Origin of the sequence: Kiloniella sp., from assembly GCF_048259265.1 — a bacterium.
Lineage (GTDB): Bacteria > Pseudomonadota > Alphaproteobacteria > Kiloniellales > Kiloniellaceae > Kiloniella.
The window spans coordinates 229,706-276,288 of sequence record NZ_JBLXHT010000005.1 but is presented as its reverse complement, the minus strand read 5'-3'; the positions used below and the strand labels follow the sequence as shown (position 1 = coordinate 276,288).

The window sequence follows — 46,583 nt, the reverse complement described above, 5'->3', positions numbered from 1 at the left end:
TAATAAAGGTTCAATAACCAACCATTCTGCGTCGCTTAAATCAAATCGTGCCATCTAAAACTCCCTAAGTTGGGAGTTATGAATCACAAAAAGTCAGGCACAGCAAGATATGGAATTGGGTTCACACCCTAGACAAGTTTATCGTTCACCAAGCGAGAAACCTGAGAAAGTAATAAATTAAAGCTAGACTGAAACTTCGATGTTTTGGAGGTTGTCTGGCCATTCTTCATCATAAGTAAAGCCCTCTAACGCGGTTATATAGCCATTCTCTATATACGCAATATACCCGGAAGGGATTGAATTATTTAATACTGCATCCAGGGTACTAATTAAGTAATTATCGCCATCGTTGCCAACTTTTAGTTCTTCAGTCCTATCGAATTCAGTCATAAAAGAGGTTCCATTAAAGATACGATCAATAACGTGTACATTATCAAATAATCCTGTTTTATTCTCGTAATTTGGAACGTTCATTTTTACGCAAAACTTTAAAACAGCTGCTTCGATCTCACTTATTTTTTCTATATTTTTCATAGGATAAGTTTTTGAAATTATTGAAAATACTGCCAAGCATTTCGATTATACAAGGACAATAGCCTCTAATTTTACTGATAAATACTTATTTTATCTTTTGGCTTGTTGAAAAAATGCAGGTGAAATATCCACCTGCATTTTGTAACGTCACTGACTAAGAAAGATCACCAATTTTGGCTTATGCTTAGTCTTTTTCTTTGCCTTCAGGCTCTTTGTTCTCTGGCCAGATAACAGCTTGTCCACAGATTACATCTTCGCCGTTGAAGGTCAGAGATGGAGACCCATAGAGCTGGTATCCATCTTCCAAAGCCTGAGAGATGCGTTTACAAAACTTATCGTCGTCCTTACCCGTGATAAAACGATACCCTAATTTCATCGTCTTTCCTTTGTTCTTGCCTTTGTTCTGGGCAATTAGAGAATAAATTTCGACAGATCAGTATCTTTGGCGAGGCCAGATACCTGTTCTGTTACATCATCAGCTGTGATTGTGACGCTTTCACCGCTTCTGTCTGTCGCTGTAAAAGAGATTTCTTCCAACAATTTTTCAAGCACGGTATGAAGACGGCGGGCACCGATATTTTCAACAGAAGTATTGATTTCAGCTGCAAGATCAGCAAGTGCATCAATCGCAGAATCTTCAAAGGAGAGCGTTAGCTCTTCGGTTCCCATCAAAGCAATATATTGCTTGATCAGGCTGTTTTCCGGCTCCATGAGGATACGCTTCATATCGTCACGGCTTAGGGCGTTCAGCTCTACGCGAATAGGCAAACGTCCCTGAAGTTCTGGCAGCATATCTGATGGTTTGGACAGATGGAATGCACCGGATGCGATGAAAAGAATGTGATCGGTTTTCACTGCGCCATGTTTGGTGCTGACGGTTGTTCCCTCGATCAAAGGCAGAAGATCGCGCTGAACCCCTTCCCGGCTGACATCGCCACCGGATCGTTCTGAACGGATGGTGATTTTGTCGATCTCGTCCAGGAATACGATGCCGTTCTGCTCAACATTGCGGATGGCGTCTTGGACAAGGCTTTCTTCATCCAGCAGCTTGTCGCTTTCTTCTGTCATCAGAAGCTCATAAGATTCTTCGACTTTCAGACGGCGCTTTTTAGTTTTTTGACCAAAGCCTTTGCCAAAGATATCACCCAGATTGAGCATACCCATGCTTGCGCCCGGCATACCGGGAATATCCATGGTTGGCATCTGCATGCCACCGTGGTCGGTCACTTCAACTTCGATCTCTTTGTCGTTCAGCTGCCCCTCGCGGAGCATTTTCCGGAATTTTTGTCGGGTTTCTTCGCTTGACCCATCGCCAACCAAGGCATCAAGAACGCGGTTTTCTGCATTCTGTTCCGCTTTTGCCCGAACAGATTTACGTTGGCTTTCTTTTGTTAACAGAATGGACGCATCAACAAGATCACGAATGATCTGTTCAACATCGCGGCCCACATAACCAACCTCGGTGAACTTGGTTGCTTCTACTTTCAGGAAAGGGGCATTGGCAAGTTTTGCTAAACGGCGGGCGATTTCGGTTTTACCAACCCCGGTCGGGCCGATCATAAGGATGTTTTTTGGTAAGACTTCTTCGCGCATCTCGTCGCTAAGCTGTTGACGTCTCCAGCGGTTACGCAGGGCAATGGCAACAGCACGCTTGGCCTCATTCTGGCCAACGATGTAGCGATCTAGCTCTGAGACGATTTCACGCGGGCTAAAGGCGCTGGTGTGTTGAGTGTTATTTTCGGTCATTATTTGGCGTCCATACTTTCGACGATCAAATTGGAATTTGTGAAAACGCAGATATCAGCGGCAATACCAAGAGATTTTCTGGCAATCTCTTCAGCTTCCAAGCCGTCGATATCTATGAGGGCTTTTGCCGCTGACAAAGCAAAAGATCCACCAGATCCTATACCCATCAATCCGTCTTCTGGTTCCAGAACATCGCCGTTACCCGTCAAAATCAAGGACGTTGTGGCATCAGCAACAACCATCATTGCCTCAAGTCTGCGTAGATAGCGATCGGTCCGCCAATCCTTTGCCATTTCTACACAAGCACGTGTGAGTTGGCTTGGATAGCTTTCCAGCTTAGCTTCCAGACGTTCAAAAAGAGTGAAAGCATCGGCAGTCGCCCCGGCAAAACCAGCGATAACATCGCCTTTGCCCAGTCGACGTACTTTACGTGCATTTGCTTTGATAACGGTGTTGCCCAGGCTCACTTGGCCATCGCCGGCTATAACAACCTTGTTACCTTTGCGGACAGACAAGATCGTCGTGCCGCGCCATTTAATTGGATCGTGTTCAGACATTGTTTTGAAATGGTCCATTCACTGCTTCACGTCAAGGGATGATCATACGAGAAAAGTATGTTTGTACTGCGAAAAGGTGAAATTATGCACTTTTTCAGCAACCTGTTTTCGTAATCGTCTTCTAGTCATAGGTAATACAAGCTAAGGCAGGGGATGACAACCACACCAGCGGGTCATTTATTTGATCTATTAAAGAATGTTTTTAGTCAAAAAGAGACCTCTGATGTTTTAATCTGCGTGATGGATTAAATCTCTCTGGCATCGGGGGGACTGACCTGTTACAAAAGCCGCGGCTTTACTAGAGAAAAAGCCGTTTAGTCGTCTATACAATTTTGGACAATTTACGGATAGACTTTTGGGTCAATGCATCCGATCAGTCATTGGGAAGGATACCCCCGTGCGGCAAGCAAGTATCGAGCGTAACACCAACGAAACGCAAATTACGACAACCATTAATCTGGATGGTTCCGGTAAATATGATGTGGAAACAGGTGTTGGATTTCTTGATCATATGATCGAGCAGCTTTCTCGACATTCCTTGATGGATATAACGCTACGCGCCAAGGGTGACTTGCACATTGATTTTCACCACACCGCTGAAGATGTCGGCATTGCATTGGGACAGGTCTTTAAGCAGGCTTTGGGTGATCGCAAAGGCATTCGTCGCTATGGCTCATGTCTTTTACCCATGGATGAAGCTTTGAGCAGGGTCGCACTGGACCTGTCCAATCGTCCTTATTTGGTCTGGAATGTGACGTTTGATCGCGATAAAATTGGCGATATGGATACTGAACTGTTCCGAGAATGGTTTCAGGCTTTTGCTTTTAACGCGGGAATGACATTGCACGTGGATCAGATTCACGGCTTTAACAATCACCATATTGTCGAATCCTGCTTCAAAGCTTTAGCGCGATCCATTCGTGAAGCGATCGAGATTGATCCCCGCAAGGCAGATGAAGTTCCTTCGACCAAAGGCGTGCTCTGATCAATCTGAACTGATAGCAAACTTTTCAACGTAAACGTAATGAGGCATTGAAAATGACGCTCGCGATCATTGACTATGGATCTGGAAATTTACGCTCGGCCGCAAAGGCTTTTGAGCGTGCTGCTACCGAAACTGGACTAGGGACCTCTGTTGTTGTGACAGGCGATCCGGAACAGGTACGAAAAGCAGATCGTATTGTACTACCTGGTGTTGGGGCCTTTGCTGATTGTTGGCGCGGGCTGAACGCTGCTGAAGGTATGGTTGATGTTCTTCAGGAACAAGTAATTCAAGGTGGTAAACCCTTCATGGGGGTTTGTGTTGGTATGCAGCTTATGGCGTCGGTTGGTCGCGAATACAAAGACTGCGAAGGTTTGGGCTGGATCCCGGGTGAAGTTGTCAAAATGGATCCGGCAGACCAAAGCTTGAAAATCCCGCACATGGGATGGAATGAATTATGTGTTCTGCAAAAGAACCCTGTTTTGAACGGGCTTGAAGATGGGACGCATATTTACTTTGTCCATAGCTATCACTATATCCCTGAAAACCGGGATCATATCCTTGCCGAAGTTGAGTATGGTCACAAAGTTGTTGCTGTTATCGGACGCGATAATTTGATTGGTACTCAATTTCACCCTGAAAAATCTCAAGCTGCTGGTTTGAGTCTATTTGCCAATTTCCTGAAGTGGAAACCATGAACGCAACGCCTACTATGCCAGATCGTGCTCCTACAGTTGGGGTGAACGAACTAATAGAATTTCGCGGACCGGATCTCTATGATCTTTGCGACGCGACCGAAGCTGCTATTGAAGATGGTGGTGGCTTTGGATGGTTGCGGGTTCCCGAACGCGATACACTGGAAAATCATTGGCGCGGCGCGCTGTTGATACCGGGACGACAAATTTTTGTAGCGCGGCTTGATGACACTATCTGTGGGTCAGCCCAACTGCATTGCCAGCCCAGAAACAATGAAGCACAGGCGCATTCAGGTCAGTTGTCTTCCTTCTTTTTGGCACCTTGGGCACGTGGTCACGGATTGGCTGCCCAGATGGTCAAGGCGGTCGAGCTTGCAGCGAAAGAACGCCAATTAAGTGTTCTCAACCTCGATGTACGTGAAACACAGAAACAGGCTATTAGGGTCTATGAGCAACTGGGTTTTACACGTTGGGGGACGCAACATAGCTACGCCAAGGTAGATGACCAGTGGGTTGCCGGACACTATTACAGCAAGCTTTTGAATAATTCCTGAGGATAAAGAACCATGATCGTATTTCCGGCAATTGATCTGAAGGATGGGGAAGCCGTTCGTCTATTGAAAGGTGAAATGAACACAGCAACTGTTTTTAATTCTAATCCTGCAGCACAGGCAAAAGAGTTTGAAGATGCTGGATTTGAATTTCTTCATATGGTTGATCTGAACGGTGCCTTTGAAGGGCGTCCGGTGAACCGTGCTGCCGTGGAAAAAATCGTAAAAACGGTTTCCATGCCCACTCAACTTGGTGGCGGAATTCGCGATATCAAAACCATCGAACAGTGGCTAGATGCTGGGGTTACACGTGTTATTCTCGGTACTGTGGCTGTTAAAAACCCAGAACTGGTTATGGAAGCCTGTAAAAAATTTCCGGGTAAAATCGTTGTCGGGATTGATGCACGTGGTGGCATGGTTGCGACCGAGGGCTGGGCTGAAACCAGTGATCTAAAAGCAACAGATCTGGCCCGTAAGTTTGAAGACGCTGGTGTTAGCGCCATTGTCTATACCGACATTGATCGTGATGGTTTGCTTCAAGGCTGTAATGTCGAATCAACTGCCAACTTGGCGCGGGCAATCTCTATTCCTGTGATTGCATCTGGTGGCGTTGCTTCGGTTGAGGATATCAAACAGTTAAAACTGGTTGAAGATGCGGGGATTGAAGGGGTGATTTGCGGCCGATCTATTTATGATGGCCGCATTGATGCGAAAGAAGCACTTTCTATTGCTTCTGGTGTTATTGAAGCGAAATAGTGTGGTTTGAAGACATAACCAAACTGTCATTTGTAATCGGCAGTAAACCGCTTGATATTACAGTTGATATACGGGGTGAAAACCTCAGAAGTTCCGGAGTGTTAAATGCTTAAGGCAAGAATAATTCCCTGTCTTGATGTGAAAGACGGACGCGTTGTAAAGGGCGTGAATTTTGTTGGATTGCGCGATGCTGGTGATCCGGTTGAACAGGCACGCCTTTATGACAAAGCCGGCGCTGATGAGCTTTGTTTTCTGGATATTACCGCAAGTCATGAAAAGCGGGACATTATGCTGGATGTGGTTTCGCAAACGGCTGAAGAGTGCTTTATGCCCTTGACCGTTGGCGGTGGCATTCGAACACTCGAAGACATCAGAAGTCTGTTACTTGCAGGGGCAGATAAGGTTTCCATTAACACAACCGCTGTTACCAATCCTGAATTTGTCAAAGAAGCCAGTGAAAAGTTTGGCTCTCAGTGCATTGTTGTTGCAATTGATGCAAAGCAGGTTGCGCCGGGTAAGTATGAAATTTTCACGCATGGCGGACGCGAGGAAACAGGTCTGGATGCGGTTGAATGGGCGCAAAAGATGGAACGGTATGGTGCCGGCGAGTTGCTTCTCACCTCTATGGACCGTGACGGTACCAAGCAGGGATACAATTTACCGTTAACCCGGGCGATTGCTGATGCTGTGCGTATCCCTGTGATTGCTTCTGGTGGCGTTGGAAATCTCGATCATTTGGTTGATGGGGTCAAAGAAGGTCATGCAACTGCGGTTCTCGCGGCATCGATTTTCCACTTTGGTACCTATAGTATCGCAGAAGCAAAAGAACATATGGCACAGGCAGGTGTCCCTGTTAGAGCTGTCTAGACAAATATTGGATCAGACAAATGGCGAAAAAGAAACTCTCGGCAGATATTCTAGATGAACTCCACCACGTTATAGTCAGTCGTAAAGATGATAATCCGGATGAATCACATACGGCACGCCTGTTTTCAAAGGGCGTGAACAAAATTGCCCAGAAGGTTGGTGAAGAAGCTGTTGAAACCGTTATTGAAGCCGTGGGTGGGTCAAAAGAAGAGCTTGCGGCTGAATCAGCTGATTTGCTTTACCATCTTTTAGTTCTTTGGGAAGCGAGAGGCGTAAAACCATGCGATGTCTGGGAAGCACTGGAAGGCCGTAAGGGTATTTCCGGTATTGCCGAGAAAGCGTCTCGTATAAAATACTGATCTTATGGTGTAGCTGGATCTACAGGTAATCTTGACGGATCATTTAGGCTGCTGTTTTATATAGTGCTCGGACTTAAAAGGAATAATAACAATGGCCTATGATCAAAATAATATCTTTGCAAAAATTCTTAGAGGTGAAATTCCTTGTGAGAAAGTTTTTGAAAATGAACATGTTTTCGCTTTCAATGATATTTCCCGTAAGGCCCCAGTTCATATTTTAATCATCCCAAAAGGGCCTTATGTTTCATCTGCTGATTTTTATGAAAAAGCATCGGCTGATGAAATCGTTGCATTGAACAGAGCTATTGGCGAGATTGCGAAAGAAAAGGGCATTGTTGAATCCGGTTATCGGCTTATTTCAAACCACGCAGTTCACGCGCATCAGGAAGTGCCACATTATCATGTACATTTGCTTGGTGGTGCTGATCTTGGAGGATGCTTTAATTAACTTTCCATCTTTATCCCTAGGATAGAAGTTTAATTTTAAATGGAGGCATGATTGCCTCTGTTTTTGTATGTCGTGTACAATTATAATATCATACTGTCATATCAGCCGGGAAATGAAGGATAATATTTGTTCCTGTGCCTTTGACGCTAGTCAGCTTCAGGTTCCCACCATTGATAACTGTTAGTGATCTTGAAAGTGGCAGTCCCAACCCTGTTCCTTCATATTTCCGTTCTAAGCTGTGGTCAACCTGGGTAAAGGGGCGCAACGCCAGCTTAATTTCAGCTTCACTCATGCCAATACCAGTGTCATCAATATCGATTTTAAAGCCATTTTTTTCTGAATAGCTGGCACTGATAGTGACGACACCTTGGTCATTGGTAAATTTAAGCGCGTTAGATATCAGGTTGAGTAAAATCTGTTTCAAGCTTCTTTCGTCGATAATAATAAGGGGAATATCTTTGGGGATATTTGTTTGTAGTGAAATACCTGTGTTGATTGCTTTTCGCTGTGCGATCTGAAGGGTATGAGCAATCGTCGTCCGAAGACAGACACTCGTTTTACAGAGACTTAGTTCACCTGCTTCGATCATTGTAAGATCAAGAATATCATTGATAATTCCCAAGAGATGGCTACCGCTATTGTGAATATCGCTTACGTATTCCTGATATCGAGGGTGCCCCAGATCGCCAAATATTTTTTGTTCCATTACTTCGGAAAAGCCAATAATAGCATTGAGAGGTGTCCGTAGTTCGTGGGTCATTGCCGAAAGGAAAGCGGTTTTTGCCATACTTGCACTTTCCGCATGATCCTTGGCGATTCGTAGAGCGCGCTCGATCTTTTTTATTTCCGTCAATTCAACATCAATGCAATACATTTCATGTTCTTGATCGGAATTTAAAAGCATGACGTGACTAGAATAGACAGGTATTTGATCGCCGTTTTTATTTCTTAATCTCATTTCTCCGGAAGGTATCGGCGTATTCTTAGTGAGCCAGATCTGGTGCGCATTGATAACGTGATCTCGCATTTCATTTGGAATGATCAGGTTTTCTAATTTTTTTCCTAAGGCTTCTTCTTCTGTATATCCATAAAGATTGGTACTGGCCCCATTCCAATATATAACTTGTCTGTTCTTATCGTATCCTTGAACTGCGATGTTTTGTACCTGGTCAAAAATAGCTCTGAATCTGGCTTCAGGTAATAAGCAGGTTTCAGTTGAATCGTCTTGTTTATCCGCAGGTTCTACATAACCTTCAAAAGCAATTATTGATCCACTTTTATCTCGTATCGTGACGCAGTGTTCTTTTACCCACTGGGTTGTGCCGTTGACTTGGAATATCTGATAGGCGATTTGGTTTAGCTGATCTTTTTGTTGAAGCTGATTATAAAGGTTCTTACGTAGGTCTGGATCAGTATAGAGCTGGCAATTTGGTGACCGTGTGTATTCATAAAACTCTTCAACTGAATCAAAACCAAAGAGCCGCGCATAAGCGGGATTTACTGTGGAAAAACATCCGTCACAGTCTGTACGGTACATGCCATAAGGACAATTATTTACGAGGCTTTGGCATGAACCAGTATCATTTGCATCTTCTGAGTTGAGTGACTTGATTTCATTTATTGCTAACATTGCGAGTCCTGTTGAAATTATGTGGGACAAACGCACAAGTAGTTATTAATTATAAGCATAAGTTGAGTGTGATTTTAGTAAAATTTTAGAGAAATTTTATTTATATTGTGAATCAGTAAGTTATGGATCATGGTTATTTTTATGAAAATTTGAAAGTTATAATTTTTACAAACTTAAAGTTGAAATTTAGTTGGAAATGCATGTCGTAAAAGCGTGGATTCATGCGGAGTCTCACTTATTTTAGAGAAACTTTTCGTCCCCTTAGTAAAAAAATGGCGGTAAAAGCTATAATGTTTAGACGAAACAGAATGATTGATAAGGGTAGGGAGAAATAAAATAATGAAGGTTCATACCCTAAACATAGACGAGATTTATGTACCAGCTGATCGCCGTAAAGAACTTGACCCTGAAAAATTAAAGCTTACGGCTGACAAGATAATGGACGAGGAGGAACAGAATCCTATAAGCGTTCGTCAGGGAAAAGGTCGTTATGTATTGTTGCGAGGGGTTCATCGTCTCGAAGCTCGTAAGGCTTTGGGGGAAACGACGATTAAAGGGCACATATTGCATGCCAAGCAAAGATAGCTGTGTTTGAGCCTCTATTAAGCTTAAAGCTTTCTAGGTTTATTTTGTCCCGTGCGGTTTTCACATAACAGCTACTATTTTTTGGGCTTTCTATAACGCAGAGCTTCGGCAATGTGTTTCGTCTGAATCATATCCTGACTGTCTAGATCGGCAATGGTCCGTGAAACTTTAAGGACACGATGGTAGGCTCTGGCCGAAAGTTTGAATTTTTCTGATGCTTGCTGCATCAATTCCTTTTCCTTGGGCCCCAAGAAAGCAATTCTATCCAGAATTTCCCCTTCTGCCTCGGCGTTGCAATGGGGACGGTTTTGTTTTGGATAGACTGCGTATCGTTGTGTTTGGATATCACGCGCAGTCTGGACCCGCAGTGCAACATCGTGGCTGCCTTCTTTAGGGGGTGGCAGAGATAAATCAGATGCTCTAACAGGTGGGACGTCGAGATAGAGGTCTATGCGATCATAAAGTGGGGCTGAAATACGGGCTTGATATTGGGTGCTACACCTAGGTCCTCGGGCACAGATCTGAGTTACAGGGTCGACTTCGCCACAACGACAAGGATTCATCGCGGCAACCATCTGAACGCGTGCCGGGTAGGTAATATGGGCTTCCGCTCGGGCAATGGAGATTTTTCCCGTTTCCAAAGGCTGGCGTAACGTCTCGAGCACGTTGCGGTTAAACTCTGGAAGTTCATCGAGAAAGAGAACACCCCTGTGTGCCAATGATATCTCTCCGGGTTTTGCTTTGGGACCACCGCCTGCAATAGCAGGCGCAGAGGCCGAGTGATGAGGATCTCTGTAAGGACGTAAGCTTTCTAACGTGCCATTTTTTAACAGGCCAGCAAGGGAATGAATCATACTGACTTCTAAAATTTCTTCTGGTAACAGCGTTGGCAAAATTGATGGCAGTCGAGAAGCAAGCATTGATTTTCCAGAGCCGGGAGGACCATTGAAAAGCAAATGATGGCCACCGGCAGCTGCGATTTCAAGCACCCGTTTAGCCGTTTCTTGTCCCTTTACATCCCTTAGATCCGGAAGGTGCCGGCGGTCTGGTTCTGGGTGGGGCAGGACTGTTTTGGGTGCCGAAAGTATTTGACGCCCGTTGATGTGATTTGTGAGCGCTAATAGGCTGGAGGGAGCAATAATTTCTAATCCTTTTACCCATGCGGCTTCCACACCTTGGCTTTCAGGGCAGATTATACCCTTATCGCTTGCCAATGCCTGTAACGCAGCGGGCAAGATACCGTTTACAGCCCGTATGGTCCCATCCAGAGCCAATTCACCCAGCACAAGGTAGGTCGTTAATTCACTTGCAGGGACAATTTCCATGGCGGCAAGGATACCTAGTGCTATGGGAAGGTCGTAATGACTCCCCTCTTTCTGTAGGTCCGCCGGGGCTAAGTTTACTGTGATTCTTTTCGGCGGAAGAGCTAGCCCGATTGCGGTTAAGGCTGCGCGGACCCTCTCGCGGCTCTCGGCGACGGCTTTGTCTGGCAATCCGACAATGTGAAAGGCGGGTAACCCACTTGATAACTGGACTTGAACTTCGATGTCCCTAACTTCTATCCCCTGAAAAGAGACGGTATTGATCTGAACAGTCATCTGTTTTACCTGAATGGAACAAAAAGAGAACTTAGTGTAACATTCTTTATTGCACGTAAAAGAAGAAATTTATTTTTTGTGTATGATTTATTGTATCTATTTAGATGCTTGCGAGATCAAGAGCACGTTCAATGCTATGTTCATTGAAAACAGAAATGCCGTTGGCGCGTAACAGATCTGTGACAATACCTGTGCCATTGATTTTTGTTCCGGTAAAGGAACCATCATAAATAAAATCACTACCGCAAGAGGGGCTGCCCTCTTTGAGAATGGCAATTTTGATGTTGTGATTTTGGCACAAGGTGAGTGCTTTTTTCGCCCCGTGTGTAAAGGCATTGGTGAAATCTTCGCCTGTTTGGCTTTGTATAAGGTTAGCTATGCGTTCAGCTGGTGCTCTAGGGGTTGGCAGTCCCCCGGCAACTTCAGGGCAAAGCAAGACAATGCGTCCTTGTTTATGGAGTTGATGGAGCTTTTCTGATCCTTGGGATGCGTATCGTCCATCATATCGCACTGGTTTTCCCATCAGGCAGGCGCTTACAAGTATCTGTGGATCTGATTTTTGCGTACCGTTGCTCATGATGACTGCTTCTCAATCAGTGCACTGAATTTCCGTGAATGTTTATATGATTTATATTTTGAGAAAGTTTAACACTTGCTGATAGTATCTTTTACACAAAGCATACGTGACCATGCAAAGATCTATCAATATGGTTATGTTTTTCCTCAAAATTTGAAAAATAAAGAGGGCAAAGGCCCTCTTTATTTAAGTAGCTTATAGCGGTTGAGACTTACACCTTTTGAGCTTTATCAGCCATTTCATCATCTTCATGGTACATTTCGTTGTAATCAACAAAGATGCCGTAATGTGGATCGCCTTCTTTATCTTCTTCGACCATGCTGACAGACTTCTCAAGCAGATGACGACAATCAGGGCTTAGATGACGCAGGTGCAGCGTTTTTCCTCTGCGGGTGTAGCGTTCAGCCAAGCCGTCGATTGCTTCTAGGCCTGAATGATCCCAAACACGGGCGTTCTGGAAGTCCACGACCACATCATCAGCATCATTGGCGGGATCAAAAAGGTCTCGGAACGAGCTGATTGACCCAAAGAACAATGGGCCAGAAATCTCATAGACTGTTGTCTTGCCGTCTTCTGTGGTACCGACGCGTGCATAGATATGCTTAGCAGAGTTCCAGGCAAAGACCAGGGAAGAAACGAGCACACCGACAACAACGGCAATGGCAAGGTCACTATAAACTGTGACACCAGAAACCAAAATCAAGACAAAAGCATCTGATTTTGGAATGCGGTGGAGAATGCGGAAACTTGACCATTCAAACGTGCCGATCACTACCATAAACATCACCCCGACCAGTGCGGCAAGTGGGATAAGTTCAATAAGATCCGAAGCAAATAGAATGAAGATCAGCAAGAAGACCGCAGCCGCAACACCTGAGAGGCGCGCTTTACCACCGGATTTAATATTGATCATGGACTGGCCGATCATGGCACAGCCACCCATACCACCAAAGAATCCGGTCACAAGATTTGCAATGCCCTGCCCCATACATTCCTGTGATGTACGACCTTTGGTTTCAGTGATTTCATCAATCAAGGTCAGGGTTAGCAGCGATTCAATCAGGCCAATAGCGGCAAGGATAAGTGAATATGGAAAAATGATATAGAGAGTTTCAAGCGTGAAGGGGACGCTTGGAATATGAAACTCTGGCAAGCCACCTGCGATAGACGCCATGTTACCAACGGTTGGAATATCAAGTCCGAAACCAATAACAACCGCAGTGACCACAGCAATGGCAGCCAATGGGGCCGGGATCAGATTTGTAACCTTTGGCAAGAGAAAGCTAATTGCCATTGTTAGAGCAACAAGACCGAGCATGATATAAAGTGTTGCACCGCTCAGCCATTCACTACTGGGATCTGTCGGGTTAACTTTGAACTGGGATAGCTGGGCGAGGAAGATGACAATGGCCAACCCGTTCACAAAGCCAAGCATTACAGGGTGTGGAACCAGACGAATAAATTTCCCGAGCTTGAAGATACCAGCAAGAATTTGCAGGATACCCATCAGAACCACGGCGGCAAATAGGTATTGTACTCCATGCGAAACAACTAGGGCAACCATAACAACGGCGAGTGCCCCTGTGGCGCCAGAAATCATTCCCGGACGTCCCCCGATTAATGAGGTAATTAAGCCAACAATAAAGGCAGCATATAGGCCAACCAGTGGATCGACTTGTGCCACGAAAGCAAAGGCGACAGCCTCTGGTACAAGGGCAAGAGCAACAGTTAATCCCGAGAGAACATCAGCTTTGATATTTTTCGGGTCGCAAAAATTGTAGGCTTTCATCTGGTATCCGATCGGATCTCTTTAAGGCCATGGGGATCGCCCAATGACCGAATTAAGGGCGATCTTTACCTCTTGGAAAAAGTCGCCATGTTTCTATGCTGGCGCGCTTCTAACAAATTTATTTACTTTAGAAAATATCTAATCTGCGCCTTGTCTGTTCTGTGGGGTATGTGTTGAACACATATCGAAGGCAAGGATAGCTGATCAAACAGGTAAATTAGGCCCCTACTTTATTCTTCTTCGACAAAGACATGGTCTGCATCCCAAGCACCGGGCCAAACTTCTGCTGTTCCGTTTCGCAACCTGCGAATTTCTGCAAAGGGTACATCTTTAGCAACGATCAAAGGTCCCTGCCCAACAGTTGTATCTGCGGGTGAAATTTCGGTAGCAACCCCAATATGCCCGAGGCTTTCTTCACAGGGAATGTAGACAGCAGCGGCAGAGGTTTGGTTTTGCCTTCTTTTACCCAGAAAACGTGTTGCACCGATTGGACCTACAGCGGCGATTGCGGCCTGTAATTCGATGGCCCTGGCTTTTGCACAGCCAAAAACGCGATTATAGCCCGCAAGTTTTGATGTCATCGACGGTACAAGGATCAAATCAATATCGTGATCGGCTATCAGAGAGGATAAAGCCGGCATTTCCACATCCAAACAAATCAGGATGGCGATCCGCAGCCCCTGCCAGTTAAAAACCTTTACTTTGCTCCCCGGTGTCAAACACCATGCTTGGGGATCTTGTTCACTTGGGGTTAGGCACAGCTTATCCTGTGTGATATATCGCCCATCGGGCAAGAACAGATGGGCTCTGTTGTAATACCCACTGTTATCATTGACGGGTGAGTCAGAGACTTCGTCTTTGGTATCGATTGCAACGGGAAAGGTTCCTGCTAATAGCCCCATTTCATGCGTTTTCGCTAAGCTTTTCAACTGATCAATAGCATCTGCTGCCTGCGTTGCCATCCAGGGAATTTCTTCGTCAGATGCAATACCAGCGGGGGCAAAGGACATCCATTGCTCTGAAACATATTCAGGCATGAGCAACAGGTTGGCCTCTTGCTCTTTAGCCTGTTCCATCCGATGGCTGGTAATCTCTATCCAGTCTGCAAGAGACTTTAGGGGTGTTTCCAGATTTATAGCCCAGAGTGCAATATTTAGCGGGGATAGAGTCACACGTATTCTCCTGTAATGTTGTTCTTATGATATAGAAAACATTTCCAAAAGAAATCCTTACACCTTGATAAGATATTTGGCAAAGCGGTAATTTTAGCCTTACAGATATCAGTATTACTAAGTGGCAATATTTATTAAACTCTTTGCTGGCTGATCTAATTCCTTTCTTTCTTTAGCAGACTCTTTGAGTATAGTTGCGGCTGGATTAATATCTAGAATAATCAATAAGGTTTAACCAGTAATGTCAGAATTGGGTAAAACACTTGTGGTAACTGGCGGTGGGCTAGGTGACACTCTGTTCCATATGCCGTTTATTCGTTCTATCCAAGAAAAATCCGAAGGAAAGTCGATTGTTCTCGCGTGCAAAAAAGGGCGGGAAATCAGTGAACTTTTCTCAGAAATTGACATGGTTAGTCAGGTTTTACCTATCGCCAAGGATCAGGACGTTTCTGGCAAGGCTGACTTAGGCAGGTTACGTCGTTTAACGAAAGTGGCAAAGATTGATACGGCATTTGTGTTTCATAAATCGACTGGTATTTCATTCGCGATTATGATGGCGGGTGTCAAAAACCGTTATGGGTATTACTTCAAAGGCTCCTGGAACCGTTTTTTCCTTAACAAGGGGACGTTGACGCCGAAACAGGTCCCCTTACCAGCTTTCATGCATCATGCTGCGATGGTCATGGATGATGTGGGTATTTCCTATGATTATAGTGATGTCAGGTTTCGGCAACCGGAACATGTTGTTAAGTCTGCGTTCGAGGAAATTGGACTGCCAGAAAAACCAAAAATGATTGCGTTGGGTATTAATGCCAGCGCAGCCTATAAGCAATGGGGTGTCAAAGGATATTCGGAAATAGCTGAACGTCTTTTGGAAAATTATCCCGGTCAAATTCTGTTGTTTGGCGCTGGTGATGTTGCCCCGATTGCCCAAGGTATCTTAGATAATACCTCTAGCCCTGATCGATTTATTGACCTGACAACCCGCAAAGTGTTGCTACATCACAGTCATGCCTTGCTTCAATCTTGTGATTTCTACGTAGGCAACGATAGCTTTGGTCTTAACTTGGCTGCGATGTCGAGCATGCCTGCGGTGGGGATTTTTATTAAAAGCTATTACTTCGCGTACTCTGACTGGATTAAACCCGTTATCTCGCCCAGTGATGATATTTCCGAGGTTACGTCAGAGCAGGCATGGAGTGAGATTGAAAAGCTTTTATAAACAATCTTTTTTAGTAGTGAATCATAAATAGCCAATAACCCACGTCCTAAACATTAGGGGACGGATTATTGGCTATTTCTATAATAAAGCAGCTTAATTAAGCTGCTTTGGCGCGATCCAGAGCGTAACCCGCTGAACGTACCGTACGAATTAGATCCTGTTCAGTCCCTTCGTTCAGGACTTTGCGGAGGCGTCTGATATGAACATCTACTGTGCGGGGTTCAACGTACACATCGTGGCCCCAAACTGAATCAAGTAACTGTTCGCGGCTAAAGACACGCCCAGGGTTTTGCATCAAGTGGCGGAGCAACTTGAATTCGGTTGGACCCAAATGAACTTCGCGGTCGCCGCGATAAACTTTATAGGCAGCCAAATCCATGTTGATGTCTTCGAAGGTAAGTGCCTCGGTTACGGTTTCCGGCTTGCTTCGACGCATGATGGCGCGAATACGCGCAACCAGTTCAGCAGGTGAAAACGGTTTCGTCATGTAATCATCGGCACCTGAATCTAGACCTCTTATTTTGTCTGTTTCTTCACCGCGTGCTGTTAGCATGATGATTGGCACATCTTTGGTTTCTGGCAGACGACGGAGCTGGCGACAAACTTCAATGCCTGATAGAAGCGGGAGCATCCAATCCAGAAGAATTAGATCCGGGGCTTCTTCTTTTGCACGAAGGAGGGCTTCTTCGCCATCATGTGCTTCATTGACGCGAAATCCTTCTTTTTCAAGGTTATAGCGTAATAACGTTGTCAGTGCGATTTCGTCTTCAATGACTAATGCCAAGGGTTTCATGGAAAGGTCCTTTTTTTCCATTATATTAAATTTCTACTTCGCCTTCCCCGTCATCGGGGGTAAGGATTTGAAAAGCGGTGCGATCCCCTTTGGGGCGTTTACCTTCTAAACGTTCGCCGGTCGATAAATAGTAAATAGTTTCAGCAATATTTGTTGCATGGTCGCCCATGCGTTCGATGTTTTTGGCGATAAAGAGCATGTGTGTACAGGCGCCGATATTCCGTGGATCTTCCATCATGTAAGTCAGAAGTTCGCGGAACAAAGAAGTGTACATTTCATCAACTTCTTCATCCCGGTGCCACACATCTATCGCGCGGTCCTTATCGCTGTTGGAAAAGGCGTCAAGGGTATCTTTGACGATTTCCTGGACCAACCGGGACATCCGCATAATGCTGGTAACGGATTTTTGTGGCGGCATTTGGTTGATTGCAATACTGCGCTTGGCAATGTTCTTTGCATAATCGCCAATACGTTCAAGATCAGACGAAATTTTAAAAGCAGCAATGACGGCCCGAAGATCGTTAGCAACGGGTTGACGCAAGGCAATCAACTGAATGACAGCGGCTTCCAATTCTTCTTCCAGCGCATCGATTTTTGCGTCTTCTTTACGGACGAGTTCAGCTTTTGCACTGTCGCGTTGAACAAGTGCATCGACGGCTTCGGACAGTTGATTTTCTGCCATGCCACCCATGCGAATTATAATTTCATGAATGGTACGAAGTTCTTTGTCAAATGAGCTGACGATGTGGTCTTTGGTTTCTGGCATATCCATCTTCCTTACCCGAATCTTCCCGTAATGTAACCTTGGGTACGATCATCTTGTGGGCTGGTAAAGAGACGATCTGTTTCTCCGACTTCAACCAATTCTCCAAGATGGAAGAAGGCTGTTCGTTGAGACACACGGGCGGCTTGTTGCATAGAGTGCGTTACAATCACGATTGTAAAGCGTTCTCTAAGCTCATCAATGAGTTCTTCAATTTTTGCAGTTGCAATCGGATCAAGAGCAGAGCATGGCTCATCCATCAGGATTACTTCTGGATTAATTGCAATAGCACGCGCAATACAAAGGCGTTGCTGCTGTCCGCCGGAAAGGCCTGTGCCTGGTTTGTCCAAACGATCTTTGACTTCATCCCACAAACCAGCGCGACGGAGGCTTTTCTCTACGCGTTCATCCAGTTCGTCTTTGGTGCTTACAGTTCCGTGCAAGCGAGGACCATAGGCGATATTGTCAAAGATGGATTTTGGAAAGGGGTTTGGTTTTTGGAAAACCATCCCGACACGTGCCCGGAGAAGTACGGGGTCGAGACCGGAATTGTAAAGATCGACACCGTCTAGACTTATGCGCCCTTCAACGGTGCAATTTTCGATTACATCGTTCATGCGATTGAGGCAGCGTAAAAAAGTTGATTTGCCACAACCGGATGGACCGATCAGGGATGTGACCTCGTTGGCACCAATATCCAGCTGTATGGATTTTAGTGCCTGACTGGGGCCGTAGAAAACATTTACATCTCTTGCCATGATTTTTGGCTCGGAGGTAGCGGTTTCAGATTGGGTTGTATAATTTTGCATATCCATAGCGTAGGACATTCCTATTATTCCTTGCTTACCAACGACGCTCAAAGCGTTTGCGCAAAATAACTGCGATTGCGTTCATGACGATGAGAAAGGCCAGCAGTATCATAATTGCTGCTGATGTTTTTTCGACAAATCCACGTTCTGGACTATCTGCCCAAAGATAAATTTGTACGGGAAGGACAGTGGCCGCATCACTCATTGATCCTGGGATATCTGCGATAAAGGCAACCATACCGATCATCAAAAGTGGGGCGGTTTCACCAAGGGCCTGTGCCATACCCAGAATGGTTCCGGTCAAGATCCCTGGCATTGCGAGGGGGAGCACATGGTGGAAAACAGTTTGCATTCTTGAGGCGCCAATGCCCAAGGCGGCTTCACGAATGGATGGTGGTACAGCCTTAAGTGCGGCACGTGATGCAATAATAATGGTTGGCAAGGTCATCAGGGCGAGAACCATACCGCCAACTATCGGGGCAGATCTTGGTAATCCCATAAAGTTCAAGAAGATAGCGAGGCCTAAAAGTCCAAAGACGATGGAAGGGACTGCGGCAAGATTGTTGATATTTACCTCGATAAGATCTGTCCACTTGTTTGTCGGAGCAAACTCTTCCAGATAAATGGCGGTTAGAACACCTACAGGGAAGCAAAGTGCCAGCGTAATTGCCAAGGTATATAGCGAGCCAATTACAGCCCCGAGAATACCGGCTTCTTCTGGTTCTCTTGAATCTCCATTGGTAAAGAAGTCGACGTTGAACTTTTTCACAATGCGATCGTCGGCAGACAGTGTATCAAGCCAAGCCAGTTCGCGGTCTTTGACTTTGCGATTACTTTCCGGGACATCACGCGGAATGTAGCCCTTATAGAAGCTGTCCACATCATCAGATGATTTAACGGCAATAGTTGCCATTGTCCCAACCAATTTTGGATTGTTCAATACGGCATCGCGTACATCAAACTCAGCGGCTGAGCCGACAATTCCATATAGGGCACGCTTGGCTTTACGCCCCTCAACGCCCGGAAATTGTTCTCTCAAGGCACTACGCAACAACCCTTTGTAACTGGCAGCCGCGAGGTCTTCGACCCGTTGGGTCCCTTTTGGATCAATTGTTTCAGCATCAAGGCGTATGTCCACTAGAATGTAGGTTTGCTGAAAAGCTGTATAACCTTTGGAAACAATAGATGTCAGCAGAAGGCAAAGCACAAGCACAGCCGTCAGGACTGCAGCCAGCCCATAAAACCGAAAGCGTTTTTCAGCTGCATTTCGCCGTTTGAGCAGAGTTGGATTTACTTTGAGATGTGGCGTGTTATCAGTCATATTTTTCACGATATTTACGGACCACTTTAAGGGCCACAACGTTCATAGTAAGGGTGACAACAAAGAGCAGTAATCCCAGCGCAAAGGCAGCGAGTGTCTTTGCAGAATCAAATTCCTGATCACCAACGAGAAGAGTAACAATCTGAACCGTAACGGTGGTAACTGCTTCCAAGGGGTTGGCTGTTAAGTTTGCGGCGAGACCTGCTGCCATGACGACAATCATTGTTTCGCCGATTGCTCGGCTCATCGCAAGAAGTATGGCACCTACAATACCAGGAAGAGCCGCGGGAATAATCACTTTGGTAATGGTTTCGGATCTCGTCGCACCCATGGCATAAGATGCGTCTCTGAGTGATTGCGGAACAGAATTCATCACATCATCTGAAAGGGATGAGATAAAGGGAATGATCATGATGCCCATAACCATGCCAGCCGCCAAAGCTGATTCTGATGAAACGCTTAGTCCTAGAAGGGTACCGCTTTCCCGAAAGAAAGGAGCAACAGTCAGAGCTGCAAAAAAACCATAAACAACCGTTGGAATACCTGCCAATACTTCGAGAACTGGTTTCGCAAATGCACGGAATTTCTTTCCGGCATATTCAGACATATAGATGGCAGATAAAAGACCGACAGGAATGGCCACAGTCATACAGATAAATGTGATCAGCATAGTCCCGGCAAAAAGTGGGATTGCCCCGAAAGAACCTGAACCACCAACCTGATCACTTCGTAGAGCTGTTTGTGGGCTCCAGTGCGTGCCGAAAAGGAAATCAAAGAAAGGCACTTTGTCAAAAAATCTTAGTGTTTCGAAGATCAGGGAGAAGACGATGCCGACTGTTGTTAGGATAGCAATAAGGGACGAGACCATCATGATAATTGAGATAACTTTCTCAACTTGATTTCGTGCTCTCAGCTCCGAGTTAATTTTTTTGAGACTTGTGAATAAAGCAAGTAAAGAAAATGCGATAGCAACAACAGCCATGGCAAAATAGCTGAGTTGTCTAAAGAGTGAATAATTATCTGCTGCGGATAAAAGGGCAGCGTCTGGTTCGCGGCTCAAAATGCCACCAGAGGCCAGATTGACAACATCATTAATGTAAAGCGTTAGTTGATCTGGTGTTATAGAGCTATTGCTCTCTTTTAACTGTGAGGCAACAAGCATTTCTGCAATTTGCGGCTCAAAAATCATCCAGCCAGCCATAATAAGAAGGCTTGGCAGGCCACACCACAAGGCGGTGTATAGGCCGTAGTAGGGTAGTCTAGAATGCAGAGGCTGATCTGAATGACCAGATAACGCGACTGCCCGCCCCTTTCCCAGGATAAAACCCAGTACTGTGAGGAAAAGCAAAGCGAAAAAGAGAGCCAACTGTTCCATTTGATTATATACCCGTAAGGGAACCCACTTTTATTTTAAACTGAGCTTACCAGAAGCTGGCGACTTGATGTCAAGTCACCAGCTTTCCAGATTAGTCTTATAAGCTTACATGCTCAAAGATTGAAGGCCACGGGCAGAGTTTTTAACTTGCTCGCGATCAGCCGCAGGAAGCGGGATCAGACCTTTGTCAGCAAGATAACCTTCGTCACCCCATGCATCTTCGTTTGTGAAAGCGTTAACAAACTCTTGGATACCAGGTACAGAACCTACGTGCTCTTTTTTCACGTAGAAGTACAAAGAACGAGACACGCTGTAGTCACCAGCAGCGATGTTCTCGAATGTTGGCTCTGCGCCTTCAACGATTGATCCCTGGATTTTATCAGCATTCTGGTCAAGGAAGCTAAAGCCAAAGATACCAACAGCCTGTGGATTGGCTTCAAGCTTTTGAATGATCAAGTTGTCATTTTCACCAGCTTCAACATAGGCACCGTCTTCACGAATAGTGTGAGCGATTGCTTTGAAAGCTTTCTTGTCGCTTTTACGAAGGGCTTTCAGGTTTTCGAATTTCTTTGCGCCGCCTTCCATAGCCAACTCGACAAAAGCATCACGTGTACCGGATGTTGGTGGCGGGCCTAGAACTTCAATCTTGCTGTTTGGCAGGCTTGAGTCGATGTCGCTCCATTTCTGATATGGATTGTCAACCAACTTACCGTCAACAGGAACCTGCTTAGCAAGAGCCATGAAGATCTGTTTTTTAGTAAGAGTCAGACGGTCACTCTGTTTAGAGTTTGCAAGTACGATACCGTCAAAACCGATTTTTACTTCTGTGATGGAAACACCATTTTTGGTGCACTTTTCATATTCAGAAGCTTTGATACGGCGAGAAGCGTTTGTGATATCCGGGTGTTCAACGCCAACACCTGCACAGAAAAGCTTCATGCCACCACCAGAACCGGTGCTTTCAACAACAGGCGTTTTGAAACCGGTTGTTTTACCGAATGTTTCAGCAACTGTTGTTGAGAATGGGAAAACTGTAGAAGAACCGACGATGCGGATCTGGTCGCGTGCTTGAGCAGCGCCAGCTACTGCCATCATCATTCCAGCGAGTGCTGTCGCAGTGAGAACTTTTTTAATCACGTTCATGTCTCCGCTATATAGCGTTAATAAATCTCAAGGTACGCATTATCCCGGTTTTCCGAGATCCCCTCTGCGTGAACTGTTTTTACCGTCACTGGGATAATATGCGCTGCCGATCATTCGGCGAGGCAAAACATATCGGGCTAGAGCTATAGTTCTGTGACTCTACTGTGACAGTTTTATTACTCGTATTTAGGTGAAAAAACGAGTAAGTTTAAAATATATTTATTTTAAGTCATTAATATATATGAAAATATTTTTCATAATAAAAAAGATCCCAAGAAAATTCCGGGATCTCTTAATTTGAAGCTTTTGTTAAATAACCCAATCTTTATCAAGAATGTCTAGGGTCAGAAATTGACTTCGTTGATATTAATTGGTTTGCGTTGTTCCTCTGTAATCGCAGCTTGAGGTAAGTAAACTGTAAATGTTGATCCACGTCCAACTTCACTGTCGATAGTCAGAACACCGCGGTGACGGTTGACGATGTGTTTTACAATGGCAAGGCCGAGACCAGTGCCGCCAAGTTCTCGGGACCGAGCGGCATCAACACGATAAAAGCGTTCTGTCAGGCGCGGTATGTGTTCCCGGGGAATGCCATCACCTTGATCAATGATAGATATTGCCACGGACGGGCGACCAAGACGACGCATTCCTTGGCTACCAGGGCCGTAAGATTTACAGCGAATCGTTACTGTCGTTCCTTGATGCCCGTATTTAACAGCGTTTTCTAAAAGGTTCTGAAAAACCTGTGTCAGTGCCTCTGTGTCACCAAGGACGGGAATAACATCATCCATATCCCGGCGGATGGTAATATTTTTACTTTGAATTTGAGTGTGTAGCCCCTCAATGATTGTGGTCATGGCCTCGCTCAAATCAGTCACACTGGTTGGTGGTGTGTGCTCGAGTAACTCGATTTTAGACAGAGATAGTAAATCAGATACCAAGCGGGACATACGTTCTGATTGATCTTGCATGATCTTGAGGAATTTTTGCTGTGCGTCAGGATCATCTTTGGCCGGGCCTTTGAGCGTTTCGATAAAGCCCATCAGGCTTGCCAATGGCGTTTTAAGTTCATGACTGACATTGGCGACAAAATCTTCTCGCATTTGTTCAACGCGTTTTGCCGATGTTAAATCGTGAAGGCTAATAATAACCTTTGTACCGTCCCACGTCTGCTCGGGCATGCGCGCAATGCGTGCTTGGAGATAGCGTTCAACGCGACCGTGAATCTTGAAATCAACGAATCTGGAAATATCTTTCTGGCTTTTTTCAAGTTCATCAATGGTGTTGAGGATGGAGGGATTCCGCAAGACTGTTGAGAGTTCTTTTCCGGCTAATTTATCCTCAAATATTGTCTCAGCTGCGGGATTGCCACGGATAATTTTTCTTTTAGTGCCCAACATGATCAAGGGATCGGGTAAGGAGCGAAGAATTGCTTCGTTACCATCAGTGACATCTTCTAGTTGGCGTCTGTATTGCTGTCTTTCTTGTGCCATCCGAGACAAGGTTGAATTAAGTTCGGGATAAAGAAAGCTGCCCACTGCAGATGGTGGTTCTGGTAGGGCATCTCGACCTTTTAATTGCCGAAGGGCAGTAATATATTCTTTCAGACGTTCAACGTGACTGTAGTGGCTATTTAGGATGTAGCTGGTGCCAACAAGTATGAGTAAACCGGATATCAGTGCTGCTTGCCAGACCACTAGATGAAGAATGACGAGCGCAAACAGGACGGCAATGGCCGGGGATGATAAAATGAGTGACGACGTAAATAGTCGATTATATTTGTCCTGACGAACTGGCATGTTGACCCGATTGTGTTAGCGAATAATACGGAAAGTAAGTCGTGATTTCCGCCTATACTTAACTTGTCTTCATGACAGTTTGAAGACGGTTATGAAAATTGTTTAAAATCAGTGGCTTCTGGTTATGTAAATCCAGAAGCCACTGATGAGTTCATAAAACCGTAACAAATATGTTTAATTTTTCAAATTAGAGAAAGGGTTCCTCCATCTCATTTGTAATGGATTCATAGGCACCTAATGCTGCCATGGTCACAAGGTCGGTTACTGTTGCACCCATAGGAACAATCTGTACTGGTTTTTCAAGACCTACCAGCATTGGCCCAATCACGGCCGTGCTGCCACCTGCTTTTTGGATAAGCTTGGTGGTAATATTGGCAGAATGAAGTGCTGGCATAATCAGAATATTGGCAGGCCCGGTGAGACGAGAGAAAGGGAACAATCTTTTTTGGAGATCAAAGTCCAAGGCAAGATTGGCTTGCATTTCCCCTTCGTATTCGAAACCAACATTCATTGTATCAAGTACAGAAACCGCGCGTCTGATGCGTGTTGTCGTTTCCCGGGTTGGATTGCCAAAATTAGAAAAGCTTAAAAAGGCAACACGTGGTTCGTAACCCATGGCCTGAACATGTGATGCGGCCTGAACGGCAATATCGGCAAGCTGTTCAGAGGTAGGCACTTCGTTGACTGATGTATCTGCAACGAATATGGCTTTACCATCGATGATCATCATCGACATGCCCATAGCACGTTTGCCGGGTTTGCAGTTGATTGCCCGCATTGCATCATCAAGTGATACCGCAAAGCTACGGGTCAAGCCTGTGACCATGGCATCCGCAATACCGTCTGTTACAAGACAGGAGGCAAAGATGTTCCTGTTTTGATTAACCATGCGCTGGCAGTCACGGTAGAGTTTTCCTTTACGCTGTAGGCGGTTGTACACGTAATCTGTATAGCGCTCACGGTGCTCGGAAATACTGGCATTGTGGATTTCAATGAAGTCTCCGTTGATACCCAGTAGCTGCATTGTATCTTTGATGGTTTCTTCGCGACCAACCAACAATGGTGTACCATATCCTGCATTGTAATAGGTTACCGCCGCACGAATGGCTGATTCTTCTTCGCCTTCTGCAAAAACAACACGTTTTGGGTTGTTACGTACTTTTTGTGCAATTCGCATAAATGTTGTTGCGGCAGGATCCAGACGCGCAGAAAGCTCGCGTTCATAAGCGTCTAGGTCTTCGATATTTTTACCGGCAACGCCACTTTCCATTGCCGCTTCGGCAACGGCCCTTGGAATAACGGCAACAAGACGAGGATCAAAAGGTGCGGGAATTATATAGTCCCGTCCGTATTTCAGCTGTCTGCCTGCATAAGCCTTTCCGACTTCATCAGGCACGTCCTCTTGTGCCAGTGCGGCCAGTGCCTTTGCTGCCGCAACCTTCATTTCCATGTTGATACTGGATGCGCGAACGTCAAGTGCACCACGGAAGATATAGGGAAAGCCAAGAACGTTGTTAACTTGGTTTGGATAGTCGGAACGGCCTGTTGCGACGATCGCATCGTCCCGAACCTGTGCGACATCTTCTGGCGTGATTTCTGGATCCGGATTAGCCATGGCAAAGATAATCGGGTTTGGGGCCATACTTTTAATCATTTCAGGAGAAAAAGCGCCTTTGACGGAAAGCCCAAAAACCACATCAGCATTGCGCATAGCATCTTCGAGGGTACGATCATCTGTCGGCACCGCGTGGGCAGATTTCCATTGATTCATCCCTGCTTCACGGCCCTGATAAATAACACCTTTTGTATCACAAAGTAGAATATTCTCGTGAGGAACACCCAAAGCTTTGACAAGCTCGGTACAGGCAATACCTGCTGATCCCGCACCGTTCACGACCATCTTGATTTTTTTAAGGTCTTTACCGGTGATATCAAGGGCACTTAACAAGCCGGCTGCGGCAATAATCGCGGTCCCGTGTTGATCATCGTGGAAAACAGGAATATCCAAGAGTTCCTGAAGTCTTTGTTCAATGATAAAACATTCTGGCGCTTTTATATCTTCCAGATTAATCCCGCCAAAAGTCTTCCCTAAAAAGCGAACACAGTTGACGAATTCATCAACATTTTCGGTATCGACTTCGAGATCAATGCCATCAACATCTGCAAATCGTTTAAATAAAACGGCTTTACCTTCCATCACAGGTTTTGAACCAAGAGCACCAAGATTACCAAGGCCGAGAACGGCAGTGCCATTTGATATTACAGCGACAAGGTTCCCCTTGGCGGTATAGTCGTAAGCTGCGGCGGGATTTTTGGCGATTTCCAAACAAGGCACAGCAACGCCAGGGGAATAAGCGAGGGACAAATCTCGTTGTGTTGTGAGGGGTTTGGTTGCTTTGATTTCCAGTTTTCCGGGACGTCCCGAGGCATGAAAGTCCAGCGCATCTGCGTCGGTGGTTCGGGAATTGTGCTTAGGCACGGGTCTGCTCTCCGCTATAATAATAAATAAGTGTCGTCGTCAGGGTGATTTTGGTCTTGTTTTGATATGAATGAAACCTGTTAGGCGGTCCTTAAGGATATACTGCATTGCAAAAAAGCCAATTGGAAGAGAAATTGTTCAAAAAAGTCCTCGTTGGACTAATTAAATTAGCGATATGCGCAGCTGATTGTTTTCACTGACGCGAAATAAGGGTAAAAGAAATAAGCAAATCGCGTTTTGATAAGAGAGAGTTAATTAATTCTATCTTATTGTTAAAAAGATCTTCTCTTGAGTGTGTATAGAAGAAAGCATTTAATCTTTGTTGGTAAATTACTTGGCATTGGCTCGGAATATTTATGCAGACTCTTTTTCAGCGATATAAAGCCTCGATGATTGGGGACATAACGTTAAATACAATTGAGTGCTTAGCTTATAAACAAAGTTATGTTGCGGGTTTTTCTTATGTTTAAATCTGCAAAAACAATTAATGCCAAGTTATTATATCTTATTGTTCCTGCTGTTCTTATTGCCACGATGGTCGAATCTTTTGTGGATAGCTATCTGGATTTCGAAGAAGAACAGACCATGGTTTCTGAACAGTGGCATAATTTGGCATCGACTCAGGCCAATGTCGTTTCAGGGTATCTTTGGAATTTTGATCTGGAAGCAATTGAATCGCACTTAGGCAGCCTTATTGAATTCTCTGAGGTTTATAGGGCTGAGGTCTATGATGAAAAAGATAATTTAATAGCGAAAAAAGAAGTCGCAGATAAAATTTTGCAGACGCATAGAAGCTATACCCTCGATATTATCTATGAGGATCCCTTTGTTAATCGCAAAATTGGTAAGTTTATCCTTGTTGTTGCCTATACGGATATATCCACAAAGCTGTGGAACAATTTTGTGGATGAGATTCCCGAAGGTATCCTTGTTGTTTTTGGCCTCTCAGGCGTTCTTTTCTTTGCAACCCGGCGTTATTTGATCAAGCCAATTCAGGACTTGGGCCAAGGTTTTGCATCCTTCGATAAGCAAGAACTTCGTCATAAGATCCCTGTCACGTCCGAAGATGAGGTTGGTGAACTCATTGAGGGATATAACCGGATGATTGATAAGCTTGAACAGCATGAGAAACAGCAGCTTATTTATGTGCAAGGATTGGAAGCAGCGAACCGGGCAAAGACCTATTTCTTGGCAAATATGAGTCATGAGCTGCGGACGCCGTTGAATGCGATTATTGGTTTTTCAGAAATGATCAAATACGAGATGCTCGGAAAAATTCAAGAACCGCGATACAAGGCCTATGCTGAAGATATTTATAGCAGTGGATCGTTGTTGCTGGAAATTATCAATGACATTCTCGACATGTCAAAAATTGAAGCCGGCGAACTTAGTCTGGTTGAAGAAATTGTTGATATTGAGGAGGCTGTATCTGCGTGTCTGAAAATTGTAAATAATCGTGCTGAACGTAATCTGATAACGTTGAAATCAAATGTCAGTCCTGATTGTCCTTATCTTCTCGGTGATAATACCAGATTACGGCAGTTGTTGTTGAACTTGTTGAGTAATGCAGTGAAGTTCACATCCGAAGGTGGAGAGGTTGTTCTGTCAGCCTGGTTGAATGAAAAAACCCAAATAGTTATCTCTGTTGAAGATACGGGAATTGGTATTCCTGAAGAAAAAATTAAGGAAGTTTTAAAGCCCTTTATTCAGGTTGATAGCCACCTTACAAGACAACACGAAGGAACCGGCCTGGGGCTTCCCTTGTCGAAAACGTTGATGGAATTACACGACGGTGAGCTCATTTTAGAGAGTGAGTTTAACAAGGGGACCAAAGTTACGTTAGTTTTCCCGTCTAAACGCACTGACATGAGCGTGAAAAAGCAGGTGAATTAGACTGCTGACAGCTCAAAAATTTTAAAAACGAAAATCGGGTAAGCATTCTTTGCTCAGCAATGCGAGTGTGTTATTTTCCCCACCCTGTTTTCTTTTTTTGAGTATTGCCTTTCTGTGACTGAAATAACAAAGACCATTCCCTGCGACCAGGACCAAGAAACCCCGAACTCTGTGCTTTCTGGTCATAAAGAAAGCAAAAAGGCTGATCAATCTGCACCGGACCAAACAGCGAAAGATCAATCTGGGTCAAGACCCAAGATTGCATCAAAGGTCAAGGCTGCTGAAAAAGTAACGCCAATGATGGCGCAATATCTGGAGATTAAAGAAGATCACCCAGATTCATTGCTGTTTTATCGCATGGGTGATTTTTACGAACTTTTCTTTGATGATGCGGTGCAAGCTTCGGAAGCTCTAGATATTACGCTGACCAAACGAGGTCATCACAAGGGAGATGATATCCCTATGTGTGGTGTACCGTTCCACGCGGCAGAGGGCTATTTATCACGGTTGATTCGCAAGGGCTTCAAGGTTGCAATTTGCGAACAAATGGAAAATCCGGCCGAAGCGAAGAAACGTGGGGCAAAATCGGTTGTTAAACGGGGTGTTGTCCGTTTGGTCACACCGGGCACCATTACAGAAGATGAACTTCTGGATGCACGAAGCCACAACTATCTTGCGGCTTTAACTGATGCCGCTGGTGATTACGGGCTTTCCTGGCTGGATATGTCCACGGGCGATTTTTATACCCAGCCTTTGGCTGCTTCGGACAATAATATAAATGGCGTCCTTCTTGCCGCTTTGGCGCGCCTTAATCCCGGTGAGCTTCTGCTACCAGAACGCTTGTTTTCGCGTGAAGAGCTAGCTGATGTAGTTAATGAATGGCGGTCCGTTTTGTCGCCGCTTCCATCATCGCGGTTTGATAGCGAAAACGCCCGCCGTCGTTTGGAGGATGTGTTTTCGATAAAGGCGCTTGATGCTTTTGGAGAATTCTCTCGGGCTGAAGTGGCCGCGTCAGGCTCTTTGCTTGATTATGTTGAACTTACACAAAAGGGCAAACTGCCCCGTCTGTCTTCGCCCAAGCGGGTCCGTAGTGATGCTGTTATGGAAATTGACGCAGCGACCCGACGAAATCTGGAACTGACCCAAGCGTTGACGGGGGGGCGCAAGGGAAGTCTGCTCGCAACGATCGACAGGACCGTGACTGGTGCGGGGGCCAGATTATTAGGCGCGCGTATGGCGGCCCCTTTAACGCAGCCGGAAGCAATTTCTCATCGTCTGAATATGGTGTCATGGTTTGTCGAAGAAGATGGACTTCGTCAGGATTTGCGCGCAAGTCTTCGTCAATGCCCTGATATTGAGCGCGGTTTGTCCCGTTTAACCGTCGGACGCGGGGGGCCGCGTGATGTCGCTGGCATCCGGGATGCTTTGTCTGAAGCTGGCAAATTAAAGTCGATGCTGGGCGGAGTACAGTTGGATAGCCTGCCTGAGGGTATAAAAAATTGCATTGAGAGACTGGGTGACCACCGGGAACTCTGTAATATGCTTCAACGGGCTTTACGAGAAGACTTGCCGTTGCTCGCACGGGATGGCGGGTTTATCGCCTTAGGCTTTTCACCAGATTTGGATGAATATAAACAACTGAGAGATGATAGCCGTAAGTTAATTGCCGGGCTTCAGGCGAGATATGCCGGAATTACGGGTGTTAATAGTCTGAAGATCAAACATAACAACGTTCTTGGTTATTTTATTGAGGTCAGTCCAACAAACGCTTCCAAAGTTAATACCGATGCTGACTCAGAATTTATCCACCGCCAAACGCTTGCTTCTGCAATGCGCTTTACCACGGTCGAGCTTTCTGATCTTGAGCAAAAAATTTCAGGTGCAGCAGGCAAGGCTTTAGCCATTGAGCTGGAACTTTATGACGACCTGGTTGGTAAAGTTGTAGAACAAGCTGATGAGATTGCTTTGGCAGCGCGTACACTCGCAGAATTAGACGTTAATGCTGCTTTGGCGGAACTATCTGTTAGTGAGCGTTGGAATCGTCCCAAAGTTGATAGCAGTCTGGCGTTTGATGTAATTGGCGGGCGTCACCCTGTTGTTGAAGCTGCTTTGTCCAAAACGTCCGAGGGGCCTTTTGTGGCCAATAACTGTTCGTTAGAAGATCAACAGCGCTTATGGCTGATTACCGGACCTAACATGGCTGGTAAATCAACCTTTCTCAGGCAGAATGCATTGATCGCGGTTTTGGCGCAGATGGGATCTTTTGTGCCCGCTGAGGCTGCACATATCGGATCTATTGACCGGTTGTTCAGCCGTGTTGGCGCCGCTGATGATCTGGCCCGCGGGCGATCTACATTTATGGTTGAGATGGTGGAAACTGCGGTTATCCTCAATCAATCGACAGAGCGATCATTGGTTATTCTTGATGAGATTGGGCGTGGTACAGCCACATATGATGGTTTGTCTATTGCGTGGGCCTGTGTTGAGCACTTGCATGAAACCAATAAATCACGTGCTTTATTTGCAACCCACTATCATGAATTGACCAGTTTAACATCAAAGCTCAAATCACTTTCCTGCCATTCTATGCGTGTTAAGGAATGGAAGGGTGAAGTGGTCTTTTTGCATGAAGTTACAAATGGTGCTGCGGATCGATCCTATGGGATTCATGTGGCCAAGCTGGCCGGATTGCCTGTTGCCGCGGTTACCCGTGCAGAGCAGGTTCTGGAGACATTGGAAAAAGACGGACAAGCTGGGAATTTGACACATCTTGCCGAAGATCTCCCTCTCTTTGCCAGTTTGCCAACAACGACGCCAGAAGGAGAAGTTGATCAAAGTGCTTCCGTTGTTGACCAACGCTTAAGTGAAATAAATGTGGACGATCTAACGCCTCGTCAGGCACTGGATTTAGTTTATGAGCTTAAGGCCGTTGGTAAAGAGTAGGTTTCTATTGTTCCTAAAGTTTCAAAAATCCAAGGGACATTAAATAATAACACAAGGTATAAAAGCAGGACGGCATGCCGATAACATCTCTCGATTATGCGTATCATCAGGACGTAAAGAACAAAACGGCTATTTTTCCTGCTTCTAAGCTTGAAGCTGCGATAGCTGAAATATGTGCGGTTGATGAAACGGGACAGGTCAAACGTAATAAAGTTCTCGAACTTTTACGGGATGCATTACAAGGTGGGCATGCAGAGGTCCGCAAGCGTTTTGATAAAAAGTCTTCTGGAACAATGGTTGTACGCGCGAACTGTTTTCTGGTTGATCAAATTCTGAAGCTTGTTTTTAAATTTGTTGATGAAGAGATGTATCCGATTGGATCGCGTTCCAAAGGTGAAACCTTTGCTGTTGTAGCAGTTGGGGGGTATGGCCGCGGAGAATTGGCACCGCAGTCTGATGTCGATTTACTGTTTTTGTTACCTTATAAGAGCGTTCCTAGGACAGAGCAGGTGGTTGAGGCCATGCTTTATTTTCTGTGGGACCTCAATTTCAAAGTTGGCCATTCCGTTCGCAACGTAAAGGAATGCATCCGAAGCTCCCTTGCCGATCTGACAATAAATACAGCCATTCTTGAGGCCCGTTATCTCTGTGGAGATGACGCGCTATACACCAAGCTCAGAAAAACTTACGACCGGGTTGTTCGCTCTGGTCATGGGGCTGAATTTATTGAACAAAAACTTAAAGAACGAAGTGAGCGACACAAAAAAGTCGGGGGGTCCCGTTATACGCTGGAACCAAATATCAAAGAGGGTAAAGGCGGATTAAGAGACTTGCATACCCTTTTCTGGATTGCGAAATTTATATATCAGGTCGATGATATTTCCAGTCTTGCGGAGCGAGGAATCTTCACCCGACAGGAAGTTCGTCAGTTTGCCAAAGCACAGTCTTTTTTGTGGTCCTTACGCTGTGCATTACATTATTTGACGAACAGACCGGAAGAACGCTTGTCATTTGATGTGCAGCGTGACCTTGCAGACTGGATGAATTATACTGATCACGCCGGAACCAAGGGTGTTGAGCGGATGATGAAGCATTACTTTATCGTCGCAAAAGAGGTTGGTGGTCTCACACGTATTTTTTGTGCAGCTTTGGAAGCTGAACATAATCGTAGATCGGGTTTCCGTCTTCCACTTCCTTTTCTCAAGCGTAAGCGTTCCATCGAAAAGTTTCGTTTAGAAGGCGATCGTCTGACTTTTCGTCAGGATGATGCAATCGAAACAAATCCTGTCGAAATGTTACGTATCTTCCATGTCGCCCAAAAACACGATTTGGATATCCATCCTGCAGCATTACGCAAAATTACCCAATCTCTGCGTTTGATTAAAAAAAGTATCCGTCAGGACGAAGCCGCCAGTCGCCTGTTCCTAAATATTCTGACGTCGCCCAAAGACCCTGAAAAAACGTTACGCCGATTAAATGAGTCCGGTGTTTTAGGACGTTTCGTTCCTGACTTCGGGCGTGTCGTCGCTTTGATGCAATTCAATATGTACCACCATTATACCGTGGATGAGCATACGCTGTTTGCGATAGGAATTTTACATCAGATTGAAAAAGGAACGCTGAAGAAAGAAGCCCCAATTGCAAGTGCGGTGGTTCACAAAATCCTGTCACGTAAAGTGCTTTATGTGGCTGTATTCCTACATGATATAGCCAAAGGTAGGAAAGGTGACCATTCCATTGAAGGGGCTAAAATAGCACAAAGAATCTGCCCTCGGATGGGGCTGACACCAGAGGAAACAGAGACTGTTTCATGGTTGATTCGTTATCATTTGACCATGAGCGAGACTGCTTTCTCAAGGGATATTGATGATCCCAAAACTATTCAGGATTTTTCTGAGATCGTACAGTCTCCAGAGCGGTTGAGGTTGTTACTGGTGCTGACTGTTGCTGACATTCGGGCGGTGGGGCCGAATGTTTGGAATGCCTGGAAAGCTGCTTTGTTACGTGATCTTTACTGGCGTACCGAAGAGCTTTTATCGGGTGGATTAGCTGCAGAGGGTCAAGAGAGACGGATTCAAGTGGCGTGGGAAGTTCTGACAAAAGAGCTATCCCATTGGCCTGCACAGGATGTTGCCAAGCATCTTGAACTTGGAACAGTTTCTTATTGGATTTCAACAGATACAGAAACCCAGAAGCGTCGAGCTGAACTAATTCGCAAGGCAGAAAACGATAAATCTCCTTATACATCCGAAGTTCGTGTTGATACCTATCGCCAAATTACAGAGGTCACAATCTATACAGCAGACCACCCCGGATTGTTCAGCAGGGTTGCAGGGGCTTTGGCTGTATCTGGTGCTTCTATTGAAGGAGCAACGATTCATACGCTGAAAAACGGGATGGCATTAGATAGTTTTTATATTGCGGATGCCCATACCAAAGGTATGATTAATGACCCGGAACGTTTGGCAACGCTGGAAACGGCAATCGAAAAGTCCCTAACGGGTGAATTAAAAACGGCAAAGTTGCTTAAGAATCTTCCGACCAGATTACCAAGCAGAGTTCATAATGCATTAAAGGTAAAGCCCCGGGTGCTGGTCGATAATAAAGCAAGTGAAAGCTACACCGTCTTGGAGATTAATGGTCAGGATCGACCTGGATTACTTTACTATCTGACGCAGGCTTTGACCAAATTGGGCTTGCTAGTTCATTCTGCGCGTATTGCGACCTATGGTGTGCGGGCGGTTGATGTTTTCTATGTTCAGTCAGCTTTGGGTGACAAGGTTTCGTCAGAACAAAAAGTTAAAAATATCCAGAAAAAATTATTGGAAGTGTTCAATGCTTGATTAACTCTCTTTGGGATATACTGAATGGAGTAAGTCAGTTTAGGTGCGAGTTAAGTACATGAAGACGGTTTCATCACTGGTTTTCACAAGCCCGCGTTGTCAGCGGTTGCATGACTATTGGTGGGAACTGAAATATTCAAGTGGTCAAACTATTCCAAAGAAAAGTGATTTCAACCCTGCTGCCGTAAAAACGATTCTATCACATATCTTGATACATGATCTGAGCACACCTGGGCAATCGCTACTTCGTCTGGTAGGTACGGGGATAGTTGATCGTATCGGGTTTGATCCAACAGGACGGGATTATGTTGAATTTGTCTCGGAAGAGCGGCGGGATGATGCCTACAATGAGCTTTTCAAAGTAGCTTCTTTTCCCTGTGGTATGAGGGTGATCCTTGAAGGTCGGTACGAATCTGGGCTGGCACATGTTTCTGAAACGGTTGGCTATCCCCTTGCCTCAGATAATGGGGATTATCACTATCTGGTTTTTGTCGACGATGTGCTTGAGAACATTGAGTGGCATCAAAATTCAGACAAACAATTAAATTACAATAAAGTTAATCAAAGAGACTATATCGATATTGGTTTTGGGACACCGCTTCCTCTTTCATCTTAGGTTTAACAAGATGATAGAAAGCAGCTTTTCAATAAGCTTCGGATATTTCTTTGTTATCGTCGATGTCTTTGCAGAATCATCCTCTTCCAAATCCTAACCGCTTCCTCTACAAAGGTGTGGGCATGAGGGTGAGTTTACAGGTGATGAAGTGAAACTCCCTTTGTGAGTTCTATGCGGAGTATCTGAATGTCTTTGGTTCGTAATCTGGCGACAGTAAGCGGTTTTACTGGGTTAAGCCGTATTCTTGGTTTTGTACGTGATATTCTTGTCGCTGCTTTTTTAGGCGCAGGGCCAATTGCCGATGCCTTCTTTGTCGCCTTTCGATTACCAAATTTATTCCGTCGTCTGTTTGCAGAAGGGGCGTTTAACGCTGCTTTTGTTCCCTTATATGCCGGAAAAGTAGAGGCTGAAGGACGGGAAGCTGCTCAGACATTTGCCGAACAGACTCATGCGGTGATGTTTACCTTTATGTTGTTGTTGACCTTTGGGGCAATGGCATCGATGCCTTGGGTGACCTATGCGCTCGCACCTGGATTTGAAGATTGGGTCCTTAAAGTTTCTACTCAAGAAGCGATAAATCTCAAACCTCAAGGACTTGGGGAGACCTTGGCCATACCTAGTGAGTTTATCTCTAAGCTGGCCTATGCTGAACAGCTTAATATGATCACTTTTCCCTATTTGTTCTTCATGGTCATTGTGGCCCTCTTTTCTGGCATGTTGAACTCGTTGGGGCGTTTTGCAGCTGCGGCTGCGGCCCCTATTCTGCTTAATGTGTTTTTTATTATTACATTGGTTCTTATTGTTCCACGGGTACCAGATCCGGGCCAGGCCATGGCGTGGACCGTGACCGCAGCCGGGTTCGGCCAGATGCTTTTGTTATTCATTTCTCTAAAGCGTGCTGGTTTGAATATGAGAATGCGATTACCTAGGTTATCGAGCGATGTGAAAACCTTAATGCGCCGTATGGTTCCAGGTGTGCTTTCAGCTGGTGCGATGCAGATTAATGTTGTTATTGGCACAATGATTTCGACTTTTCAGGAAGCCGGCGTCTCTTTTCTCTATTATGCAGAGCGTGTCTACCAGCTACCTTTGGGGATGATAGGAATTGCCTTTGGTGTTGTTCTTTTGCCTGAATTAGCGCGAAAATTAAAAGCTAATGATGATAAAGGTGCGATGAATAGCATGAACAGAGGCATGGAAATGGCCTTGTTGTTGACGCTACCTGCTACCATTGCTTTGATTGTTATGCCTTGGCCAATTGTTGTGACTTTATTTGAACGGGGATTGTTTAGCCGTGAGACAAGCGACGCAACTGCTGTTGCGCTTATGGCTTATGCCGCTGGTCTTCCTGCATATGTGTTGGTAAAAATCTTACAGCCTGCTTTTTACGCACGGGAAGATACGGTAACACCGTTCCGTTTGGCAATTGTGTCGATATTTATAAATATTGCGCTCAGTTTGATACTTTTCCAGTTTATTCAATATGTTGGGATCGCTTTGGCGACGGCTATTTCATCTTGGGTAAATGTTTTGATGCTCTGGATTGTTTTGGTTCGTAAGGATCATTTAAAACTTGATGGACGATTCGTTTCCAGATTACCAAAAATACTGGCTTCTTCTCTGGTGATGGGGGGTGTTCTCTGGTCCGGGATGCGCTGGTTACGTCCTTGGTTCGACGGTGAGCTTTATGAGAAAGTAGCCGCACTTTCTGCGTTGATTGGCGCTGGCCTTCTTGTCTATGCTCTTTTGTCACTCTTGCTTGGCGCGGTGCGCCCAGCCGATTTTTCAGCGATGTTCCGGCGCGGCAAAGCCTAAACTTTAGAGTCTTTTAGACGTGATAAAGCTTAAAGCTTTGAAATATTTTAAACCCAATAGTGAAAGGATAGTAGGATTATCCTTTCACTATTGGGTGATTTAATCTGATGTTCGTCAGTGGTCTAAAGCTTTATCTAAAAAGTCTATGCGATCTTGTCCCCAAAAATTTTCACCGTTGTAAACGTAAGTTGGTGAACCAAAGACGTCACGGTCATGGGCTTCTTTTGTCGTCTTGATATAGGCTTGAGCCATAGCATCACTTTTCGCTTGGGCAATAAGTGTATTTGGATCAAAGCCGCATTCGCGAGAAATTTCTGCAAGTGTTGTTTCTTCGGCAATATTTCTGTCTTGAGACCAGACTGCCGTCAGAACAGCATCACTAAAAGCCCCTGCATTTCCACCTGCTTCTTGAACTGCGTAAACCATTTGCGCTGCGAGTGTTTGGTCCGCAGGCCAAAAGGCAGGCTCAAAATTCATAGGGACGCCCAAATGCTTGGACCAGCGTTTTAATTCAACCATTCTGTATTTCATACGAGATGGGTGGCGTTTACTTGGTGGCGTTCCGCCCATAACCTCAAACGTGTCCATAACAGATATGGGTTTGTAATTTACGGTGGCGTTGTGTTTCGCCACAACGCGGTTGAAGTGCTTTATTCCGAGATAGCTCCAAGGGGATAGAAGAAAGTGATAATTGTCGATAACTTTGGTCATTATTCTGTCCTACTAAAAGGGTGTTTTTACGTGTTCGCGGCAGAAACAGGATCTTGAGATAAGAGTTTTAAACGTTGGTTTCGTCCAATCATCTTTCTGTGAGAAAGAGAATTCAGGATTATAATTGCTTAGGTAAGAAACAAATAGTTTCGTTTTTCGAAAAGCGAAGATTTTGTACTTTCGTTTTTTTTGAAGTCATTTTAAACTGTCATCAATATATAATAATAAGATGAGCTCAGGGGAATTTAAAATGGACACTCTCAATCCCAGACAGCGTGAAATTGTTGGCCTTGCTCGGGAAGAAGGACGTGTTTTAGTCGAAGAACTGGCTACTCGCTTCGAAGTATCTCTTCAGACAATACGCAAAGACCTTAATGAAATTTGTGCGCGCGCCATATTGAAAAGAATCCATGGTGGCGCTGTCTTTGCGGCGGGGGTCGAAAATTTGCGTTATGACGCAAGACGTATGATTGCCAAAGATGAAAAAAGAGGAATAGGTGCGGCGGCGGCTGATTTGGTGCCGGATAATTGTTCTCTTTTTATTAACATAGGCACAACAACCGAAGAAGTTGCACAGTGCTTGTTAAGTAAGAAAGATTTGCTGGTCATCACTAATAACATAAATGTTGCCAATATATTACGTCCGGCACCATCAATTGATGTTATAATCGCCGGGGGAATGGTTCGCCGTTCAGATGGTGGTGTGGTGGGCGAAACCGCTGTTGATTTTATCAAGCAATTTAAAGTGGATTTTGCCATCATCGGGACCTCGGCGGTAGACGAAGATGGGTCTTTACTGGATTTCGATCTAAGGGAAGCGAAAGTGGCTCAGGCCATAATTGATAACGCTCACCACGTTATTTTGTGTGCTGATAAAATGAAACTAAAACGAACCGCCCCTGTTCGCGTTGCAGAATTTGATCAAATTAATACTTTTGTAACAGACAGCCTTGAATCCGAAAACCTGAGGAAAATCTGTAGGGATAGCGGTATACGCCTTATTGAATCTGAGCTGTCATAAAAATGTAATAAAAATTTTCACTTGCGAACCTTGAAATCTTCGAATAGCGTGCAAAACGAAACCAAAAGGAAACTCGTTTCGAAAGATTCGAATACATACGGTACAGCTTTTTCAGTAAGTACTGTGTTGGGGAGGTATTGTGAGCGGTCAGACGTATGATCTGGTCATCGTTGGTGGTGGCGTTAATGGGTGCGGAATTGCTAGAGATGCTGCGGGTCGTGGACTTTCAGTATGTGTTGTTGAACAAAGCGATTTAGCACAGGCAACCAGCTCGGCGAGTACCAAGCTTATTCATGGTGGATTACGATATCTTGAACACTATGAGTTTCGTCTTGTCCGCGAAGCTTTAATTGAACGCGAAACCCTTTGGGCGATGGCGCCGCATATCATCTGGCCGCTTCGTTTCGTTTTGCCACACAACAAATCACAACGGCCCGGTTGGCTTATTCGTATTGGACTTTTCTTGTACGACAATCTCGGCGGGCGGAAAAAGCTGCCAGCAAGTCACGGATTAAATCTGAAAACCGATGAAGCAGGATCTCCTTTGAAAGAGGGCTTTGCAAAAGGTTTTGAGTATTCTGACTGTTGGGTTGATGATGCGCGTCTGGTTGCCTTGAATGCGATAGATGCACGGGATAAAGGGGCAGACATTCATTGCCGGACCCGTTGTGTTGATGCCAAAGTTAAAGACGGTATTTGGAATCTTACCTGTGAAAATACTAATGATGGCGATCGACGGGTCATCAAGGGTAAGGTTCTTGTAAATGCTTCTGGCCCGTGGGTATCGAAGTTCCTGAATGAAGAAATGGAAAGTTCGTCTCATCATTCTATACGAATGGTCAAGGGAAGCCACATTGTCGTTCCAAAGCTGTTTGACCATGATCGCTGTTATATTTTCCAGAATGACGACAAGCGTATTGTTTTTGCTATTCCCTATGAAAAGGATTTCACGCTGATCGGGACCACTGACGAAGATTTTCAAGGTGACCCAGCTGACGTTAAGATTTCTCAGGACGAGATTGAATATCTTTGCCGCTTGTCAAACAGCTATTTCAAAACCTCTATTTCTTCAAATCAGGTTGTTCATACCTATTCTGGTGTTCGCCCGCTTTATGACGATGGTGCAAGCCAGGCACAGGAAGCAACACGTGATTATGTCTTGAAGGTTGACGAGCTTGATGGCGCCCCTGCCCTGAATATTTTTGGTGGGAAGATCACGACGTATCGTCGTCTGGCAGAACATGCCATTGAAAAACTTTCTGGATTTTTCCCTGAAATTGGGGGAGCTTGGACTCAGGGCGCTACCCTTCCCGGCGGCGATTTCCCGTGTGAGCAGGCAACTGAACAAGTTTCTAAATTACAAAAAGAATATCCGTTTATAAGAAAAAGCCATGCAGAGCGGTTGATACGGAGTTACGGAACCCGTTATTCGCTTTTACTTGGTAATGCTAAGTCGCTAGAGGATTTAGGTCAGAATTTCGGAGCTGATCTTTATGAAGCAGAAGTGCGTTATCTGATGATCCATGAATGGGCGCAGAAAGCGGATGATGTACTGTGGCGTCGAAGCAAACTAGGACTGAGAATCAAGGGAGCAGACAAGGAAGCACTATCCGAATGGATGGCGCAGAATATTAAAAAACTGGCAAAAGCCAGCTAAACAAAAATAGAAAAACAAAACCAACTATAAAGTTGAGTTTCGTGGGGTTGAAATGACGTTATCTCTAGAGAATATCTGGAGGACGGTCGGAGACGAAGTACACATAGCTGAGGCAAACCTCAGTCTGGAGCGTGGTACGCTTAACACTCTTCTCGGACCGACCCTTTCAGGTAAAACCAGTTTGATGCGGCTTATGGCCGGCTTGGATAAGCCGACTAAGGGACGTATTTCCTTTGATGGTATTGATGTAACAGGCGTTCGGGTACAAGATCGCAATGTTGCTATGGTTTATCAGCAGTTCATCAACTATCCGGCATTGACAGTGTACGAGAACATTGCGTCTCCGTTACGTATTGCCCGCGCTCCGGCTGACGAGATTGATCGTAAAGTTCGTGAAGCAGCTGCGATGATGAAGCTGGAACCAATGCTGGATCGAACACCGCTTGAGCTTTCAGGTGGTCAACAGCAGCGTACAGCCTTGGCGCGTGCCATGGTTAAAGGTGCTGACCTAGTTCTTTTGGATGAGCCGCTGGCGAACTTGGACTACAAGTTGCGTGAAGAGCTTCGCGAAGAATTGCCACGGGTATTTGCTGAAACTGGCGCTATCTTTGTCTATGCGACAACCGAACCAACAGAAGCCCTGTTGCTAGGTGGTAATACGGCGACGTTGCACGAAGGTCGAATTACACAATTCGGACCGACAATCGATATCTATCGTAATCCGAGCGATTTGTTAACGGCTGATGTTTTCTCTGATCCGCCGATCAACACCTTACCTGTTAGTATTAAGGGTGGCGTCGTTAGCCACGGTGAGAAATTCTCAGCACAAGCGACAGGTGTTTTAAATCAGGTTGGTGATGGTGATTACACATTGGGCTTCCGTCCAAATCATCTGCATATCGACAGTGATCCGAGTATGATCTCCTTTAAAACCAAGGTTGCAGTTACAGAGATCACTGGATCTGAAAGCTTTGTGCATGTAGATTTTGCAGACCAACGCTGGGTCAGCCTTACGCATGGGGTGCAGGAAATTGAAATCGATAGTGACATCGATGTCTATCTGGAACCTTCCAAGTGTTTTGTTTTTGACACCAAAGGCAAGCTGGTAGCGGGCCCCTGGGGTACAGCTGGGGAGCAAGCGTAATGGCGAAGATTGAACTCAATGGTTTGGCGCACTCCTATATGCCGCATATCCAGGAGCCACAGGATTTTGCCCTTAAAGAGCTTAATCATATCTGGGAAGATGGCGGAGCCTACGCGCTGCTTGGCCCATCTGGTTGCGGTAAAACAACACTTCTGAATATTATTTCCGGTTTGTTGAAGCCAACGCACGGTGAAATTCTCTTCGATGGAGAGGCGGTCACCAATAAGGCAACTGAAGACCGCAATATTGCACAGGTTTTCCAGTTTCCGGTGGTTTATGACACCATGACTGTCTATGACAACTTAGCTTTCCCGCTTCGCAATCGCGGTGTGAGTGCCAGTGAAGTTGACGGTCGTGTTCGTGAAATCGCTGAACTTCTGGAAATGGAAGATAGTCTCAAGCGTAAAGCAAGTGGCCTTACGGCTGATGCCAAACAGAAGATTTCTCTGGGGCGCGGTTTGGTTCGTGCTGATGTGTCAGCGATCTTGTTTGATGAGCCATTGACCGTTATTGATCCTCATTTGAAGTGGCAGTTGCGCTCTCAGCTTAAGCATCTGCACAAACGCTTTAACTACACGATGGTGTACGTCACACACGATCAGACGGAAGCACTGACTTTCGCTGATAAAGTGGTTGTTATGTACGATGGTGCTGTTGTTCAGATGGGCACGCCTGAAGAGCTGTTTGAGCGTCCAAAACATACCTTTGTTGGTTACTTCATCGGTTCACCGGGCATGAACGTTGTGCCGTGTCATATTGATGGTAAGCAGGCAATGGTTGCTGGCCATGCTTTTGCCATGGAACAGGGCCTGAGTAATATACCCGCGGGTGCCTCGCTGGAAGTTGGTATTCGTCCGGAATTCCTGTCGCTTTCACGGGAAGGGGCCGGGCCAACTGTTTCTATTCAAAAGGTAGAGGACCTTGGCCGTTTTAAGGTGGCAAGTGTCCGTCTTGAAGATCATGAGTTTAAAGTGATGGTCAACGAAGAAGATGAGGTTCCTACTGATGGTGCGCGTCTTGTTGTCGATCCAACGCATGTGAATCTTTATGCCAACAGTCATTTGGTAGAGGAGGCTTGATCATGAATAAATGGTCCGATAACCGCGCTTGGTGGCTTGTTCTTCCTGTTGTTTTAATCGTGGCATTTTCTGCGGTCATTCCTTTGATGACTGTGGTTAACTATGCCTTTCAGGATACTTTTGGAAATAATGAATTCTACTGGGCTGGTATTGAATGGTTCCAGGAAGTTCTTCGGTCTGACCGTTTCCACGGGGCGCTAGGGCGTCAGTTCCTGTTCTCCTTTATTATCCTTTCTATCGAAATTCCGCTTGGTATCGCCATTGCATTAGCGATGCCGAAAAAAGGGCTCTGGGTTCCGTTTTGCTTGATTCTTATGGCGCTGCCACTCCTGATACCCTGGAATGTGGTGGGCACGATCTGGCAAATTTTTGGCCGTATTGATATTGGTCTTCTGGGGGCTGCTCTGGATGGATTGGGTATTGAATACAACTATACGCAAAACACAATTGATGCTTGGGTGACCTTGATTGTCATGGATGTGTGGCATTGGACGTCGCTAGTTGTGTTGCTTTGCTATGCCGGTTTACAGTCAATTCCCGATGCCTATTATCAAGCCGCTAGAATTGACGGAGCGAGCAAGTGGGCGACATTCCGTTTTATCCAGTTGCCAAAGATGAATCGCGTACTCCTGATCGCTGTGCTGTTGCGTTTTATGGATAGCTTTATGATCTATACCGAGCCATTCGTTGTGACAGGTGGTGGACCGGGTAACGCGACAACCTTCCTTTCGATCGATTTGGTTCAGATGGCGATTGGTCAATTTGACCTAGGACCTGCTGCGGCGATGTCGTTGGTCTATTTCTTAATCATTCTACTTTTCAGCTGGGTATTCTTCACAGTGATGAGCTATTTAGACAGAGCGGAGACTTAAGTCATGAAAACCAAAGCTCTCGTCACTATCCTTTACATTGTTTTCTTGTTGTTGCCGATCTATTGGTTGCTGAACATGTCCTTGAAAACGAACGAGGAAATTCTCAGTACCTTTAGCCTTTGGCCACAGGATCTGACCTTTGCCAACTATATGGTGATTTTTACAGACCCAAGCTGGTACAACGGTTACATAAACTCGACAATATATGTGGTGTTGAACACGATCATTACCCTATTGGTTGCCTTGCCTGCGGCTTATGCATTCTCGCGCTATAACTTTATGGGCGATAAGCATCTGTTTTTCTGGCTTTTGACCAACAGAATGGCACCGCCAGCGGTTTTTGCCTTGCCGTTCTTCCAGCTTTATTCGGCTGTGGGATTATTTGATACGCACATAGCGGTGGCCTTGGCACACTGTCTGTTTAATATTCCCTTGGCGGTCTGGATTCTCGAAGGCTTTATGTCTGGTGTCCCGCGTGAAATTGATGAAACCGCCTATATTGACGGCTATTCGTTCCCGCGTTTCTTTACCCGTATTTTCACACCGATGATTTCTTCGGGTATCGGCGTGGCTGCATTCTTCTGTTTCATGTTCTCGTGGGTTGAATTGTTGTTGGCCAGAACGCTGACTTCTGTTGATGCCAAGTCAATTTCCGCGACCATGACACGTACCGTGTCTGCGTCGGGCCTTGATTGGGGTGTGCTAGCAGCGGCCGGGATACTGACCATTATACCGGGTATTCTGGTGATCTATTTTGTTCGTAACTATATTGCCAAGGGCTTTGCCCTGGGCCGGGTTTAAAGGGGAGTCCGTATCATGGAATTGAACTGGATGGCCTGGACTTGGCCAACGGCTACTTTCTTTATCATCATTGCAACAACGCTTGTTGTTATGACGGTATTGGCAATCAAATTCCCCGAAAGGGAAAAGGTTGGGATTCTTAATATTCCAACCACGCGTGGGGATCGATTGTTTATTACACTACTGGGCAGTGCTTTTATTCACCTCGGTTGGCTTCTGATGTCAGATATCCAACTGTGGGGAGCCCTCGTCGTAAGCGCTGTCTACGCATTCATCGTGTTTAGATGGGTGTAAACACCTAGAGGGCAAATGTGGGGTGACGAGGCAAACTCGTTTACTGAATGAAGCAACAGGGAGATATAATAATGAAGTCCCGTTATATTGGCGGCGCTCTAACAGCCGTCGCTTTGGTTCTCTCAGCTGGCGCAGCTCATGCGGATGCAGCTGCAGCTAAGAACTGGGTAGAAAATGAATTTCAGCCTTCGACTTTGTCCAAAGCTGATCAAATGAAAGAAATGGAGTGGTTTGCAAAAGCTGCTGAGCCTTTCAAAGGCATGGAAATCAATGTGGTTTCCGAAACCATTACAACGCACGAGTACGAATCAAAAACTCTTGCCAAGGCTTTCTATGAAATCACAGGCATCAAGGTTAACCATGACCTGATCGGTGAAGGCGATGTTGTTGAAAAGCTGCAAACACAGATGCAGTCCGGTAAAAACATCTATGATGCCTACATCAACGATTCAGATCTTATTGGTACGCACTATCGTTACCAACAGGTTGTGCCACTTTCTGACTGGATTGCAGGTGAAGGTTCTGATGTAAGTAACCCGGATCTCGATCTTGGTGATTTCATCGGTACATCTTTCACTACTGGTCCTGATGGCAAGCTTTACCAGCTTCCTGTACAACAGTTCGCGAATCTATATTGGTTCCGTTATGACTGGTTCTCCGACCCTGATATCAAAGCTAAATTTAAAGCAAAATACGGCTATGATCTGGGCGTTCCGGTTAACTGGTCTGCTTATGAAGATATTGCCGACTTCTTTACAAATGACGTGAAAGAAATCGACGGTAAAACTATATATGGCCATATGGATTACGGTAAAAAAGATCCTTCACTTGGTTGGCGCTTTACTGATGCATGGTTGTCAATGGCTGGTGCTGGCGACAAAAACATTCCAAACGGTATACCGGTTGATGAATGGGGCATCCGTATGGAAGGCTGTAGCCCGGTTGGTTCTTCAGTATCACGTGGTGGCGCGACAAACGGTCCTGCTGCGGTTTACTCCGTAGCCAAATATGTTGATTGGCTCAAAGCTTATGCTCCACCATCAGCACCAGGCATGACCTTTGGTGAAGCTGGCCCAGTTCCTGCGCAAGGTGCTGTTGCACAGCAGATCTTCTGGTACACTGCCTTTACTGCTGACATGGTGAAAGACGGTCTTCCCGTTGTAAACGAAGACGGTACACCAAAATGGCGTATGGCACCTTCCCCACATGGTCCTTATTGGGAAGAAGGTCAGAAGCTTGGTTATCAGGATGCTGGTTCCTGGACTCTTATGAAATCCACACCAGTTGATCGTCGTAAAGCTGCATGGCTCTATGCACAGTTCACTGTTGCCAAAACGGTTTCTCTGAAGAAAAGTCACGTTGGTCTAACTTTCGTACGTGAAAGCGATATCCAGCATGAATCCTTCACAGAGCGTGCACCGAAACTTGGTGGTTTGGTCGAATTCTATCGTTCACCTGCCCGTCTTCAGTGGACACCAACAGGTATCAACGTTCCTGATTATCCAAAACTTGCACAGCTATGGTGGCAGAACATTGGTGATGCCAGCTCTGGTGCAAAAACACCTCAGGAAGCTATGGATGCACTTGCAGCTGCTCAAGATAAAGTTCTTGGTCGTCTGGAACGCGCAGGCGTACAGGGCGAGTGCGGACCTAAGCTGAACGAAGAAAAAGAAGCCAGCTACTGGCTGAATCAGCCTGGTTCTCCTAAAGCCAAATTGGCCAACGAGAAACCACAGGGTGAAACCGTTGATTATGACGAGCTTGTTAAAAGCTGGAACTAATTAACGCATTTCCTTGCGAATAGAAGGGCCGGAGGATTATTCCTCCGGCCCTTTTTCTGTTTGGGGTGGTTTGTATTTGATTTCATTGAGGTACTTTGAGGTACGATGCTTTAAGTACGTACATGTTATAATTAGCAAAGACGGTCAGGTTTTTTCTTATTTCATTGCCTAGGGTGCTTTTGAACGAAGAGGAGTGACCCACGTTTATGACGGTGTTATCTGTAAAATCTGTGACGCGGCTGGATTATGAGCGCCGTGTTCAGCGGGTAATGTTATATATTCGGCTAAACCTTGATCAGGCATTGGACCTGATTCAGTTGGCTAATATCGCGCATTTTTCTCCCTACCATTTTCACCGTATTTTCAAAGGGATGGTGGGGGAAAGTCTGACACATCATATACAAAGGTTACGACTAGAACGCGCAGCCAGTGCGCTGATCTATTCTAACCAGTCTGTAATGAATACAGCCTTTAATGCTGGATATGAAACACCTGAATCTTTTAGTCGTGCTTTTAAAAAACAGTTTGGTCTTTCTCCTCGTCGTTATCGAGAGGAAAGTGTG

The 46,583-nt window shown here is 45.4% G+C and carries 41 protein-coding genes (1 of these 41 cut by a window edge); 23 read left to right on the top strand and 18 right to left on the bottom strand.

Annotation, left to right across the window (positions count from 1 at the left end):
• Positions 1-183: 183 nt before the first annotated feature.
• The 4 genes from ACN0QW_RS10870 to hslV all read right to left on the bottom strand — a co-directional run bounded on the left by ACN0QW_RS10870 (position 184) and on the right by hslV (position 2,855).
• Complete coding sequence (locus ACN0QW_RS10870; protein WP_417431381.1) at positions 184-534, bottom strand: hypothetical protein; 351 nt, start codon at positions 532-534, stop codon at positions 184-186.
• Between the two features lie 184 nt (positions 535-718).
• Positions 719-910, bottom strand: coding sequence for a DUF1737 domain-containing protein (locus ACN0QW_RS10865; protein ID WP_417431379.1), 192 nt, complete (start codon positions 908-910; stop codon positions 719-721).
• Positions 911-945: 35 nt separating this feature from the next.
• Positions 946-2,280, bottom strand: a complete 1,335-nt coding sequence (gene hslU / locus ACN0QW_RS10860) for an ATP-dependent protease ATPase subunit HslU (protein WP_417431377.1) — start codon at positions 2,278-2,280, stop codon at positions 946-948.
• Positions 2,280-2,855, bottom strand: a complete 576-nt coding sequence (gene hslV / locus ACN0QW_RS10855; protein WP_417431375.1) for an ATP-dependent protease subunit HslV — start codon at positions 2,853-2,855, stop codon at positions 2,280-2,282. The genes hslU and hslV overlap by 1 nt, the downstream gene beginning before the upstream one ends.
• A gap of 379 nt (positions 2,856-3,234) precedes the next feature.
• Between hslV and hisB the strand changes: the two genes are divergently transcribed.
• The 7 genes from hisB to ACN0QW_RS10820 all read left to right on the top strand — a co-directional run bounded on the left by hisB (position 3,235) and on the right by ACN0QW_RS10820 (position 7,495).
• Complete coding sequence (hisB, locus tag ACN0QW_RS10850) at positions 3,235-3,822, top strand: imidazoleglycerol-phosphate dehydratase HisB (RefSeq protein ID WP_417431373.1); 588 nt, start codon at positions 3,235-3,237, stop codon at positions 3,820-3,822.
• Between the two features lie 53 nt (positions 3,823-3,875).
• Positions 3,876-4,517, top strand: a complete 642-nt coding sequence (gene hisH, locus ACN0QW_RS10845) for an imidazole glycerol phosphate synthase subunit HisH (protein ID WP_417431371.1) — start codon at positions 3,876-3,878, stop codon at positions 4,515-4,517.
• Positions 4,514-5,068, top strand: a complete 555-nt coding sequence (locus tag ACN0QW_RS10840) for a GNAT family N-acetyltransferase (protein ID WP_417431369.1) — start codon at positions 4,514-4,516, stop codon at positions 5,066-5,068. The genes hisH and ACN0QW_RS10840 overlap by 4 nt, the downstream gene beginning before the upstream one ends.
• Before the next feature lie 12 nt (positions 5,069-5,080).
• The gene (gene hisA / locus ACN0QW_RS10835) at positions 5,081-5,821 is read left to right on the top strand and encodes a 1-(5-phosphoribosyl)-5-[(5-phosphoribosylamino)methylideneamino]imidazole-4-carboxamide isomerase (protein WP_417431367.1); all 741 of its coding nucleotides are present in this window, start codon (positions 5,081-5,083) and stop codon (positions 5,819-5,821) included.
• Between the two features lie 105 nt (positions 5,822-5,926).
• Entirely contained in the window at positions 5,927-6,688 is a 762-nt protein-coding gene (gene hisF, locus ACN0QW_RS10830) for an imidazole glycerol phosphate synthase subunit HisF (protein WP_299377750.1), read from the top strand.
• 20 nt (positions 6,689-6,708) lie between these two features.
• Positions 6,709-7,047 (top strand): phosphoribosyl-ATP diphosphatase, encoded by a 339-nt coding sequence (locus ACN0QW_RS10825; protein WP_417431365.1) that lies wholly within the window; start codon positions 6,709-6,711, stop codon positions 7,045-7,047.
• A gap of 91 nt (positions 7,048-7,138) precedes the next feature.
• Entirely contained in the window at positions 7,139-7,495 is a 357-nt protein-coding gene (locus ACN0QW_RS10820; protein WP_417431363.1) for an HIT domain-containing protein, read from the top strand.
• Positions 7,496-7,583: 88 nt separating this feature from the next.
• On the opposite strand, the gene ACN0QW_RS10815 is transcribed toward ACN0QW_RS10820, so the two are convergent.
• Positions 7,584-9,125 carry a PAS domain-containing sensor histidine kinase gene (locus ACN0QW_RS10815; protein ID WP_417431361.1) on the bottom strand — a complete coding sequence of 514 codons (1,542 nt, stop codon included), beginning with the start codon at positions 9,123-9,125 and terminating at the stop codon, positions 7,584-7,586.
• 339 nt (positions 9,126-9,464) lie between these two features.
• Between ACN0QW_RS10815 and ACN0QW_RS10810 the strand changes: the two genes are divergently transcribed.
• Entirely contained in the window at positions 9,465-9,710 is a 246-nt protein-coding gene (locus ACN0QW_RS10810; protein ID WP_299377758.1) for a ParB N-terminal domain-containing protein, read from the top strand.
• Positions 9,711-9,784: 74 nt separating this feature from the next.
• Here ACN0QW_RS10810 and ACN0QW_RS10805 read toward each other — a convergent pair whose 3' ends face one another.
• The 4 genes from ACN0QW_RS10805 to ACN0QW_RS10790 form a co-directional block, all read right to left on the bottom strand.
• Entirely contained in the window at positions 9,785-11,308 is a 1,524-nt protein-coding gene (locus ACN0QW_RS10805; RefSeq protein ID WP_417431358.1) for a YifB family Mg chelatase-like AAA ATPase, read from the bottom strand.
• 100 nt (positions 11,309-11,408) lie between these two features.
• The gene (locus ACN0QW_RS10800) at positions 11,409-11,885 is read right to left on the bottom strand and encodes a DUF523 domain-containing protein (protein WP_417431356.1); all 477 of its coding nucleotides are present in this window, start codon (positions 11,883-11,885) and stop codon (positions 11,409-11,411) included.
• Between the two features lie 211 nt (positions 11,886-12,096).
• Positions 12,097-13,674, bottom strand: a complete 1,578-nt coding sequence (locus ACN0QW_RS10795; protein ID WP_417431354.1) for a SulP family inorganic anion transporter — start codon at positions 13,672-13,674, stop codon at positions 12,097-12,099.
• A 230-nt stretch (positions 13,675-13,904) separates the two neighbouring features.
• A complete protein-coding gene (locus ACN0QW_RS10790) occupies positions 13,905-14,846 on the bottom strand; it encodes a nitrilase-related carbon-nitrogen hydrolase (protein WP_417431352.1) in 942 nt (313 codons plus the stop codon).
• A 241-nt stretch (positions 14,847-15,087) separates the two neighbouring features.
• Here ACN0QW_RS10790 and ACN0QW_RS10785 point away from each other — a divergent pair, with 241 nt between their 5' ends.
• The gene (locus ACN0QW_RS10785) at positions 15,088-16,068 is read left to right on the top strand and encodes a glycosyltransferase family 9 protein (RefSeq protein ID WP_417431350.1); all 981 of its coding nucleotides are present in this window, start codon (positions 15,088-15,090) and stop codon (positions 16,066-16,068) included.
• A 97-nt stretch (positions 16,069-16,165) separates the two neighbouring features.
• Here the strand turns inward: ACN0QW_RS10785 and phoB are convergent, their stop codons facing one another.
• The 8 genes from phoB to ACN0QW_RS10745 form a co-directional block, all read right to left on the bottom strand.
• On the bottom strand, positions 16,166-16,882 hold the full coding sequence (gene phoB / locus ACN0QW_RS10780; RefSeq protein ID WP_082130429.1) for a phosphate regulon transcriptional regulator PhoB: 717 nt from the start codon (positions 16,880-16,882) through the stop codon (positions 16,166-16,168).
• A 4-nt stretch (positions 16,883-16,886) separates the two neighbouring features.
• Positions 16,887-17,627 (bottom strand): phosphate signaling complex protein PhoU, encoded by a 741-nt coding sequence (gene phoU, locus ACN0QW_RS10775; RefSeq protein ID WP_417431348.1) that lies wholly within the window; start codon positions 17,625-17,627, stop codon positions 16,887-16,889.
• Positions 17,628-17,638: 11 nt separating this feature from the next.
• A complete protein-coding gene (gene pstB / locus ACN0QW_RS10770) occupies positions 17,639-18,439 on the bottom strand; it encodes a phosphate ABC transporter ATP-binding protein PstB (RefSeq protein ID WP_299377790.1) in 801 nt (266 codons plus the stop codon).
• Between the two features lie 28 nt (positions 18,440-18,467).
• Positions 18,468-19,754, bottom strand: coding sequence for a phosphate ABC transporter permease PstA (gene pstA / locus ACN0QW_RS10765; protein ID WP_417431346.1), 1,287 nt, complete (start codon positions 19,752-19,754; stop codon positions 18,468-18,470).
• On the bottom strand, positions 19,747-21,129 hold the full coding sequence (gene pstC, locus ACN0QW_RS10760; protein ID WP_417431344.1) for a phosphate ABC transporter permease subunit PstC: 1,383 nt from the start codon (positions 21,127-21,129) through the stop codon (positions 19,747-19,749). The genes pstA and pstC overlap by 8 nt, the downstream gene beginning before the upstream one ends.
• A 105-nt stretch (positions 21,130-21,234) precedes the next feature.
• Positions 21,235-22,272 (bottom strand): PstS family phosphate ABC transporter substrate-binding protein, encoded by a 1,038-nt coding sequence (locus ACN0QW_RS10755; RefSeq protein ID WP_417431342.1) that lies wholly within the window; start codon positions 22,270-22,272, stop codon positions 21,235-21,237.
• Between the two features lie 344 nt (positions 22,273-22,616).
• Complete coding sequence (locus tag ACN0QW_RS10750; RefSeq protein WP_417431340.1) at positions 22,617-24,071, bottom strand: ATP-binding protein; 1,455 nt, start codon at positions 24,069-24,071, stop codon at positions 22,617-22,619.
• Positions 24,072-24,258: 187 nt separating this feature from the next.
• Positions 24,259-26,550: an NADP-dependent malic enzyme gene (locus ACN0QW_RS10745; protein WP_299372077.1), complete on the bottom strand. Its 2,292-nt coding sequence runs from the start codon at positions 26,548-26,550 to the stop codon at positions 24,259-24,261.
• Between the two features lie 462 nt (positions 26,551-27,012).
• Here ACN0QW_RS10745 and ACN0QW_RS10740 point away from each other — a divergent pair, with 462 nt between their 5' ends.
• From ACN0QW_RS10740 to murJ, 5 genes are all read left to right on the top strand, one after another.
• Positions 27,013-28,443: a sensor histidine kinase gene (locus ACN0QW_RS10740; RefSeq protein WP_417431338.1), complete on the top strand. Its 1,431-nt coding sequence runs from the start codon at positions 27,013-27,015 to the stop codon at positions 28,441-28,443.
• Between the two features lie 297 nt (positions 28,444-28,740).
• A complete protein-coding gene (gene mutS, locus ACN0QW_RS10735; RefSeq protein ID WP_417431391.1) occupies positions 28,741-31,386 on the top strand; it encodes a DNA mismatch repair protein MutS in 2,646 nt (881 codons plus the stop codon).
• A gap of 74 nt (positions 31,387-31,460) precedes the next feature.
• A complete protein-coding gene (locus tag ACN0QW_RS10730; RefSeq protein WP_417431336.1) occupies positions 31,461-34,229 on the top strand; it encodes a [protein-PII] uridylyltransferase in 2,769 nt (922 codons plus the stop codon).
• A gap of 58 nt (positions 34,230-34,287) precedes the next feature.
• Positions 34,288-34,845, top strand: coding sequence for a PAS domain-containing protein (locus tag ACN0QW_RS10725; RefSeq protein ID WP_417431334.1), 558 nt, complete (start codon positions 34,288-34,290; stop codon positions 34,843-34,845).
• Between the two features lie 186 nt (positions 34,846-35,031).
• Entirely contained in the window at positions 35,032-36,660 is a 1,629-nt protein-coding gene (murJ, locus tag ACN0QW_RS10720; RefSeq protein ID WP_417431332.1) for a murein biosynthesis integral membrane protein MurJ, read from the top strand.
• A gap of 114 nt (positions 36,661-36,774) precedes the next feature.
• Here murJ and ACN0QW_RS10715 read toward each other — a convergent pair whose 3' ends face one another.
• Positions 36,775-37,371 carry a 2-hydroxychromene-2-carboxylate isomerase gene (locus tag ACN0QW_RS10715; protein WP_417431330.1) on the bottom strand — a complete coding sequence of 199 codons (597 nt, stop codon included), beginning with the start codon at positions 37,369-37,371 and terminating at the stop codon, positions 36,775-36,777.
• A 250-nt stretch (positions 37,372-37,621) separates the two neighbouring features.
• Between ACN0QW_RS10715 and ACN0QW_RS10710 the strand changes: the two genes are divergently transcribed.
• From ACN0QW_RS10710 to ACN0QW_RS10670, 9 genes are all read left to right on the top strand, one after another.
• Positions 37,622-38,392: a DeoR/GlpR family DNA-binding transcription regulator gene (locus ACN0QW_RS10710; protein WP_417431328.1), complete on the top strand. Its 771-nt coding sequence runs from the start codon at positions 37,622-37,624 to the stop codon at positions 38,390-38,392.
• Positions 38,393-38,531: 139 nt separating this feature from the next.
• A complete protein-coding gene (glpD, locus tag ACN0QW_RS10705) occupies positions 38,532-40,049 on the top strand; it encodes a glycerol-3-phosphate dehydrogenase (RefSeq protein ID WP_417431326.1) in 1,518 nt (505 codons plus the stop codon).
• Between the two features lie 52 nt (positions 40,050-40,101).
• Complete coding sequence (locus ACN0QW_RS10700; protein ID WP_417431324.1) at positions 40,102-41,193, top strand: ABC transporter ATP-binding protein; 1,092 nt, start codon at positions 40,102-40,104, stop codon at positions 41,191-41,193.
• Positions 41,193-42,272 carry an ABC transporter ATP-binding protein gene (locus tag ACN0QW_RS10695; protein WP_417431322.1) on the top strand — a complete coding sequence of 360 codons (1,080 nt, stop codon included), beginning with the start codon at positions 41,193-41,195 and terminating at the stop codon, positions 42,270-42,272. Before ACN0QW_RS10700 ends, ACN0QW_RS10695 begins: the two co-directional genes overlap by 1 nt.
• A gap of 2 nt (positions 42,273-42,274) precedes the next feature.
• Complete coding sequence (locus tag ACN0QW_RS10690; protein ID WP_417431320.1) at positions 42,275-43,144, top strand: carbohydrate ABC transporter permease; 870 nt, start codon at positions 42,275-42,277, stop codon at positions 43,142-43,144.
• Between the two features lie 3 nt (positions 43,145-43,147).
• On the top strand, positions 43,148-43,945 hold the full coding sequence (locus ACN0QW_RS10685) for a carbohydrate ABC transporter permease (protein WP_047764155.1): 798 nt from the start codon (positions 43,148-43,150) through the stop codon (positions 43,943-43,945).
• A 15-nt stretch (positions 43,946-43,960) separates the two neighbouring features.
• Complete coding sequence (locus ACN0QW_RS10680) at positions 43,961-44,239, top strand: DUF2160 domain-containing protein (RefSeq protein WP_156176779.1); 279 nt, start codon at positions 43,961-43,963, stop codon at positions 44,237-44,239.
• Positions 44,240-44,310: 71 nt separating this feature from the next.
• Positions 44,311-46,020, top strand: coding sequence for an ABC transporter substrate-binding protein (locus ACN0QW_RS10675; RefSeq protein ID WP_299379583.1), 1,710 nt, complete (start codon positions 44,311-44,313; stop codon positions 46,018-46,020).
• A 206-nt stretch (positions 46,021-46,226) separates the two neighbouring features.
• Positions 46,227-46,583 carry the 5' portion of a helix-turn-helix domain-containing protein gene (locus ACN0QW_RS10670; protein ID WP_417431317.1) on the top strand. 111 nt of this gene lie beyond the right edge of the window, so 357 of the gene's 468 nt are visible here — the first part of the coding sequence; the start codon lies at positions 46,227-46,229; the stop codon falls past the right edge of the window.

What these genes read in the sequence shown, in the direction of transcription:
- ACN0QW_RS10870 (WP_417431381.1), bottom strand. Translation starts at nt 534, where the DNA reads ATGAAAAATATAGAAAAAATAAGTGAGATCGAAGCAGCTGTTTTAAAG.
- ACN0QW_RS10865 (WP_417431379.1), bottom strand. Translation starts at nt 910, where the DNA reads ATGAAATTAGGGTATCGTTTTATCACGGGTAAGGACGACGATAAGTTT.
- hslU (WP_417431377.1), bottom strand. Translation starts at nt 2,280, where the DNA reads ATGACCGAAAATAACACTCAACACACCAGCGCCTTTAGCCCGCGTGAA.
- hslV (WP_417431375.1), bottom strand. Translation starts at nt 2,855, where the DNA reads ATGGACCATTTCAAAACAATGTCTGAACACGATCCAATTAAATGGCGC.
- hisH (WP_417431371.1), top strand. Translation starts at nt 3,876, where the DNA reads ATGACGCTCGCGATCATTGACTATGGATCTGGAAATTTACGCTCGGCC.
- ACN0QW_RS10840 (WP_417431369.1), top strand. Translation starts at nt 4,514, where the DNA reads ATGAACGCAACGCCTACTATGCCAGATCGTGCTCCTACAGTTGGGGTG.
- hisA (WP_417431367.1), top strand. Translation starts at nt 5,081, where the DNA reads ATGATCGTATTTCCGGCAATTGATCTGAAGGATGGGGAAGCCGTTCGT.
- hisF (WP_299377750.1), top strand. Translation starts at nt 5,927, where the DNA reads ATGCTTAAGGCAAGAATAATTCCCTGTCTTGATGTGAAAGACGGACGC.
- ACN0QW_RS10825 (WP_417431365.1), top strand. Translation starts at nt 6,709, where the DNA reads ATGGCGAAAAAGAAACTCTCGGCAGATATTCTAGATGAACTCCACCAC.
- ACN0QW_RS10820 (WP_417431363.1), top strand. Translation starts at nt 7,139, where the DNA reads ATGGCCTATGATCAAAATAATATCTTTGCAAAAATTCTTAGAGGTGAA.
- ACN0QW_RS10815 (WP_417431361.1), bottom strand. Translation starts at nt 9,125, where the DNA reads ATGTTAGCAATAAATGAAATCAAGTCACTCAACTCAGAAGATGCAAAT.
- ACN0QW_RS10810 (WP_299377758.1), top strand. Translation starts at nt 9,465, where the DNA reads ATGAAGGTTCATACCCTAAACATAGACGAGATTTATGTACCAGCTGAT.
- ACN0QW_RS10805 (WP_417431358.1), bottom strand. Translation starts at nt 11,308, where the DNA reads ATGACTGTTCAGATCAATACCGTCTCTTTTCAGGGGATAGAAGTTAGG.
- ACN0QW_RS10800 (WP_417431356.1), bottom strand. Translation starts at nt 11,885, where the DNA reads ATGAGCAACGGTACGCAAAAATCAGATCCACAGATACTTGTAAGCGCC.
- ACN0QW_RS10795 (WP_417431354.1), bottom strand. Translation starts at nt 13,674, where the DNA reads ATGAAAGCCTACAATTTTTGCGACCCGAAAAATATCAAAGCTGATGTT.
- ACN0QW_RS10785 (WP_417431350.1), top strand. Translation starts at nt 15,088, where the DNA reads ATGTCAGAATTGGGTAAAACACTTGTGGTAACTGGCGGTGGGCTAGGT.
- phoB (WP_082130429.1), bottom strand. Translation starts at nt 16,882, where the DNA reads ATGGAAAAAAAGGACCTTTCCATGAAACCCTTGGCATTAGTCATTGAA.
- phoU (WP_417431348.1), bottom strand. Translation starts at nt 17,627, where the DNA reads ATGCCAGAAACCAAAGACCACATCGTCAGCTCATTTGACAAAGAACTT.
- pstB (WP_299377790.1), bottom strand. Translation starts at nt 18,439, where the DNA reads ATGGATATGCAAAATTATACAACCCAATCTGAAACCGCTACCTCCGAG.
- pstA (WP_417431346.1), bottom strand. Translation starts at nt 19,754, where the DNA reads ATGACTGATAACACGCCACATCTCAAAGTAAATCCAACTCTGCTCAAA.
- pstC (WP_417431344.1), bottom strand. Translation starts at nt 21,129, where the DNA reads ATGGAACAGTTGGCTCTCTTTTTCGCTTTGCTTTTCCTCACAGTACTG.
- ACN0QW_RS10755 (WP_417431342.1), bottom strand. Translation starts at nt 22,272, where the DNA reads ATGAACGTGATTAAAAAAGTTCTCACTGCGACAGCACTCGCTGGAATG.
- ACN0QW_RS10750 (WP_417431340.1), bottom strand. Translation starts at nt 24,071, where the DNA reads ATGCCAGTTCGTCAGGACAAATATAATCGACTATTTACGTCGTCACTC.
- ACN0QW_RS10740 (WP_417431338.1), top strand. Translation starts at nt 27,013, where the DNA reads ATGTTTAAATCTGCAAAAACAATTAATGCCAAGTTATTATATCTTATT.
- mutS (WP_417431391.1), top strand. Translation starts at nt 28,741, where the DNA reads ATGATGGCGCAATATCTGGAGATTAAAGAAGATCACCCAGATTCATTG.
- ACN0QW_RS10730 (WP_417431336.1), top strand. Translation starts at nt 31,461, where the DNA reads ATGCCGATAACATCTCTCGATTATGCGTATCATCAGGACGTAAAGAAC.
- ACN0QW_RS10725 (WP_417431334.1), top strand. Translation starts at nt 34,288, where the DNA reads ATGAAGACGGTTTCATCACTGGTTTTCACAAGCCCGCGTTGTCAGCGG.
- murJ (WP_417431332.1), top strand. Translation starts at nt 35,032, where the DNA reads ATGTCTTTGGTTCGTAATCTGGCGACAGTAAGCGGTTTTACTGGGTTA.
- ACN0QW_RS10715 (WP_417431330.1), bottom strand. Translation starts at nt 37,371, where the DNA reads ATGACCAAAGTTATCGACAATTATCACTTTCTTCTATCCCCTTGGAGC.
- ACN0QW_RS10710 (WP_417431328.1), top strand. Translation starts at nt 37,622, where the DNA reads ATGGACACTCTCAATCCCAGACAGCGTGAAATTGTTGGCCTTGCTCGG.
- ACN0QW_RS10700 (WP_417431324.1), top strand. Translation starts at nt 40,102, where the DNA reads ATGACGTTATCTCTAGAGAATATCTGGAGGACGGTCGGAGACGAAGTA.
- ACN0QW_RS10695 (WP_417431322.1), top strand. Translation starts at nt 41,193, where the DNA reads ATGGCGAAGATTGAACTCAATGGTTTGGCGCACTCCTATATGCCGCAT.
- ACN0QW_RS10690 (WP_417431320.1), top strand. Translation starts at nt 42,275, where the DNA reads ATGAATAAATGGTCCGATAACCGCGCTTGGTGGCTTGTTCTTCCTGTT.
- ACN0QW_RS10685 (WP_047764155.1), top strand. Translation starts at nt 43,148, where the DNA reads ATGAAAACCAAAGCTCTCGTCACTATCCTTTACATTGTTTTCTTGTTG.
- ACN0QW_RS10680 (WP_156176779.1), top strand. Translation starts at nt 43,961, where the DNA reads ATGGAATTGAACTGGATGGCCTGGACTTGGCCAACGGCTACTTTCTTT.
- ACN0QW_RS10675 (WP_299379583.1), top strand. Translation starts at nt 44,311, where the DNA reads ATGAAGTCCCGTTATATTGGCGGCGCTCTAACAGCCGTCGCTTTGGTT.